This window comes from Paracoccus sp. DMF-8, assembly GCF_029309835.1.
Classification (GTDB): domain Bacteria; phylum Pseudomonadota; class Alphaproteobacteria; order Rhodobacterales; family Rhodobacteraceae; genus Paracoccus.
The window spans coordinates 350001-403754 of the sequence record NZ_JARJHL010000003.1; the positions used below are offsets into that span (position 1 = coordinate 350001).

The 53754-nt window shown below is 64.4% G+C and carries 61 protein-coding genes, 1 tRNA gene, 2 pseudogenes and 1 riboswitch (2 of these 65 running past the window's edge); of the genes and pseudogenes, 29 read left to right on the forward strand and 35 right to left on the reverse strand.

Annotation, left to right across the window (positions count from 1 at the left end):
- The 3 genes from msrP to clpB all read right to left on the reverse strand — a co-directional run.
- A protein-coding gene (gene msrP / locus PE067_RS02300; RefSeq protein ID WP_276187645.1) for a protein-methionine-sulfoxide reductase catalytic subunit MsrP crosses the window boundary here: on the reverse strand, nt 1-352 show its 5' end (the start). 560 nt of this gene lie to the left of the window's left edge; the window shows 352 of its 912 coding nt (coding positions 1-352); it begins with the start codon at nt 350-352; the stop codon falls past the left edge of the window.
- Between the two features lie 95 nt (nt 353-447).
- Nucleotides 448-2076 carry an alpha-D-glucose phosphate-specific phosphoglucomutase gene (locus PE067_RS02305; protein ID WP_276187646.1) on the reverse strand — a complete coding sequence of 543 codons (1629 nt, stop codon included), beginning with the start codon at nt 2074-2076 and terminating at the stop codon, nt 448-450.
- 192 nt (nt 2077-2268) lie between these two features.
- Entirely contained in the window at nt 2269-4896 is a 2628-nt protein-coding gene (gene clpB, locus PE067_RS02310; protein ID WP_276187647.1) for an ATP-dependent chaperone ClpB, read from the reverse strand.
- Nucleotides 4897-5046: 150 nt separating this feature from the next.
- Between clpB and pyrF the strand changes: the two genes are divergently transcribed.
- Nucleotides 5047-5739 carry an orotidine-5'-phosphate decarboxylase gene (gene pyrF, locus PE067_RS02315; protein ID WP_276187648.1) on the forward strand — a complete coding sequence of 231 codons (693 nt, stop codon included), beginning with the start codon at nt 5047-5049 and terminating at the stop codon, nt 5737-5739.
- Between the two features lie 9 nt (nt 5740-5748).
- Here pyrF and PE067_RS02320 read toward each other — a convergent pair whose 3' ends face one another.
- From PE067_RS02320 to PE067_RS02340, 5 genes are all read right to left on the reverse strand, one after another.
- On the reverse strand, nt 5749-6174 hold the full coding sequence (locus PE067_RS02320; RefSeq protein ID WP_276187649.1) for a hypothetical protein: 426 nt from the start codon (nt 6172-6174) through the stop codon (nt 5749-5751).
- Between the two features lie 142 nt (nt 6175-6316).
- Complete coding sequence (locus PE067_RS02325) at nt 6317-6715, reverse strand: NUDIX hydrolase (protein ID WP_276187650.1); 399 nt, start codon at nt 6713-6715, stop codon at nt 6317-6319.
- Nucleotides 6716-6718: 3 nt separating this feature from the next.
- Complete coding sequence (locus PE067_RS02330) at nt 6719-7003, reverse strand: hypothetical protein (protein ID WP_276187651.1); 285 nt, start codon at nt 7001-7003, stop codon at nt 6719-6721.
- The gene (locus PE067_RS02335) at nt 7000-7890 is read right to left on the reverse strand and encodes an SPFH/Band 7/PHB domain protein (protein WP_276187652.1); all 891 of its coding nucleotides are present in this window, start codon (nt 7888-7890) and stop codon (nt 7000-7002) included. Before PE067_RS02335 ends, PE067_RS02330 begins: the two co-directional genes overlap by 4 nt.
- A gap of 26 nt (nt 7891-7916) precedes the next feature.
- Nucleotides 7917-8783, reverse strand: coding sequence for an N-formylglutamate amidohydrolase (locus PE067_RS02340; protein ID WP_276187653.1), 867 nt, complete (start codon nt 8781-8783; stop codon nt 7917-7919).
- A 159-nt stretch (nt 8784-8942) separates the two neighbouring features.
- Between PE067_RS02340 and PE067_RS02345 the strand changes: the two genes are divergently transcribed.
- A tRNA-Val gene (locus PE067_RS02345) sits at nt 8943-9017 on the forward strand.
- Nucleotides 9018-9101: 84 nt separating this feature from the next.
- Nucleotides 9102-9227, forward strand: a complete 126-nt coding sequence (gene ykgO / locus PE067_RS02350) for a type B 50S ribosomal protein L36 (RefSeq protein WP_020948882.1) — start codon at nt 9102-9104, stop codon at nt 9225-9227.
- Nucleotides 9228-9332: 105 nt separating this feature from the next.
- Here the strand turns inward: ykgO and PE067_RS02355 are convergent, their stop codons facing one another.
- The gene (locus PE067_RS02355; protein WP_276187654.1) at nt 9333-11057 is read right to left on the reverse strand and encodes a peptidoglycan-binding protein; all 1725 of its coding nucleotides are present in this window, start codon (nt 11055-11057) and stop codon (nt 9333-9335) included.
- Nucleotides 11058-11215: 158 nt separating this feature from the next.
- On the opposite strand from PE067_RS02355, the gene aroQ reads away from it, so the two are divergent.
- Nucleotides 11216-11668 (forward strand): type II 3-dehydroquinate dehydratase, encoded by a 453-nt coding sequence (gene aroQ, locus PE067_RS02360; RefSeq protein ID WP_276187655.1) that lies wholly within the window; start codon nt 11216-11218, stop codon nt 11666-11668.
- On the opposite strand, the gene PE067_RS02365 is transcribed toward aroQ, so the two are convergent.
- On the reverse strand, nt 11658-12293 hold the full coding sequence (locus PE067_RS02365) for an HAD family phosphatase (protein ID WP_276187656.1): 636 nt from the start codon (nt 12291-12293) through the stop codon (nt 11658-11660). The genes aroQ and PE067_RS02365 overlap by 11 nt on opposite strands.
- Before the next feature lie 161 nt (nt 12294-12454).
- Nucleotides 12455-13972, reverse strand: coding sequence for an aldehyde dehydrogenase (NADP(+)) (locus PE067_RS02370; RefSeq protein ID WP_276187657.1), 1518 nt, complete (start codon nt 13970-13972; stop codon nt 12455-12457).
- Between the two features lie 151 nt (nt 13973-14123).
- Here PE067_RS02370 and PE067_RS02375 point away from each other — a divergent pair, with 151 nt between their 5' ends.
- The 11 genes and pseudogenes from PE067_RS02375 (at nt 14124) to PE067_RS02425 (ending at nt 23457) form a co-directional block, all read left to right on the forward strand.
- On the forward strand, nt 14124-15290 hold the full coding sequence (locus tag PE067_RS02375) for a nucleotide sugar dehydrogenase (protein ID WP_276187658.1): 1167 nt from the start codon (nt 14124-14126) through the stop codon (nt 15288-15290).
- Nucleotides 15291-15687: 397 nt separating this feature from the next.
- A riboswitch (TPP riboswitch) is annotated at nt 15688-15791 on the forward strand.
- Between the two features lie 60 nt (nt 15792-15851).
- The gene (gene thiD, locus PE067_RS02380) at nt 15852-16670 is read left to right on the forward strand and encodes a bifunctional hydroxymethylpyrimidine kinase/phosphomethylpyrimidine kinase (protein WP_276187659.1); all 819 of its coding nucleotides are present in this window, start codon (nt 15852-15854) and stop codon (nt 16668-16670) included.
- On the forward strand, nt 16667-17644 hold the full coding sequence (locus tag PE067_RS02385; RefSeq protein ID WP_276187660.1) for an FAD-dependent oxidoreductase: 978 nt from the start codon (nt 16667-16669) through the stop codon (nt 17642-17644). Before thiD ends, PE067_RS02385 begins: the two co-directional genes overlap by 4 nt.
- Complete coding sequence (gene thiS / locus PE067_RS02390; protein WP_276187661.1) at nt 17628-17825, forward strand: sulfur carrier protein ThiS; 198 nt, start codon at nt 17628-17630, stop codon at nt 17823-17825. The genes PE067_RS02385 and thiS overlap by 17 nt, the downstream gene beginning before the upstream one ends.
- Nucleotide 17826: 1 nt before the next feature.
- Nucleotides 17827-18591: a thiazole synthase gene (locus PE067_RS02395; RefSeq protein ID WP_276187662.1), complete on the forward strand. Its 765-nt coding sequence runs from the start codon at nt 17827-17829 to the stop codon at nt 18589-18591.
- Nucleotides 18588-19184, forward strand: a complete 597-nt coding sequence (locus tag PE067_RS02400; protein ID WP_276187663.1) for a thiamine phosphate synthase — start codon at nt 18588-18590, stop codon at nt 19182-19184. Before PE067_RS02395 ends, PE067_RS02400 begins: the two co-directional genes overlap by 4 nt.
- 271 nt (nt 19185-19455) lie before the next feature.
- Nucleotides 19456-20421 (forward strand): HesA/MoeB/ThiF family protein, encoded by a 966-nt coding sequence (locus PE067_RS02405; protein WP_276187664.1) that lies wholly within the window; start codon nt 19456-19458, stop codon nt 20419-20421.
- Nucleotides 20418-21359 carry an ABC transporter substrate-binding protein gene (locus PE067_RS02410; protein ID WP_276187665.1) on the forward strand — a complete coding sequence of 314 codons (942 nt, stop codon included), beginning with the start codon at nt 20418-20420 and terminating at the stop codon, nt 21357-21359. Before PE067_RS02405 ends, PE067_RS02410 begins: the two co-directional genes overlap by 4 nt.
- Entirely contained in the window at nt 21356-22027 is a 672-nt protein-coding gene (tenA, locus tag PE067_RS02415) for a thiaminase II (RefSeq protein ID WP_276187666.1), read from the forward strand. The genes PE067_RS02410 and tenA overlap by 4 nt, the downstream gene beginning before the upstream one ends.
- Nucleotides 22024-22729, forward strand: a pseudogene (locus PE067_RS02420) (ATP-binding cassette domain-containing protein). The gene tenA and the pseudogene PE067_RS02420 overlap by 4 nt, the downstream one beginning before the upstream one ends.
- Complete coding sequence (locus PE067_RS02425; RefSeq protein ID WP_276187667.1) at nt 22726-23457, forward strand: ABC transporter permease; 732 nt, start codon at nt 22726-22728, stop codon at nt 23455-23457. Before PE067_RS02420 ends, PE067_RS02425 begins: the two are co-directional and overlap by 4 nt.
- On the opposite strand, the gene mobA is transcribed toward PE067_RS02425, so the two are convergent.
- The 9 genes from mobA to PE067_RS02470 all read right to left on the reverse strand — a co-directional run bounded on the left by mobA (nt 23458) and on the right by PE067_RS02470 (nt 30014).
- Entirely contained in the window at nt 23458-24084 is a 627-nt protein-coding gene (gene mobA / locus PE067_RS02430) for a molybdenum cofactor guanylyltransferase MobA (RefSeq protein ID WP_276187668.1), read from the reverse strand. It abuts the gene before it with no gap.
- Nucleotides 24085-24245: 161 nt separating this feature from the next.
- Nucleotides 24246-24845 (reverse strand): NAD(P)H:quinone oxidoreductase, encoded by a 600-nt coding sequence (gene wrbA, locus PE067_RS02435; protein WP_276187669.1) that lies wholly within the window; start codon nt 24843-24845, stop codon nt 24246-24248.
- Between the two features lie 113 nt (nt 24846-24958).
- Complete coding sequence (locus tag PE067_RS02440) at nt 24959-25561, reverse strand: hypothetical protein (RefSeq protein ID WP_276187670.1); 603 nt, start codon at nt 25559-25561, stop codon at nt 24959-24961.
- A 7-nt stretch (nt 25562-25568) separates the two neighbouring features.
- Nucleotides 25569-26384, reverse strand: coding sequence for an ABC transporter permease (locus PE067_RS02445; RefSeq protein ID WP_276187671.1), 816 nt, complete (start codon nt 26382-26384; stop codon nt 25569-25571).
- Nucleotides 26381-27124 (reverse strand): ABC transporter ATP-binding protein, encoded by a 744-nt coding sequence (locus tag PE067_RS02450; protein ID WP_276187672.1) that lies wholly within the window; start codon nt 27122-27124, stop codon nt 26381-26383. Before PE067_RS02450 ends, PE067_RS02445 begins: the two co-directional genes overlap by 4 nt.
- A 106-nt stretch (nt 27125-27230) precedes the next feature.
- On the reverse strand, nt 27231-27395 hold the full coding sequence (locus tag PE067_RS02455; protein WP_276187673.1) for a hypothetical protein: 165 nt from the start codon (nt 27393-27395) through the stop codon (nt 27231-27233).
- Between the two features lie 146 nt (nt 27396-27541).
- Complete coding sequence (locus tag PE067_RS02460) at nt 27542-27805, reverse strand: hypothetical protein (protein WP_276187674.1); 264 nt, start codon at nt 27803-27805, stop codon at nt 27542-27544.
- 51 nt (nt 27806-27856) lie between these two features.
- Nucleotides 27857-28828, reverse strand: coding sequence for a YVTN family beta-propeller repeat protein (locus PE067_RS02465; RefSeq protein WP_276187675.1), 972 nt, complete (start codon nt 28826-28828; stop codon nt 27857-27859).
- Between the two features lie 10 nt (nt 28829-28838).
- A complete protein-coding gene (locus tag PE067_RS02470; protein WP_276187819.1) occupies nt 28839-30014 on the reverse strand; it encodes an ABC transporter substrate-binding protein in 1176 nt (391 codons plus the stop codon).
- Between the two features lie 193 nt (nt 30015-30207).
- Here PE067_RS02470 and PE067_RS02475 point away from each other — a divergent pair, with 193 nt between their 5' ends.
- From PE067_RS02475 to PE067_RS02485, 3 genes are all read left to right on the forward strand, one after another.
- Nucleotides 30208-30726 (forward strand): DUF3280 domain-containing protein, encoded by a 519-nt coding sequence (locus tag PE067_RS02475; protein WP_276187676.1) that lies wholly within the window; start codon nt 30208-30210, stop codon nt 30724-30726.
- Nucleotides 30723-31286, forward strand: a complete 564-nt coding sequence (locus PE067_RS02480) for an SRPBCC family protein (RefSeq protein WP_276187677.1) — start codon at nt 30723-30725, stop codon at nt 31284-31286. The genes PE067_RS02475 and PE067_RS02480 overlap by 4 nt, the downstream gene beginning before the upstream one ends.
- 65 nt (nt 31287-31351) lie before the next feature.
- Nucleotides 31352-32209, forward strand: coding sequence for a YncE family protein (locus PE067_RS02485; RefSeq protein WP_276187678.1), 858 nt, complete (start codon nt 31352-31354; stop codon nt 32207-32209).
- On the opposite strand, the gene PE067_RS02490 is transcribed toward PE067_RS02485, so the two are convergent.
- The 14 genes from PE067_RS02490 to rph form a co-directional block, all read right to left on the reverse strand.
- Nucleotides 32190-32720 (reverse strand): rhodanese-like domain-containing protein, encoded by a 531-nt coding sequence (locus PE067_RS02490; RefSeq protein WP_346429640.1) that lies wholly within the window; start codon nt 32718-32720, stop codon nt 32190-32192. The genes PE067_RS02485 and PE067_RS02490 overlap by 20 nt on opposite strands.
- Nucleotides 32717-33529, reverse strand: coding sequence for a substrate-binding domain-containing protein (locus tag PE067_RS02495; RefSeq protein ID WP_276187679.1), 813 nt, complete (start codon nt 33527-33529; stop codon nt 32717-32719). Before PE067_RS02495 ends, PE067_RS02490 begins: the two co-directional genes overlap by 4 nt.
- A complete protein-coding gene (locus PE067_RS02500) occupies nt 33529-34071 on the reverse strand; it encodes a c-type cytochrome, methanol metabolism-related (RefSeq protein WP_276187680.1) in 543 nt (180 codons plus the stop codon). Before PE067_RS02500 ends, PE067_RS02495 begins: the two co-directional genes overlap by 1 nt.
- Before the next feature lie 96 nt (nt 34072-34167).
- Nucleotides 34168-35985, reverse strand: a complete 1818-nt coding sequence (locus tag PE067_RS02505) for a methanol/ethanol family PQQ-dependent dehydrogenase (RefSeq protein WP_276187681.1) — start codon at nt 35983-35985, stop codon at nt 34168-34170.
- A gap of 182 nt (nt 35986-36167) precedes the next feature.
- On the reverse strand, nt 36168-37007 hold the full coding sequence (gene fghA, locus PE067_RS02510) for an S-formylglutathione hydrolase (protein ID WP_276187682.1): 840 nt from the start codon (nt 37005-37007) through the stop codon (nt 36168-36170).
- Nucleotides 37004-37525 (reverse strand): GNAT family N-acetyltransferase, encoded by a 522-nt coding sequence (locus tag PE067_RS02515; protein ID WP_276187683.1) that lies wholly within the window; start codon nt 37523-37525, stop codon nt 37004-37006. Before PE067_RS02515 ends, fghA begins: the two co-directional genes overlap by 4 nt.
- On the reverse strand, nt 37522-38160 hold the full coding sequence (locus PE067_RS02520) for an ATP-dependent Clp protease proteolytic subunit (protein WP_276187684.1): 639 nt from the start codon (nt 38158-38160) through the stop codon (nt 37522-37524). Before PE067_RS02520 ends, PE067_RS02515 begins: the two co-directional genes overlap by 4 nt.
- Before the next feature lie 75 nt (nt 38161-38235).
- Entirely contained in the window at nt 38236-39363 is a 1128-nt protein-coding gene (locus PE067_RS02525) for an S-(hydroxymethyl)glutathione dehydrogenase/class III alcohol dehydrogenase (protein ID WP_276187685.1), read from the reverse strand.
- A 135-nt stretch (nt 39364-39498) separates the two neighbouring features.
- Entirely contained in the window at nt 39499-40083 is a 585-nt protein-coding gene (gene gfa / locus PE067_RS02530; protein ID WP_276187686.1) for an S-(hydroxymethyl)glutathione synthase, read from the reverse strand.
- A gap of 120 nt (nt 40084-40203) precedes the next feature.
- Nucleotides 40204-40557 carry a YbaN family protein gene (locus tag PE067_RS02535; protein WP_276187687.1) on the reverse strand — a complete coding sequence of 118 codons (354 nt, stop codon included), beginning with the start codon at nt 40555-40557 and terminating at the stop codon, nt 40204-40206.
- A 3-nt stretch (nt 40558-40560) separates the two neighbouring features.
- A complete protein-coding gene (hemW, locus tag PE067_RS02540) occupies nt 40561-41748 on the reverse strand; it encodes a radical SAM family heme chaperone HemW (protein ID WP_276187688.1) in 1188 nt (395 codons plus the stop codon).
- A 27-nt stretch (nt 41749-41775) separates the two neighbouring features.
- A complete protein-coding gene (locus PE067_RS02545) occupies nt 41776-42150 on the reverse strand; it encodes a RidA family protein (protein WP_276187689.1) in 375 nt (124 codons plus the stop codon).
- Nucleotides 42143-42748 carry an RdgB/HAM1 family non-canonical purine NTP pyrophosphatase gene (gene rdgB, locus PE067_RS02550; RefSeq protein ID WP_276187690.1) on the reverse strand — a complete coding sequence of 202 codons (606 nt, stop codon included), beginning with the start codon at nt 42746-42748 and terminating at the stop codon, nt 42143-42145. The genes PE067_RS02545 and rdgB overlap by 8 nt, the downstream gene beginning before the upstream one ends.
- Nucleotides 42745-43458 (reverse strand): ribonuclease PH, encoded by a 714-nt coding sequence (gene rph, locus PE067_RS02555; protein WP_276187691.1) that lies wholly within the window; start codon nt 43456-43458, stop codon nt 42745-42747. The genes rdgB and rph overlap by 4 nt, the downstream gene beginning before the upstream one ends.
- 93 nt (nt 43459-43551) lie before the next feature.
- Between rph and hrcA the strand changes: the two genes are divergently transcribed.
- From hrcA to nagB, 3 genes are all read left to right on the forward strand, one after another.
- Nucleotides 43552-44607, forward strand: a complete 1056-nt coding sequence (hrcA, locus tag PE067_RS02560; RefSeq protein ID WP_276187693.1) for a heat-inducible transcriptional repressor HrcA — start codon at nt 43552-43554, stop codon at nt 44605-44607.
- A 7-nt stretch (nt 44608-44614) separates the two neighbouring features.
- Entirely contained in the window at nt 44615-45169 is a 555-nt protein-coding gene (locus tag PE067_RS02565; RefSeq protein ID WP_276187694.1) for a nucleotide exchange factor GrpE, read from the forward strand.
- Nucleotides 45170-45302: 133 nt separating this feature from the next.
- Entirely contained in the window at nt 45303-46082 is a 780-nt protein-coding gene (gene nagB, locus PE067_RS02570; RefSeq protein WP_276187695.1) for a glucosamine-6-phosphate deaminase, read from the forward strand.
- Here the strand turns inward: nagB and PE067_RS02575 are convergent, their stop codons facing one another.
- Nucleotides 46083-46565: an Lrp/AsnC family transcriptional regulator gene (locus PE067_RS02575; protein WP_276187696.1), complete on the reverse strand. Its 483-nt coding sequence runs from the start codon at nt 46563-46565 to the stop codon at nt 46083-46085. It abuts the gene before it with no gap.
- Between the two features lie 336 nt (nt 46566-46901).
- Between PE067_RS02575 and sfnG the strand changes: the two genes are divergently transcribed.
- The 8 genes and pseudogenes from sfnG to PE067_RS02615 form a co-directional block, all read left to right on the forward strand.
- Nucleotides 46902-47990 carry a dimethylsulfone monooxygenase SfnG gene (gene sfnG / locus PE067_RS02580; RefSeq protein WP_276187698.1) on the forward strand — a complete coding sequence of 363 codons (1089 nt, stop codon included), beginning with the start codon at nt 46902-46904 and terminating at the stop codon, nt 47988-47990.
- Nucleotides 47991-48035: 45 nt separating this feature from the next.
- Nucleotides 48036-49206, forward strand: a pseudogene (gene ssuD / locus PE067_RS02585) (FMNH2-dependent alkanesulfonate monooxygenase).
- A gap of 4 nt (nt 49207-49210) precedes the next feature.
- Nucleotides 49211-50410 (forward strand): FAD-dependent oxidoreductase, encoded by a 1200-nt coding sequence (locus PE067_RS02590; protein ID WP_276187699.1) that lies wholly within the window; start codon nt 49211-49213, stop codon nt 50408-50410.
- Between the two features lie 125 nt (nt 50411-50535).
- A complete protein-coding gene (locus PE067_RS02595; protein ID WP_276187700.1) occupies nt 50536-50676 on the forward strand; it encodes a hypothetical protein in 141 nt (46 codons plus the stop codon).
- Between the two features lie 24 nt (nt 50677-50700).
- Entirely contained in the window at nt 50701-51261 is a 561-nt protein-coding gene (gene msuE / locus PE067_RS02600; protein ID WP_276187701.1) for an FMN reductase, read from the forward strand.
- A gap of 29 nt (nt 51262-51290) precedes the next feature.
- Complete coding sequence (locus PE067_RS02605; RefSeq protein WP_276187702.1) at nt 51291-52262, forward strand: aliphatic sulfonate ABC transporter substrate-binding protein; 972 nt, start codon at nt 51291-51293, stop codon at nt 52260-52262.
- A 10-nt stretch (nt 52263-52272) separates the two neighbouring features.
- Entirely contained in the window at nt 52273-53091 is an 819-nt protein-coding gene (locus tag PE067_RS02610) for an ABC transporter permease subunit (RefSeq protein ID WP_276187703.1), read from the forward strand.
- Nucleotides 53078-53754, forward strand: the 5' portion of a protein-coding gene (locus PE067_RS02615; protein ID WP_276187704.1) for an ATP-binding cassette domain-containing protein. Its footprint extends 79 nt past the window's final position; only the first 677 of its 756 coding nucleotides appear in the window; it begins with the start codon at nt 53078-53080; its stop codon lies beyond the right edge, outside the window. Before PE067_RS02610 ends, PE067_RS02615 begins: the two co-directional genes overlap by 14 nt.

The following is a 53754-nucleotide window of genomic DNA, read 5'->3' on the forward strand; positions in this document are numbered from 1 at the left end:
GATAGATCCGTTCCTCCAGCGCATTGTCGGGGGCGATGTCGGCGACGGAATAGCTGCCGGGGCGGTCGACCAGCCCGTCGATAGCCACCGCCCAGGGCTGCGTCTTCAGCGACGACGCATGGCGGGCCGGGTCTTCCTTGCCAAAGCCGAATTCGTAGAAATTGTTGTAATTGGTGATGTCCTGCAGGCTGTTGGGCTTTTCATCCGTCGAAAATGCCGAAGGCTTGCCGCTCAGCGCTTGCGCGGCCGGGGCGAAAACCGGCATCGTGGCAAGGGCGGCCGCGCCGGTCAGAAAGGCGCGGCGTCCAAGATAGACGGCCTGCGGGGTGACATCGGACCATTTCAGTTTCATCGGGCGCCCTTTCGTTTCTGCCCCGATGATAAAGGATTATCCGCGCCGATCACTGCACAGCCCGGTGATCGGTCCAGTGATCGGGCCGCCCCGGTTCAGGTGGTGACGTCGGGACGGTCGCGCCCGGTGAATTCCGCGATCCGTGCGATGGATTCGGCGGCGGCGATGACCGGGGCCAGCGCCTCGGCGACCGGGCGGTCGATGCCGTCGGTGGCAAAGCGTTCCAGATAGACGCGCAGGGTCGCGCCCTCGGTTCCCGTGCCCGACAGCCGCATGACGACGCGGGAACCATCATCGAACAGGATGCGGATGCCTTGATTGGCCGATTTCGAATCGTCCACCGGGTCGTGGTAAAAGAAATCATCCGCGCCCGAGACAACCAGCCCGGCATGGCTTTGACCGGGCAGCGCGGCCAGTTCACCCCGCAGCCGGTCCACCAGCGCATTGGCGCGGTCGGCGGGCACGGCTTCGTAATCGTGGCGCGAATAAAAGGTTCGGCCGTAATCCGACCACAGTTCAGCCAGCAGATCGGCGACCGACAACCCGCGCGCCGCGCAGATGTTCAGCCAGAACAGCACCGCCCACAGCCCGTCCTTTTCGCGGACATGATCGGATCCGGTGCCGAAGCTTTCTTCGCCGCACAGGGTCGCGCGGCCCGCATCCAGCAGATTGCCAAAGAATTTCCAGCCGGTCGGCGTCTCGAACGCCGGGATGCCCAGCTTTTCCGCGACCCGATCCGCCGCCCCGCTGGTCGGCATCGAGCGCGCAACGCCCGCAAGGCCGCGCGCATAGGCAGGCACCACCGTCGCATTCGCCGCCAGCACCGCCAGACTGTCCGAAGGCGAAACATAGGTGCCGCGGCCAACGATCATGTTGCGGTCCCCGTCCCCGTCCGAGGCCGCGCCGAAATCGGGCGCATCGGGGCCGAACATCTCATCCATCAGCGCCTTGGCCCAGACCGGATTCGGGTCGGGATGGCCGCCGCCGAAATCGGGCAAGGGCACGGCATTGACGACCGAACCGGGCGCGGCGCCCAGACGGTTTTCCAAAATCTCGCGCGCATAGGGGCCGGTGACGGCATGCATCGCGTCGAACCGCAGCCGGAACCCACCCGCGAACAGCCGCCGGATCGCGTCGAAATCGAACAGGCTTTCCATCAGCGCGGCATAATCGGCGACCGGATCGACGATCTCGACCACCATCGCCCCCAACCGGGTTTCGCCAAGGCGCGACAGGTCGATGTCCTGAGCCTGCATGATCCGGTATTCGGTCAGTTCCTGCGTGCGGGCGAAAATGCGATCCGTCACCGATTCCGGGGCCGGGCCGCCATTGGCGCCGTTGTATTTCATCCCGAAATCTTCGTCCGCGCCCCCGGGGTTGTGGCTGGCGGACATGATGATGCCGCCATCCGCGCCGCGCAGCCGGATCATATGCGAGGCCGCAGGCGTCGACAGGATCGCCCCCTGCCCCACGATCACCCGCGCCGCACCATTGGCCGCGGCCATGCGCAAGATCACCTGCGCCGCGCGGTCGTTGAAAAACCGCCCGTCGCCGCCCAGCACCAGAACCTTGCCCTGCACGCCACCGATGGCGTCGAAAATCGCCTGCGTGAAGTTTTCCAGATAATGATGCTGCATAAAGACCCGCGTCTTTTTGCGCAGCCCCGACGTGCCGGGCTTTTGCCCCTGAATCGGTTGGGTCGGGACGGTCAGGATATCGGTCATTCGGGCAAAGCCTTCTGGAAAGATCGGAACATCTTCAACGGCGGCGTTGTGGCATGGTTCCCTTGCCCGCGCCAATGATCTTGACCGGCTTTGCCTGACAGGGGTGTGACAACGGGGGTGTGACAACGGGGGCGTGACATGAAAAACCCCCGGCGCCTTGGCCGGGGGTTGATCGTCATGGTTGTTCGCGCCTTATTGCAACGGCGTATCGGCAGGTTTGGTTCCGGCAGAACCCAGCCCGCCATTCGCGACCCGGTTGCCGACCAGCAGCCCTTCCGGCCCGGCCGAGACCTTGACCACCTGCCCATCCAGCAATTCGCCCGACAGGATCATTTCGGCCAAGGGGTTCTGCAGGCTGCGCTGGATCACCCGTTTCAGCGGACGCGCGCCGAATACCGGATCATAGCCTTCGTCGGCCAGCCATTTCATCGCCTTGTCGTCCAGATCCAGCCCGATCTTGTGGCTTTCCAGACGCTGTTCCAGATCCCACAACTGGATCCGCACGATGCCGTCCATATTGTCGCGCGACAGCCGGTGAAAGATGATGATCTCATCCAGACGGTTCAGGAATTCCGGCCGGAAATGCGCCCGGACGGCATCCATCACCTGCGCCCGCGCCTGCCCGCTGTCCGCGCCTTCGGGCAGGGTCGACAACGCCTGCGCCCCAAGGTTCGAGGTCAGGATGATCAGCGTCTGCTTGAAATCCACCGTCCGGCCCTGACCATCGGTCAGCTGCCCATCGTCCAGCACCTGCAGCAGCACGTTGAAGACATCGGGATGCGCCTTTTCGACCTCGTCGAACAGCACGACCTGATAGGGCCTGCGCCGCACGGCCTCGGTCAGGGCGCCGCCTTCGTCATAGCCGACATAGCCCGGAGGCGCGCCGATCAGCCGCGCGACGGAATGTTTCTCCATATATTCGGACATGTCGATGCGGACCATCGCCTGATCGTCGTCAAACAGATATTCGGCAATCGCCTTGGTCAGCTCGGTCTTACCGACGCCGGTCGGGCCAAGGAACAGGAAGCTGCCAAGGGGCCGGCGCGGATCGTTCAGCCCGGCGCGCGCGCGGCGCACCGCGTTCGACACCGCCGTCACGGCCTCGGACTGGCCGATGACGCGCTGGCCAAGGACTTCCTCCATCTTCAGCAGCTTGTCGCGTTCGCCCTCCAGCATCTTGCTGGTCGGGATGCCGGTCCAGCGTTCGACCACCTCGGCGATCTGTTCGGGGCGCACGGCTTCCTCGACCAGGGGGCCGTCGTCATTGCCCTCGGCATCCGACAGCTGTTTTTCCAGACCGGGGATGATGCCATAGGACAGCTCGCCCGCGCGGGCCAGATTGCCTTCGCGCTTGGCCTGATCCAGTTCGGCACGCGCCTTGTCCAACTGCTCTTTCAGGTGGCGCGAGCCTTCCAACTTGTCGCGTTCGGCCTGCCAGCGGGCGGTCAGGGTCGCGGATTTTTCCTGCAGTTCCGACAGTTGCTTTTCCAGCTTTTCCAGACGGTCGCGCGAACCGGCATCGTCTTCTTTTTTCAGCGCCTCGCCCTCGATCTGCAATTGCAGGATCTGGCGATCAAGCTGGTCCAGTTCCTCGGGCTTGCTGTCGACTTCCATCCGCAACCGGCTGGCGGCTTCGTCGACAAGGTCGATGGCCTTGTCGGGCAGGAAACGGTCGGTGATGTAGCGGTTCGACAGGGTCGCCGCCGCCACCAGTGCGGCATCGGTGATGCGGACGCCGTGGTGCAGTTCGTATTTTTCCTTGATGCCGCGCAGGATCGAAATCGTATCCTCGACCGTCGGCTCCTGAACCATCACCGGCTGGAAACGACGGGCCAGCGCCGCGTCTTTTTCGATATACTTGCGATATTCGTCCAGCGTGGTCGCGCCGACACAGTGCAATTCGCCACGCGCCAGCGCGGGCTTGATCAGGTTCGCGGCATCCATCGCGCCATCGGTCTTCCCGGCGCCGACCAGAACGTGCAATTCGTCGATGAACAGGATGATATCACCCGCCGCATCCTCGATTTCCTTCAGGACGGCTTTCAGGCGTTCCTCGAATTCACCGCGATATTTCGCACCGGCGATCAGCGCGCCCATGTCCAGCGCCCACAACTGTTTGTTGTGAAGCGATTCGGGCACGTCGCCGTCGATGATGCGCAGGGCCAGACCTTCGGCGATGGCGGTTTTACCCACACCGGGTTCGCCGATCAGCACGGGGTTGTTTCTCGTGCGGCGGCTTAGGACCTGCATCGCACGGCGGATTTCTTCGTCCCGGCCGATGATCGGGTCGATCTTGCCGTCGGCCGCCGCCTCGGTCAGGTTGCGGGCGTATTTCGACAGGGCTTCGTAATTTTCCTCGGCGCTGGCGGTGTCGGCGGTGCGGCCCTTGCGGATGTCGTTGATCGCGGCATTCAGCGCCTGCGCCGTGACCTTGCCCGCAGCCAGCGCATCGCGCGCATTGGTGTTGACGACGGCCAGCGCGGTCAGCACCCGTTCCGCCGGAACAAAGCTGTCACCGGCTTTCTTGGCCAGGCTTTCCGCCTCGTCCAGCACGCGCACCATCGCGGGGTCGACATAGACCTGACCCTGCCCGCCCGACACCTTGGGCAGCTTGGTCACGGCCTGATCCGCAGCGCCGCGCACCGCAGCGGCATCCCCACCCGCCCGCGCAATCAGATTGCTGGCAAAGCCCTGATCGTCATCCATCAGCGCCTTCAGCAGATGTTCGGGGACAACGCGCTGGTTGTTTTCGCGGATGGCGATCGTCTGCGCCGCCTGAATGAACCCGCGAGAGCGTTCCGTAAACTTTTCCATATCCATGAGAATATCCTTTTCTGGCACCCTGTCTGGACCGCCCTGAAAAGGCACGGTCCGGTCGGGCCTCAGCCATTATCTGGGCGCGGGAAAACGGGGTTTCAAGGGTGGCGGTTCCCCCCTATAAACGCCGGGATCTTCATACCGGGGGATGGGATGGACGACCGTCTGATCGTGGCGCTGGACGTGCCGAATGCACTTGCCGGGCTGGAACTGGCCGAAAAGCTGGGCGATGCCGTCAGCTTCTACAAGATCGGCCTGGGGATGCTGACCGGCGGCGGCTTGGCGCTGGCCAATGAGCTGAAGCAGGAACATGGCAAGCGCATCTTTCTGGACATGAAATTCTTCGACATCGGCGCCACGGTCGAATCCGCCGTGCGCGGGATCGCGCAATATGATCTGGATTTCCTGACCGTCCACGGCGACCCGCATGTGGTGCGCGCCGCCAAACAGGGCGCGGCAGGCAAGGATCTGAAGATTCTGGCCGTGACTGTCCTGACATCCCTCGACCGGGCCGATCTGGACGCGGGGCTGATCGTGCCGGGCGATCTGGCCGAAATCACCACCACCCGCGCCGCCCGCGCATTCGAGGCAGGCGCCGATGGCGTCATCGCCAGCCCGCGAGAGGCCGCGCTGATCCGCGCCCTGCCGCAGGCGGCGGGCCGCCTGATCGTCACCCCCGGCGTCCGCCCGGCGGGGTCGGACGCAGGCGACCAGAAACGGATCGAGACCCCGGCCGCAGCCATCGCGGCAGGCGCCGACCATCTGGTCGTCGGCCGTCCGATCTGGCAGGCCACCGATCCCCGCGCCGCCGCGCAGGCCATCGCCGCCGAAATCGCAGGCGCCTGATCGTCGGCTCTAGCCCGACAATGTGGCGAAACTGGCGCATTCCGGGTCGATCACCCACCCCCGGTTGCCCTGCACAAAGGAATCGCGGCCGGTCCCGTCGGGATGATGCAACCTGCGGATGGTCGCCGAAATCTGGTTGGCCAGCGCGCGGTCGTCACCTGCATCGACACTCACCGCGTAATTGTTCGAAATCGTCGTGCGCACGATATAAAGATCGCGCCCCTCCAGCCCCTGACCCGACAGCGCCTGTGCGAAATGGGCGACATCGGCGCGCGCCTCGGCGCAGCCCTTGGGGGTCGTGTCATAGGATGCGATCAGGGCGTGCCATTGTCCGATTTGGGTCACGCCCACAATCGCGCCCGTGCTGTTGTCCGCATCCGGATCCGGAACCGGACCGGGCAGGGGAACGGGTGCGACAAAATCCTTCAGTTCCATCGTGACCTCTTTGACTGATCCGGACGGTTTTCTGGCTGTCCATCGAACAGAACGACGCCCGGAAAATGCGTGACATCGGGAAAGCGATTCGAGGAATTCCGGCACCAAGGATACGACAGCCGCCGCTTGGCGCGAAGCGGTCTCAGCCGTGGATGACCTGCCGCACGCGGTCGCGAAAGGCGGGCACGGCGCGGGGGTGGGCGATGAATTCGGCGACGGGCATCAGGCGCCATTCCTGCCCTTCGTCGCCGAAGCGGATGGCCGCGATATCCGCATCGGTCAGGGTGCCGGAAAACAGCCATGCGGGACGGTCGTCCGCGCCGAAACGATGCGCGGCCAGCCGCGACGGGTCCGGCGACAGGCCGAATTCTTCGGCCAGTTCGCGCAGGGCGCAGGCGATGGGGGTCTCGTCCCCTTCCGGGCCGCCGCCGGGCAGGTCCCAATGGCCGGGAAAGGGAATATGCGCGAAATTGTCGCGCAGCAGGGTCAGCAGGCAATCACCCCGCATCAGCAGCAGCTTGGCGCCGATGAAATCCGCCACCGGCTATTTCCGGGGCGGATTGTCGTTGATGTCGGTTTTCCAGATCTTGACCTGACCATGGGTCACGCCCATCAGCCTGCGCAGGGCCAGCCAGACCAAGCCGGACATGACGGCGGTGACGATCAGCGCGACCGGAAAGCTGGCCGGGGCAATCCCCAGCAGCAGCGCCAGCCCCATCAGCAGGACGGCAATCGCCACGCCCAGAAAGATCCAGACCGGGGCCAGCACCTCGACCGCCGCCAGAACCAGCGCGGCAATGATCCAGAGCCAGCCGTTTTCCCAGCTCATTTCCCGGCGCCCTTCAGCAGCTTGAAGGCGTCGCCGAATGCTTCCAGCGCGGATGCGGGCACAATGATCGTCTGCTTGCCTGTGCCCTTGCCGACCTCGGTCAGGGCCTCGACCTGCTTCATCGCGACCTGATATTGCGCGGCCTCCAGCCCGCCATCGCGGATCGCAACCGCCAGCGTATTGGTGGCAAAAGCCTCGGCCTCGGCCAGAACGCGACGGGCCTTGGCCTGCTGTTCCGCGGCATAGAGTTCGGCATCGGCATGCAGTTCGGTGGCGCGGCGCTTGCCCTCGGCCTCGGTGACCTGGGCGCGGCGGGCGCGTTCGGCGTTCAACTGTTGCAGCATCGCGGCGCGGGTCGCCTGATCCAGATTGACGTCCAGAATTTCGGCGCGCGTCACCTCGATCCCCCAGTCATCGACGGTATTGGCCAGGTTTTCGCTGATCCGTTCGATCAGCTGGGCGCGGTTCGACTGGACCTGATCCAGCTCCATCGTGCCGATTTCGGACCGCACGATCCCGGCAACGGTCGTGGCGATGGCCGCGTCAATGTCGCGGATGCGGTAGACTGTCTTTTCCGGTTCGATGATGCGGTAAAAGACACTGGTTTCGACCTGCACCAGCACGTTGTCCTTGGTGATCGCGTCCTGGCTGTTCGAAGGCAACTGGCGTTCCAGAACCGAAATCCTGTGCGCGACACGGTCCAGAAACGGCACGATCACATTGATCCCCGGCCCCAGCACCGCATGCAACCGGCCAAACCGTTCGATGACGTATTTTTCCGATTGCGGCACGATGCGGATGGCCCGCGTGACGACGATGAAGATCACCACGGCAAGGATGATCAGCGCCATGTTCTGGGCGAGAAGTTCGGCAAGGAATGGCGGCATTGGTCAAATCCCGGTTCAGAAATGGGTCATTCGGCCGCGACGGACAGGTCCCGCGAATCCTCGGGGCTGATGGTCGCAAGCCGGGCAATCAGCTTGGCAAAGCGCCTGGCGAAAACATCGAAATCCGCGCGCGGCTCGATCCTTTTTTCATCCATATAGAGCGAGCGGTCCATTTCAAGCTGCAAAACATGGACATTGCGCGCGGGCTGGCCATAGGCGGCGGTGATATAGGCGCCCGAAAACGGTGAATTGCGCCGCATCCGAAAGCCTTCGGCCAGAATCGCCGATGTCACCTCTTGCGTGATGCGCACCGAAGCTGACGCACCGTTACGGTCGCCCAGCACGATTTCGGGGCGCGGCATCGGCAGATGGGCCAGCGCGTCGCGGGGCATGGAATGGGTGTCGATCAGGATCGCGCCGCCGAATCGGGCGCAGGCTTCGTCGATCAGCGCCGACAGCGCGGCATGATAGGGCCGCCACAGGTTCTCGATCCGCGAATCGGCATCCTTGCGCGAAATCGGGCGGTCATAGATGGCGCGGCCCTGCGACACGACGCGGGGAATCACCCCCAGCCCCGCCATGATGCGCGGGTTCAGCTTGCCCGGCGCGGCGCCTTCGACAACCAGCGGGTCCATATCCTCGGGGGCGCGGTTCAGGTCGACGACGCTGCGCGGCACCCGCGCCGTCAGCACCATCGCGCCATGGTCCACCGCAGGCGCGATCAGCCGGTCGACAAAGGCATCTTCGGACGACCGCAGATGCAGCGGATCCAGCCGGGTCTTGGGCAAGAACCAGTCCGGATAGGACCGCCCCGAATGGGGCGATGCGAATATGATCCCGTTCCGCCAGCCCGTCGGGCGGATCAGGTCCAGGACGGGTTCATCCGCGCGCATTGCAAACAGCCTGTGAACAACCAATGTCGCCTGTATATATTCCTTGTGAAGCCGGCGCCAATAGCACTTGCGCCCTGGATGGAGTGTCGATATAGACACCGCCACCGAACGCGGTTTTGCCGGATGCAGCCTTACATTGCAGGCAGAATCACCAAGGTGGGGCGGTTAGCTCAGCGGTAGAGCACTACGTTGACATCGTAGTGGCCACTGGTTCGATCCCAGTACCGCCCACCATTCATTCGCCGCCCCCGGCCAGCCAGGGGCATTTCGTTTCACAAGGCGCCGCATGCGTTGCGCCGCGAAAAGAGGAGAAGACCTATGAAGGTTCGCAATTCGCTCCGCTCGCTCAAGACGCGGCATCGTGATTGCCAAGTCGTGCGCCGCAAGGGCCGTATCTACGTCATCAACAAGACGAATCGCCGCTTCAAGGCGCGTCAGGGCTGATGCCGGGTCCCCAAGGGGACCGATACGCGACGGAAACGAAAGGCCGGTGCATCGCTGCACCGGCCTTTTTTATTGTCCCGATAAGGGGATAGATGCCGCCCTGCCCTATTTCAGCAACTCGCGGATGATCGATTCGGCATCCAGCCCGATCCCGTTGTTGTTGCCCCGATTCTGGCCACGCCGCAGCGCATCGCGATTCTGCCGCGCCTGCCGGACATATTTCCCATCGGGCCAGTTGCGCAGATAGGTGTTGTAGGATCTGACCGTGTTGCGCTCTCGTGCCACGGTAAAGGCGCGGTCATCACGGTCGCCGCGAATCACCTGACCGCCACTGTTCAGCTCGCGCAGCCGCGCCCGCGCCTGTTCCGCATGGATGCCGTTCGGATAGCGGTCCAGATAGGCGCGCAGATTGGCCGCGCCACCCCGCGCGCCGGTCTGCTGCCAATAGGCCTGATCCCGGTCGCGGCTGCTCGCAACGGTCTGGCTGGCCCGTTCGCGCAGCAGGCTGATCTGCGGCGCGGTCAGATAGCCCGTCGCAGGCAGGCCATTGTTGCGCTGAAAGTTGCGGATCGCATTGCGGCTGCGGCTGCCAAAGACACCATCGATGCCCCCGGTGCCATAGTTCAGCGTGTTCAGATCGCGCTGGATCTGGATCCGCGCCGACCGCGACAGGCCAAGCCGCGATTCGGTCGCATAGCCTTCGGGCTGAACCGGCGCGGGCCGGACGGGCGCCGGTTGCGCAGGCGCAGGCTGGGCGGGGACAGGCTGGGCGGGCGCCGGGGTGGACGCCGGTGTGGACGCAGCCGCGAATTCGGCCAGCTGGCGGCCGGCGGCATCGGCATATTCACCCTGCGGAAAGCGGTTCAGATAGCTGCGATAGGCGTCGGGCGTATTGGTCGCGGCGGCCTCGGCCCAGGCATCGCGGTCGCGATCTGCGCCATCCACCGTTTCGCCCAGCTGATCCAGCCGGGCCGAGGCGGCTGCCGAATACAGCCCGCCCGGATGGTCGCGCAGATAGGCACGATAGGCATCCGCCGTATCGGCCGCAGCCGCCGCAGCCCGTGCATCCCGGTCGGGTTGCAGGATGCCATTGCCGCCCTGCGCGCCCGCCATGCCATCACCGGCGGCGGCCGGAACCAGCACCAGCCCGGTGTTGCCGCCCTCGACCATCCGCAGGCCCTCGATCTCGTCCAGCGCATCCTGAACCGTGGTGCCGGGCACCAGCAAGGCCTGCGCGGCACTGGTCGCCGCGGCGGGAGAGCCGCCCAGAACCGTGACGCCATCGGGCGGGCGCAGGTTGCCGATGCCGCTTTCCAGCCCCTCGTGGCGCGGCATGTCGGCATCGTCATGGCCCAGCACGATCACCGCACCCGGCGCGGCATCGGTCAGCATGTCCATGGTCGCACCCAGTGACACGCCCTGCGCCGAAACCGTCACCGGATCGGGGTTTTCGGCATCCGAAGCCATGAACCACGCATCCCGGTCGCCATGCAGGAAATGCCCGTTCAGCAGGACCAGCCTGACCCCCGGCTGATCGTCGGCACGCAACAGATCGGCCACGGCGCGGCGCAGATCGTCGCCCGCCAGATCCGTGCCGCTGACCGTGCGAAACCCCGCGTCCCGCATCGCCTGCGCCACCGGCGCGACATCCGCGCCCTCTGGGCTGTCGGCATGGTCATAGCGTTCGTTCGCAACCACGACACCGCGATTTTCGGCCCAGATCGGGGTCGCGACAATGGTTGCACACAGGGCCAGCAGGGGCAGGCGCATCGGCAGTTCCTTTTCTTCTCGGGCCGGATCGGGGCGGCCCGCCCGGTGGTGTTTCCTCATATCCTGCCGTTGGGCAGACGGTCATTCCATCCCTTTTAACGCGCCGGACCCGGATTTAATTCCCAGGGGCAGATCACGAGATCGCCACCGGAACCGCTTGGCAATCGCCCGCCCAGATCCGATGATGGGCCGAGCGCACACAGCCGAAAGTCCAACCCATGACCCTGCCCCAGACCCCGAACGTGCTGATCCTGAACGGCCCCAACCTGAACATGCTGGGCACCCGCCAGCCCGAAATCTATGGCCGCGACACGCTGGACGATGTGATCGACGCCTGCACGGCGTTGGGCGGCGATCTGGGGCTGAAGGTGCAGGCCTTTCAATCCAATCACGAAGGCGCGCTGGTCGACCGCATCCAGCAGGCGCGCGGCGAAGCGCAGGGCATCATCATCAACGCCGGCGCCTATACCCACACCTCGGTCGCGATTCTGGACGCGCTGAACATCTTTGAAGGTCAGGTGATCGAGGTCCATATCTCGAACATCCACAAGCGCGAAGGCTTTCGCCACCACTCCTACATCAGCCAGCGCGCCGACGGGATCATCATCGGCATGGGGATCGCAGGCTATCTGCTGGCCCTGCGCCGCCTGGCCTCGCTGGTTACGGACTGACCCGCATATCGCCATAGCGCGGGCCCAGCAGGCCCAGCTTTTCCAGCTGGTCGGACAGCGCATCGGCGCCGGTAAATCGGACGGCCTTCATGCCGACCGCGACCGCGCCCCGGACGTTTTCGGCCAGATCGTCGATGAACAGGCAATCCCCGGCCTGCAAGCCATTGCGATTCAGCAGCAATTCGTAAATCCCCGGTTCCGGCTTCAGCATGCCGACCTGACCCGAAACGACGATATCGCGAAAGATCGTGCCCAGACGGGGATATTGCGCCACGGCAGCGGGCCAGTTGTCCGCCGACCAGTTGGTGATCGCGAAAAGCGGAATTTCCGAAGCGTCCAGCAATTCGATCAGATCCCATGTGCCGGGCATGGGCCGGGTGATGGTCAGGGGGAAACGCTGGACATAGGTTTCCAGCGGCAGGGCATCATCGCCAAATTGCGCACGCGCCGCAGCCAGCCCGTCGCCCAGACTGCGCCCGCCATCCTGCAGCCGGTTCCAGCCGTCGAAATCCACGCGCCGCATCCATGCCGCGATCTCTGCCGGACCCGCGAAATAGTCGCGAAAGGCCAGTTCCGGCTGCCAGTCGATCAGCACCTTGCCCAGGTCAAAAACGATATTCTTCATCTGCTCTCTCGGATCTCGGTCGCGGGCTGCGGCCGATGCAACCTATAGTTCTGCAGTTGTGTCCTGTCAGTGACGGAATGTCGCGATGGGTCGGTTTCCGCTGAATGGGCGGGAATGCCCCGATGGCGGGCCACCGGGGCATCCATCGGGTCATCCGCCGATCAGCCGCGCAGATCCTGCGGCAGCAGTTCCTGCGGAAAGTTCTGGTAGCTGACCGGCCGCAGGAAACGCCGGATCGCCAGCGTCCCGACCGAGGTCGCGCCGAAATTCGTGCTGGCCGGATAGGGGCCGCCGTGAACCATGCTGTCCACGACCTCGACCCCGGTCGGAAAGCCGTTGACCAGCACCCGGCCCGCCTTGCGTTCCAGAATCGGCAGCAGGGTCTGCGCATCAGCCAGATCGCCCGGCTCCATATGGATGGTGGTCGTCAACTGGCCCTGAAAGCCCTGCGCCAACCGCACCATTTCCTGAACCGAGCCGACGCGGACGATCAGACCAAGCGGGCCAAAGACCTCCTCGCCCAGGGCATCATCCTGCAGATAGGCCTGCGCGGTGGTTTCATACAGGTTCGGGCTGGCCTTGCGCCCGGTCGATTGCGTCACCAGCACCGGCGAAACCGCATTGCGGCTGTCGAAACGCTCCTTGCCATCGCGATAGGCCTTGGCGATGCCGTCAGTCAGCATGTCCTGCGGCGCGACCTGTTCCAGCGCAGTCTTTGCGGCGGCGGTGAAGCGGTCGGCATCGGCGCCGTCGATGACCACGGCAATGCCCGGATTGGTGCAGAACTGCCCCACGCCCATGCTCAGCGACCCGGCCCAGCCCTGCCCCAGTGCATCCGCCCGCGCGGCCATCGCCTGCGGCAGCAGGAACATCGGATTGACGGAACCCAATTCGCCAAAGAAGGGGATCGGTTCGGGGCGCGCGGCGCACAGGTCGAACAGCGCGCGGCCCCCGGCCACACTGCCGGTAAAGCCCACGGCCTTGATCAGCGGATGCTGGACCAGCGCGGCACCGACATGGCGGTCGCCACCCTGAACCAGACTGAAGACGCCCGGATGCAGGCCGGTGCGGGCAATCGCGGCATGGATCGCCTCGGCAATGATTTCGCCGGTGCCGGGATGGGCGGAATGACCCTTGACCACAACCGGGCAACCGGCGGCCAGCGCCGCCGCCGTGTCCCCGCCCGCCGTCGAAAAGGCCAGCGGAAAGTTCGACGCGCCGAACACCGCGACGGGGCCAATGGGGCGTTCCATCAGGAAAATCTCGGGACGCGGGGCGGGCTGGCGGTCGGGCAGCGCCGCATCATGGCGCCGGTCCAGATAGTCGCCCTGGCGGATATGGGTCGCAAACAGCCGCAACTGCCCGGTGGTGCGGCCGCGTTCGCCCTGCAGGCGCAGGGCGGGCAGGCCGGTTTCCTGCGTGCCGATTTCGGTGATCGCCTCGGCCCGCGCCTCGATCTCATCGGCGATGGCGTCCAGAAAACCGGCGCGAACCTCGCGCGCGGCATAGCCATAGCTCCAAAATGCATCCTCGGCCGCCTTGGCTGCGCGGTCGACCAGCGCGACGGTGCCCACCGCGAAATCATGCGCCGGGCCATGCGTCGGTTCTGACCGGAAGCTTGCACCGCCCCCGATCCATTCGCCTGCGATCAGGTGTTTGCCCTGCGGGGTCCAGCTCATCATGCGATCCTTTCGGGAATATGGTTGCGCCAGCTTTGCCACAGCAGCCGCCCCATCGGCAAGTCTTGCATATTTCAAGTCGGCACAATCCGCGCCTGTTCAACCCCTGCCCGCCCGTATTAGGTTCGCCCCAGCAAAATGAGGCAGAAACATGAAGATCACGGTCGCCGGGCTGGGTTATGTCGGCATGTCAATCGCGGTGCTGCTGTCGCAGCGCAACCCTGTCGCGGCGCTGGATGTGAACGGCGCGCGCGTCGATCAGGTCAACCGCCGCGAAAGCCCGATCGAGGACCCCGACATCCGGCAATGGCTGGCCGACAGGCCGCTGGACCTGACCGCCACCACCGATCCCGTCGCCGCGCTGACCGGCGCGGAATTCGTCGTGATCGCCACGCCGACGAATTACGACCCGCGCAACAACCGCTTTGACACCTGCAGCGTCGAGCAGGTCATCGCGCAGGCCCGCGAACATGCGCCAGAGGCGACGATCATCGTAAAATCAACGGTCTATGTCGGCTTCACCGCCGAAATGCGCGCGCGCCACAGCTATGACCGCATCATCTTTTCGCCGGAATTCCTGCGCGAGGGTCGGGCGCTTTACGACAATCTGCACCCCTCCCGCATCGTCATCGGCGATCATGGCCCCGAAGCGCATCTGTTCGCCAAGCTGCTGGCCCAGGGCGCGCTGGACAAGGACATGCCCACCCTGTTCACCGGCGTCACCGAGGCCGAGGCGATCAAGCTGTTTTCGAACACCTACCTTGCCATGCGCGTCGCCTATTTCAACGAGTTGGACAGCTACGCCATCTCTCGCGGTCTGGATTCGCGCGAGATCATCGAAGGGGTGGGTCTGGATCCGCGGATCGGCAGCCATTACAACAACCCCAGTTTCGGCTATGGTGGCTATTGCCTGCCCAAGGACACCAGGCAGCTTCTGGCGAATTACGATCAGGTGCCGCAGAACCTGATCGCGGCCATCGTCGACAGCAACCGCACGCGCAAGGATTTCATTTCCGAACAGATCCTTGAAAGGAAACCGAAAATCGTCGGCATCCACCGTCTGGTGATGAAGGCCGGGTCCGACAATTTCCGCGACAGTTCGATTCAGGGCATCATGAAGCGGATCAAGGCCAAGGGGATCGAGGTCATCGTCTATGAACCCGTCCTGCCCGACGCGCATTTCTTCAACAGCCGCGTGATCCGCGACCTCGACGCCTTCAAATCCGAAGCCGACCTGATCCTTGCCAACCGCCTTTCCCCGGAACTGAGCGATGTCGCGGACAAGGTCTATACCCGCGATCTTTACGGCACGGATTGACGCCGCCGGCCAGACCCGCGCATCAGCCACGGGACCGGGCCGCAAACGCGGCTGCGGTTTCCCTTAGTTATTGGATTACAAATATATTCTTCTACACTCCTGCCTCTGGATATGGCATGATATCAGGGTCGAAAATCATCGAAGGTATCCCGACATGTCAGGGCAACATCCTCATTCGCAGCAGCAGGAAGACGACCAGAAGCCGGACGATCTGCTTTATGCGGGACCCTTAACACCTGTTGCCATGTTCGCCCATTACCCGCTGCAAGATGGGCAAACGGGTCAGCAGCCAGCCAAATTGATAACCTTGACGCCCGGCTATGGTGACCGGTCCGGCCTTTCGCATAACGAATAACGGTTGCAATCCCGTCACAATCCGGCCTAGCCTGCGGCACGACTCATACACTTGGGGGGCCCCGCACGGGGCTGAGAGGTGCAAGGCACCGACCCATCGAACCTGATCCGGCTAGCACCGGCGTAGGGAAGGGTAGAGTGGTGCTTTCGGCAAATCCTGCCCGCACACCCCCCTTTCCTGCCCGGCGACCCGGACAAGAAAGGCGGATGATGGCGCGCGCCATTGCTTTGACGATTGCCGGCTCCGACAGCGGGGGCGGCGCGGGCATTCAGGCCGATCTCAAGTCCTTTTCGGCGCTTGGCGTCTATGGCGCCTCTGTGATCACAGCCATTACCGCGCAGAATACCCGCGCCGTGACGGGTATCGAACCGGTCTCGGCCGCGATGGTCGCGGCCCAGATCGACGCGGTTTTCGACGATCTGCGGGTGGATGCGGTCAAGATCGGCATGGTTGGCGGCCCGGATGTGATCACAAATGTCGCGGAACGGCTGCGCCACTACCTTGGCAGGCGCCCGGTCCCGGTGGTGCTGGATCCGGTCATGGTCGCGAAATCGGGCGATGTGCTGCTGCCCGATGCGGCGATCACCGCAATGGTTGCTGAATTGCTGCCGCTGGCCACCGTCCTGACCCCCAACCTGCCCGAATCGGGCGCATTGCTGGGCATCGGCCCCGCACAATCCACCGTGCAGATGCTGGAACAGGGCGCGCAACTGTCGGCGCTTGGTCCCGCATATGTCCTGATGAAGGGCGGCCATGCCACGGGCGAAACCTGCACCGACCTGCTGGTCGGACCGGATCCGCTGACCCTGACGGCGCCGCGTGTGATCACAAATAACACCCACGGCACGGGCTGTTCGCTGTCATCGGCGATTGCGGCGGGTCTGGCGCGGGGCCTGACGGTGCCGTCCGCTGTCCGGCAGGCCCATGACTGGCTGCAAAAGGCAATCCGCGCGGCGGATTCGCTGGATATCGGCTCGGGTCACGGCCCGGTTCACCATTTTCACGCGCAATGGGCCGCCGAATGACCGACGTCACCATCCTTGGCGCCGGTGTCATGGGGCTGTGCATCGCCAGCGAACTGGCCGCGCGCGGCATACGCCCCCGCATCATCGACCCGAACGGCGCCCCCGGCCCGCATGGCTGCAGCTGGTGGGCGGGCGGCATGCTGGCCCCCTATTGCGAAGAAGAAAGCGCCGATCCGACCGTCGTGCGCCTTGGTCTGGACGCGGCGGACTGGTGGGCGGCGCAGGGCGCGACGATCCATCACAGCGGCACGCTGGTTCTGGCCCTGTCGCGCGATCAGGCCGAACTGGACCGCTTTGCCCGGCTGACCCGCGAATACCGCGCCGTCGACGCCGATCAGATCGTCGCGCTGGAACCCGAATTGCAGGGCCGGATGCGGCGCGGGCTGTTTTACGAAAGCAGATCCCACCTGACCCCGCGTCAGGCCCTGACCGCGCTGCAGGCCAATCTGGCCGCCGGGGGCATCGCCATCGAAACCGGCGGCACGCCCACGGGCCTTGTCGTCGATGCGCGCGGGCTGACCGCCCGCGATGCCCTGCCCGACCTGCGCGGCGTCCGGGGCGAGATGCTGACCATCCGCTGCCCCGAGGTCACGCTGACCCGCACCATCCGCCTGCTGCACCCGCGCATCCCCCTATATGCGGTGCCGCGCGGTGATGGCGTCTATATGTTGGGGGCAACCATGCTGGAAAGCGGCGCGAAATCCCGCGTCACCGCGCGGGCCGCTGTGGAAATGCTGTCCGCGGCCTATGCGCTGCATCCCGGTTTTGCCGAGGCGGAAATTCTGGAACTGGGCGCCGATGCCCGCCCCGCTTTCCCCGACAACCTGCCCCGCCTGCGCCGCCGGGGCGGCACGCTTTACGCAAACGGCCTGTATCGCCACGGCTATCTGCTGGCCCCCGCCGTGGCCCGCATGGCCGCAGATCACATCATCAACGGCCAGATACCGGAGTTCATGGATGAACATAATCCTTAACGGAGAACGGCGTCAGGTCACCGGCCCGACCGTCGCCGATGTGCTGGCCGAAATCGGTCTGGGCACCGCCCGCGTCGCCACCGCGCTGAACGGCGAATTCCTGCCCGCCGGGCTGCGCAGCGCCACGACCCTGAACGATGGCGACGCGCTAGAGGCGCTGTCGTCCATGCAGGGGGGCTGAGATGCCGGTCTTTTACGGGCGCGACATCGCCAGCCCGCTGATGCTGGGCACCGCGCAATACCCTTCGCCCGCCGTGCTGGCGCAGGCGTTTCGCGCGTCAAATGCCGGGATCGCCACGGTTTCCCTGCGTCGCGAAGGCGGCGAGGGGCAGGCCTTTCACAGCCTGATCCGCGATCTGGGCGTGACGGTCCTGCCCAATACCGCAGGCTGTCATTCCGTCAAGGAAGCCGTGACCACGGCCCATATGGCACGTGAGTTTTTCGACACGCCCTGGATCAAGCTGGAGGTGATCGGCGATCACGACACGCTGCAACCCGATGTCGTCGCCCTGATCGAGGCCGCGCGCATCCTGACCGCCGACGGTTTTCAGGTCTTTCCCTATTGCACCGAGGATCTTTCGGTCTGCGGTCACCTGCTGGATGCGGGCTGCCGGGTGCTGATGCCCTGGGGGGCGCCCATCGGCTCGGGTCGCGGGCTGAACAACCCCTATGGCTTGCGGTCCCTGCGCGCGCATTTCCCGGATGTGCCGCTGGTCGTCGATGCGGGCATCGGCCTGCCCAGCCATGCCGCGCAGGCGATGGAACTGGGCTATGACGCGGTCTTGCTGAACACCGCCGTCGCCCGGGCGGGCGATCCGGTCGCCATGGCCCGCGCGATGGCGCTGGCGATCGAGGCCGGGCAACTGGCCCGCAAGGCCGAGCCGATCGAGGCGCGCGACATGGCCGCGCCATCAACTCCACTGATGGGAATGGCGGTGCTGGGATGAAACTGCCCCGATTCTATCCGATTTTCGACAGCGCCGACTGGCTGGCCCGCGCCTTGCCGCTTGGCATCAAGCTGGTCCAGATCCGGGTCAAGGATGCCGCGCCGGATGCGCTGCGGGCCGAACTGACCCGCGCCCGCGATCTGTGCGCCGCCCATGCCGCGCAACTGGTCGTCAACGATTACTGGCAGCAGGCGATGGATTTGGGCTGCGACTACATCCATCTGGGGCAAGAGGATCTGGACAGCGCCGATATCCCCGCGATCCGCCGCGCGGGGCTGCGCATCGGCATTTCGACCCATGACCACGACGAACTGGACCGGGCGCTGGCGCTGGCCCCGGATTACGTCGCGCTTGGCCCGGTCTGGCCGACGATCCTCAAGAAAATGAAATGGGAACAGCAGGGGCTGGCGCGCGTCTCGGAATGGAAGCGCCTGATCGGCGACACCCCCCTGATCGCGATCGGCGGGCTGACGCCGGAACGCGCGGAACTGGCCTTTGCGGCGGGTGCGGATGTGGCATCGGCGGTGACGGATATCACGCTGAACGCCGATCCCGATGCGCGCATCCGCGAATGGCTGCGGGTCGCCGGATGAGGTGCGATGGCCGCCCCATCCTCTGGCGCAATGACGCGGACCGACGCCCGACGCCGCGCCTTGTCCCCGACGGGCCGCAGGGCGATCAGGCGGGACGGCGAACATCGGCGCTGCGCCGGTCTGCGCGCCCGGCCACAAGCCCGCACCCCCGCCGGAACGGAACCGTCACAATCGCGCAACCGCGCCCGCCCGTCACGCATGGCAACCGCCGCCCCGGACATGCCGCGCCCCATCATCCCCGCGTCTTGCGCAACCGAACAAAGGCGATCCGATGAACCGCTATGCCCGCCAGATGATCCTGCCCGAAATCGGCGCGACGGGTCAGGCGCGCCTGACGGATGCCCATGTGCTGGTCGTCGGCGCGGGCGCGCTTGGCGTGCCGGTCCTGCAATATCTGACCGGCGCGGGCGTCGGTCGCATCACGCTGGTCGACCCCGATGTGATCGAGGTGACAAATCTGCACCGCCAGCCGCTTTATGCCGAAAACCAGCAGGGACAGCACAAGGCCGTCGCCGCCCGCATCGCCATGCAGCGGCTGAACAGCCAGGTCACGGTCACGCCGGTGCTGGACTGGCTGACCCCGGCCAACGCCCCGGAACTGGTCGCAAATGCCGATCTGGTGCTGGATTGCGCCGACAGCTACGCGGCCAGCTATACCCTGTCCGACGCCTGCCTTGCCGCCGGGAAACCGCTGATTTCCGCCTCGGCCCTTGGGCTGGAGGGGTATGTCGGCGGCTATTGCGGCGGCGCGCCGTCGCTGCGCGCGGTCTTTCCCGACCCGACCGAAGGCGGCGCGACCTGTGCGACGGCGGGCGTGCTGGGGCCGGTGGTGGGGATGCTGGGCGCGATGCAGGCACGCATGGCGCTTGGGGTTCTGCTGGGGCTGGAACCCTCGCCGCTTGGGCTGTTCATCCGCATGGACGCGGCGATGCGCATCTCTCAGTTCCGTTTCGACAAGGCGCCCGAGGCACCCGGCCCGCGTTTCATCGCGCGCGGCGACCTGCGCGGGGGCGATCTGGTCATCGACCTGCGCGACGCGGCCGAGGCACCCGTGACCGCCACCCCCGACGCCCTGCGCCTGCCCGGCTATGGCGCGACCGGCCCCCTGCCCGAACCGGGCGGGCGCGCGGTCATCGCCTGCCGGTCCGGCCTGCGGGCATGGCGCGCGGCAAACCATTTATCCGAACGCTGGCCGGGCGAAATCGCCCTGCTTGCCCTGCAAGGAGAAGACCGATGAAAGCCATTTTCGCCGCCGGGCTGACCGCCCTGCTGGTCCAGCCCGCGCTGGCCGATGACAAGCTGACGCTGATGCTGGACTGGTTCGTGAACCCCGATCACGGCCCGATCATCGTCGCGCAGGAGAAAGGCTTTTTCAAGGACGCGGGCCTTGAGGTCGAGGTGATCGCCCCCGCAGACCCCGCGGACCCGCCGAAACTGGTCGCGGCGGGGCGTGCCGATCTGGCGGTCAGCTATCAGCCGCAACTGCATCTGCAGGTGCATGAAGGCTTGCCGCTGGTCCGCATCGGCACGCTGATCGCGACGCCGCTGAACTGCCTGATGGTCAAGGCCGACAGCGGCATCGAAACCCCTGCCGATCTCAAGGGCAAGAAAATCGGCTATTCCGTGTCGGGCGTCGAAAGCGCGCTGATCAACGCGATGTTGACGGGCGCCGGGCTGAGCATGGACGATGTCGAGATGATCAACGTCAACTGGTCGCTGTCGCCCGCGCTGATGACGGGTCAGGTCGACGCCACCATCGGCGCCTATCGCAATTTCGAACTGACCCAGATGCGCATCGAGGGCGCCGAGGGCCGCTGCCTGTTCGTCGAGGAACAGGGCGTCCCGAATTATGACGAGCTGATCTTTGTCGCGAATCCGGACCGGCTGGACCGCGAAATCGCGACCCGTTTCCTGCAGGCGGTCGAACGTGGCGCGAATTACATCGTCAACCACCCCGAAGACGCCTGGACGACCTTTTCCGCCACCGCCCCCGATCTGCGCGATGAGCTGAACACGCAGGCGTGGAAAGACACCGTGCCGCGTTTCGCGCAAAGCCCGGCGGCGCTGGATCAGGGCCGCTACGCGCGGTTCGAAACCTTTCTGCACGATCAAAAGCTGGTCGACAGCATCCGCCCCGTATCCGATTTCGCGATTGATCTGGGGGCACCCGAATGAGCTATGGCACCTGCTTTGCCGCTTGGCGCGCGGCATGCGCCGATGACTGGCACGCCTATACGCATCATGATTTCGTCAACGCTCTGGGCGATGGCACCCTGCCCCGCGCCGCTTTCCTGAACTATCTGACGCAGGATTACCTGTTTCTGGTGAACTTTGCCCGTGCATGGGCGCTGGCCGTGGTCAAGGCGGGCAGTTTGGACGAAATGCAGGCCTGTTCGGCGACGGTCCACACGCTGCTGGACGGGGAAATGGCGCTGCATGTCGGGATCTGCGCCCGCGAAGGCATCAGCCGCGACGACCTGCTGACAGCGCAAGAGGCGATCCCGAATCTGGCCTATACGCGCTATGTGCTGGACAGCGGCTTTTCGGGCGATTTTCTGGACCTGCTGGCCGCGCTGGCGCCCTGTGTGCTGGGCTACGGCGAAATCGGCACGCGGCTGGCGGCCAGCGCAGCAGCGGATACGCCCTATCGCGAATGGATCGACACCTATGCGGGCGATGATTATCAGCAGGCTTGCCGCGATGTCGGTGCGCTGCTGGACCGCGCGGTTACCCGGCGCCTTGGCGCAAATGCCAGCGACAGCCCGCGTTGGGCCGAACTCTCGCGCCGCTTTGCCACCGCCACCCGGCTGGAGGTCGGCTTCTGGGGGCTGGGTCAGCCATGACAGAGGTCGCGCAGGTCACCGGGCAGGCTTGGGTCGGGGATCAGCCCCTGTTCGGTCCCGTCGATCTGCGCCTGCATCAGGGCGAATGGACCTGCCTGCTTGGGCCTTCGGGCGTCGGGAAATCGACGGTCCTGCGGCTGATTGCCGGGCTGGAAACCGGCGTGAGGTTTCAGGGCGCGGCGCGCTGCGACCTGCCGGTCGCGCTGATGGCGCAGGATGCCGGGCTGATCGGCTGGCTGGATGTCGCAGGCAATGTCACGCTTGGCGCGCGGCTGCGCGGGCAGGCGCCCGACCACGACCGCGCCAATGCGCTGATCGCGGCGGTGGGCCTGACCGACCGCGCCGGCCACCTGCCCGCCCGCCTGTCCGGCGGCCAGCGCCAGCGGGTCGCGCTGGCCCGCACCCTGTTCGAGGATCGCCCGCTGGTCTTGCTGGATGAACCCTTTTCCGCGCTGGACGCCCGCACCCGCACGGGGATGCAGGATCTGTCCGCCGATCTGTTGCAGGGCCGCACCGTGCTGCTGGTCACCCGCTGACCCGGCCGAGGCCGCGCGGCTTGGTGACCGCATCCTGCTGCTGACTGAAACCGGGATCGAGGATCAGCCCACCCCCGGCCCCCGGCCCCAAGGCCGCGCCCGCCCCTATGACGCGCCTCAGGTGCTGACGGCGCAGGCCGCGCTGCTGCGAAGGATGCTGGCATGAAATCCGTCCTGACCGTCATTCTTGTCGCGCTGGCCCTGTGGCAGGGCGTGATCTGGCTGGCCGGGATGCCGCCCTTTCTGCTGCCCGCGCCGCAGGCCGTGGCACGGGCGCTGTGGCTGAACCGCGCCGAAATCGCCCATGCCGCCCTGTTCACCGGGGCCGAGGTCCTCGCCGGTTTCGTGATCGGCGCGACGCTTGGGGCGATGCTGGCGATCACCATGGCATCGTCGCGTCGGATCACCGGGGTTCTGCATCCGCTGCTGACCTTCAGCCAGACCATCCCGGTTTTCGCGCTGGCACCCATCCTGACGCTGTGGCTGGGCTATGGCATGTCGCCAAAGATCGCGATGACGGTGCTGATCGTGTTCTTTCCCGTGGCCAGCGCCTTTCTGGACGGGCTGCTGCGCACGCCCCCCGCCGCGCTGGATCTGGCGCAGGTGATGGGGGCAAGCCGCTGGCGGGTCATGCGCCACCTGCGTATTCCGGCGGCCCTGCCGCAACTGGCGACGGGCCTGCGGCTGGCGGCGGTCTATGCGCCCATCGGCGCGGTGATCGGGGAATGGGTCGGCGGCGCCAAAGGCTTGGGCGCGCTGATGATCCACGCCAATGGCCGGATGAAAACCGATCTGGTCTTTGCCGCGCTGCTGGTCCTGTCGCTGATGACGATCCTGTTTGCCCGCGCGGTCAGCATCGGGTTGCGCCGCTGGCTGCACCGATACGGAGCGTGATCACAAAACCCGCGCGGCCGCCGACAGATCGGCGGGCGTGTTCAGGTTCAGGAAGGGATCGACCGGGCGGCTGTCGAACACCGCCCGCCCCGGATCATGCGCGGCCGCATATTGTCCGGGCCGCAACAGGCCGCTTTCCAGCGCCAGCGCCAGATCGTCATGCAGCGCGACCGGCCACAGCCCGCAGGTCGGATGATCGCGCATCCGGCCCGTTTCATCGCTGCTCGCGGCCAGCGCAATGCCGTGACGCCCCGCCGCCTCGCGCAGGCGATGCACCAGATCCAGCGGCAGAAACGGCGTATCCACCGAAACGCTGACAAAGGCATCCGCCCCCTGCGCCCGCGCCCAAGCCATCCCGGCCAGAATACCGGCCAAAGGCCCCGGAAAGCCCGGAAAGGTGTCAGGCAGGACCGTCAGACCGTAATCCGCGAACAGATCGGGGTCGGCATTGGCGTTCAGCGCGATCTCTCCGCATTGGTCGCGCAGCCTTGTGATCACATGTTGCAGCAGGGTTTCACCGCCAAGCGTCAGCAGCGCCTTGTTGCGGCCGCCCATGCGGGTCGCGCGGCCTCCGGCCAGGATCACGGCGGGGATATTCTGTCTTTTGCGGGGCAGGATGGTCACCATTCAGCGTCTGATCCGCCCAAAGTGACGCCGGACGCGGCAAAAGACCACCCCCTATGGATTCGCGAAGGCTCGACCCCGGAAAAAAGGGCCGGATGCGCGCTATCCGCATCCGACCCCATTGTCCCGCGATCAGGGGACCTTAGCCGCTGTTTCCGATCGGATCAGGCGAACAGCCTGGCTGCGGTATCAGCCGCGCGGCGGCCCAGATAGCGCGCGCCATCCAGTTCCTCGGTCGAGGGCTGGCGGCTGCCGTCGCCATTGGCGATCGTCGTGGCGCCATAGGGCGCGCCGCCAACGATCTGGGAATTGTCCATCTGCGCGGCAAAACCGTAATCCAGACCGACGATGGTCATGCCGAAATGCAGCATGTTGGTGATGATCGAAAACAGCGTCGTTTCCTGACCGCCGTGCTGCGTCGCGGTCGAGGTAAAGGCCGCGCCGACCTTGCCGTTCAGCGCGCCTCTGGCCCAAAGCCCGCCGGCCTGATCCAGAAAATTCGCCATCTGGCTGGACATGCGGCCAAAGCGCGTGCCGGTGCCGATGATGATGGCGTCATAGTTTTCCAGATCGGCGACGGTGGCGACCGGCGCTGCCTGATCCAGCTTGAAATGCGCGGATTTCGCGACATCTTCGGGGACCAGCTCGGGGACGCGCTTGATGTCGACGGTGGCGCCGGTTTCGCGGGCACCTTCGGCAACGGCGGCAGCCATCTGTTCGATGTGGCCATACGCCGAATAGTAAAGAACCAGAACCTTGGTCATGGGGGCTATCCTTTTTTCACGAACGAATTTGCGTGTGTGATGATCAGATAGCCCCGGACAAGCCAAAACATCAGCCCCGGTTTACGGATCGCCGCGTTCGAAATTTTCGAACGTCAGGGCTGGATCGCCGCCGCGATGACCCGGCCAAGCGCAAAGGCGCGCTGTTCGATGATGACCGGGGTTTCGCACACATAGGTCAGCGCCTGCTGGCGGTCGGTAAAGATGCGGGTTTCCCAGTCCAGCGCCGCTTCCTGCGCGTCGATGGCGTCGAAATCGGGGCTTTCGGCGCGCTCCATTTCGGCCATGCGGGCGCGGCGGTCCTCGATGGATCTGGCCAGATCGACCTGTTTGTGACCATAGCGCGAGATGCCCTGAATCAGCGCGCCGCGATGATCGTCCAGCCGTTCGAATACCGCGACCATCAGCGCCGTCAACTGGTCGTTGCTGGCCGTGGCGGCGAATTCGGCGATCTGGGTTTCAGCATCGGCAATAGGCAGGCGGCGCTGTTCCAGCCGGTCGGCAAAACCCGCAATCGCCGGGTCCGAAACCAGCGCCTGCACCGCCTCATCCGGGACCGGGCCGGTCCAGACCTGACCCAGTGACAGATGCGGCTGCTTGCGCTGGATGCAGGGCCAGTCGGGATCCGTGCCGGTATCGGCCCAGGCCTGACCGCAGATCAGCGCCAGCCCGGCCATCATCAGGAATTTCTTCATCATTCCCCCCTCATCCTCCCTTTCTGCGGGCCCAAAGCCCTTTTGACGGGTCATACATCCAGACCGCGCCCAGGAAAAATACCGTCAGACAGCCCAGCACGACGCCAAGCGACAGCCAGTTGACCTGTCCGTAAAGCGCGAACCGGATCACCTCGACCGCGTGGGTAAAGGGGTTCAGCGCGCAGATATCATGCAGCAAGGTCGAGCTTTCGCGCATCCGCCACAGCGGGTAAAGCGCGGTCGAGGCGAAGAACATCGGAAAGATCACGAAGTTCATCACGCCCGCAAAGTTTTCCAGCTGCCGGATGCCGGATGACAGGAACAGCCCCAGGGCGCCCAGCATCAGCCCCGACACGAACAGCGCGGGCAGCACCGCGACATAGCCCCAGACCGGCGGCCGGATGTCCCAGAACCAGGCGATCAGCAAAAAGGCATAGACCTGCAGAATCGACACCAGCACCCCCGCGACCAGTTTCGACCCCAGCAGGAACCAGCGCGGGAAAGGGCTGACCAGCAGGGTTCGCATCGCCCCGGTTTCCCGGTCGTAAACCATCGACAGCGACGATTGCATCCCGTTGAAAAGCTGGATCATTCCGCACAGACCGGGGGTGACATAGACCTCATACAGCACATAGGTCTGATAGGGCGGCGTGATCGACAGGCCCAGAACCGCGCGGAACCCGGCGGCAAAGATGAACAGCCAGACCAGCGGGCGCACCAGCGCCGCCAGAAAGCGGCCGCGTTGATTGACGAAACGCAGCGTCTCGCGCCGGGTGATGCCCAGAAAGGCGGTCAGCCACATGCGGGGGGTCGGATCGGCGCTCATGCCACGGTCCCCCCTGTCCCCTCGGCCCCGGTCAGCGCCAGAAAGGCGGCGGTCAGGTCGCCATGCGGCGCGGCGATCCGTTCGGCGCGGCCATCGGCCAGCACCTGCCCGCGATGCGGGATCACCAGCCCGTCGCTCGGGCGGATTTCGTCCATGATATGCGTGGCCCACAGCGCCGAGACACCCTGCCGGGTCAGATCACGGGTCAGCTCGACCACCTCGGCGCGGGATTTCACGTCCAGACCCACCGTCGCCTCGTCCAGCAGCAGGATTTCGGGACGGTGGATCAGCGCGCGGGCGATTTCGGCGCGGCGTTGCTGGCCACCCGACAGGGCGGAAACCTTGCTGTCCAGCCGGTCGGACAGGCCCACCTGCGCCAGCACCTCGGCGGCGCGCAACAGGGCGGGTTTGCGCGCAATGCCATGCAGCGCGGCGTGATAGGTCAGGTTTTGCGCCACGGTCAGATCGGCATCCAGCGCACGCGACTGAAACACCACCCCAAGCCGCGCCAAGGCCCGGCCCGGCGTCTGGCGCAGATCGTGCCCCGCCACCCGGATCACGCCCGAAGTATTGTCGTAAAGCCTTGTAATCAGGGAAAACAGCGTCGTCTTGCCCGCGCCGTTGACGCCCAGAAGGGCGGTAAAGCTGCCGCGTGGAACGGTCAGGGACACATTCTTCAGCGCCTCGAACCTGCCGAAGCGATGGCTGACGCTGTCTATGGAAAGGGCGTTTTCTGTCATGATGTCAGGCGCGGGGATGGCCCCGCGCCCCATTCTTTTCACGCACGGGTCATGCTGGCCGGCGCGTCAGCGCAAGGGATGGGCTGCGGCATGACCGATGCTCCTCTTACTGAATGTTGAACACGGCTTGCTGGGTTTCGCCCTGAGAGCCGGGAATCGACAGCGTGTAGCGGCCCGGAACCATCGCGACAAAGCTGATCGTTGCCGTGCCCGCATCATCGAATTCCAGCGAGTGGACACCCAGAGGGCGGATTTCGATATCGTTGATCACGACCTCGTTGATCCAGATCGCGCGGAAGAAGTCGCCACCCGACAGCGCCAGTTCCGCCGTGCCGTCGGCATTGATGTTGATGCGGTAGTAACCTCCTGATTTCAGGTTATATTCAGCCGTGGCAACCGGCTTGCCCGAACCCAGGGTCAGGGTGCAAGAAGGGTGCGGTTGTCGCGCGCCAGAATGCCCGAGAAACCGAAATCGAATTTGCCCGTCGCGTCATGGACGCCTTCTTCGGCGGCCGCGGCCTCTTCGGCATCATCATCGTCGTCGTCATCTTCGTCGCCCGCGACCTCGGCACCGGCTTGTGCCGCAGCCTCGGTTTCGGGTTTCGGCGCGGGCGCGTCCTGGGCCGTGGCGGGCAGCGCAAGGCTGGTCGACAGCAGCAGCAGGGTCAGGAATCGGGTCATGGTCTTTCCTCCTCAGACAGTCTTTTTTGGAATTGTTCGGGCTATTCGGGCTCAGTTGGGCGCAACGACGACGCCCCAGGGTTGCTGGCCCACGGCGATCGACTTGATGACCTCATCCTTGGCCACGTCGATCACGGAAACGTCGTTCGAATTGCCGTTGGTGGTGAACAGGTATTTTTCGTCGGGCGTAAATGCCAGTTGCCAGACGCGCTGGCCGACAAGCAGGTAATCCAGCACCTCATCGGTTTCGCCATCGACCACCGCGATCCGGTTCGCGGGGCCAAGCGCGACATAGACCTTTTTGCCGTCCGCCGTGACGCGGACGCCGACGGGCTGGATCGCCTCGGGCAGGACGCCGGGGATTTCAAAGGTGATTTTCTTGTCGATCTGCTGGGTTTCGGGGTTGATGACGCTGACCGTGCCGCCGATTTCGGCGCTGACATACAGTTTCGTCCCCGCCGGGTTGTATTGCGCGAAACGCGGGCGCAGATCGACCAGCACGTTGGCGGTGATTTCAAAGGTTTCGGTGTCGATGAAATGCGCCATGTTGGTGGTTTCGGACGTGTTGATGACCACCTTGCCGTCCGGGCTGACGCCCATGCCTTCGGGTTCGACGCCGACCGGGATTTCGGCCAGCACCTGATGGGTTTTCACATCGACCACGGTGACCAGGTTGTCGTCTTCGTTGGCGATATACAGCGGGTTGCCCGACGGGTGCAGGACGAACAGCTCGGGGTCCGGTCCCGAAGGCAGCGTATGGGTTTCCTGAAAGGTCTCAGGATCGTAGACCCGCACCAGATCATCGTCCGAGGCGCAGACATACAGTTCCTTGCCATCGGGGCTGATGGTGATGCCACGCGGCCGGTTGCCACCGGGGAAGGTGCCGATCACCTCCAGCGTATCGCTGTCGATGACCGTGATATCATTGCCTTTTTCGTTGGAAACAAAGACACGGTTGGCAAAGGCGGGCGCCGTAGTCAGGCAGATCGCAAGGATGGCGGAAGTCGTAAGAGCGGCTTTCATGGCTTTTCCTTCAGAACGTGCATTCGGATTCGGGTTTGTCGATGCCCAACGTATCCAGCGCCGAGGTCTGGTGCAGATACTGGTCCTGCGGGCTGACGCTGACGGTCAGATCGCCCGTGGCCAGCAGGATGGGCTGGCGGACCTGATGGTCCCAGTCGCGGACGGTCAGTTTCTGGCCCTTGAAGCCCGCAACGTCGAAATCCGGCGAGAGCATGAAATCGCGTAGCGCTGCAGGATCGGCGGATTGGGTGCGCGTCGCGGCCTCGCCGATCATGCGCAGGGACAGCCAGGTCTGGTAATCGTCTTCGCGGATCGGGCGGTTGGCCAGTTTCTCGAAACGGTTCTGGAACTGCATGCCGCCCCATGCCTCCATCGCGGGGTGCCAACTGCGCGGCACCAGCCCGGCGGAACCCGCAACCGGGCGCGCGTCCCATGTCTGATAGGGCAGATAGACGGCAAAGACCCCGGCCTCATCGGCGGTGATCAGGATGTCATGGGCGGGCGCACGTTGGGTAAAGACCGGCATCTGCTGCTGGACCTGAACATGGCCCGAATCGGTGCGCCGGGCGCCGCCGGTATCTTCGAACACGCGCTCTTCGACGATTTTCGCCCCGAATTTGGTGGCGGCGCGGGTATAGGCGGCGGCAAGATCCTGATCCTCGGGATGGCTGCCCTTGACCAGAAACCAGTTCGGCCATTTCTTCCACATCAGGAATTGCGCCAGCGCATCGGCCATCATCGCATGGCTGGGCGCGGCGTGGATCGTGTTGGCGCGGCAATCGGCGCCACGCAGATTGTCGCCGCGCGCGCGGGCATTCAGCACCATCGCGCGGTCGCCGACCTGATCGGACAGCGCCAGCGTCGTCGCATCATCGGCCAGCACGACGACAAAGCGGATATCCTGATCCAGGATCGCGTCCATTTCGGCAGCGGCGGTTTCGGGCGTCGCGGTGATTTCCAGCGCCTCGAAATCCTGACCCATGAAGCGGCCGGTGGTATCGTTGTCTTCGATCGCAAGACGTGCGCCGGCGAAACCCAGATCCTCGGGCGGCAGGTCAAGCCGGGAAATCGGCGGCAGCCCCTGCTGGTCCACCCGCAGCACGGCGGCGCAGATCATCTGCATCTCTTGACCGGCGGCCTGCGCATTTGCAGGGCCTGCGGGCTGCAGGAATGCAGCCCCCGTCATGGCCAGAACAGCCAGAACCGATGGAAATTGTCCTGTCATCTTTTTCCTCCCCCACCAGTATCATGGGGGGATGATACCCATCTGGCAACTTGGCAATATATCCCTTTCTTGACGGGTGATTTTCCCTGCCACTTTCTGCTGATACCCTAAAATTGTATAGACGGCCCCCCTGTCCCGCGCGCATCTTTCGCGCATGAATGTCACCGCTTTCCTGCTTGCCGGACTGGTTTCGCTGCTGACACCGGCAGTCACCCCGGTCTATGGACCGCCACCTGAACCGGACAGCGCGCTGTGGTTCGGTCTGACATGGATCGACACCTCGACCGAGGGGGCGATCAACGGCATCCGCGCCGATGAAACCACCCGCATCGAGATGGTCGAGGACCATATCGCCCGGGCGCTTGAACAGCGCGGCTTCGCGCTGGAGGACGCGCCGGTGCTGGAAATCTCGCCGATCAAGGACCCCGTGACCTCGAACGGTCGCGACGTCCGGCTGGCGCGCGACATGGGTAAACGCTATGCGATATCGGGTCAGGTCCAGAAAGTGTTCAACCTGATCATCGCCGTGAACCTGTATGTTCGCGACGCCGAAACCGGAAAGAACGTGCGGGCGGGCGCCGTCGACATTCGTGGTAACAACGACGAAAGCTTTCGTCGCGGTTACGACTACCTGTTGAAAAACATCATATTCCGGGAGGAAGATACAGAATGACGCGACGACTGGCACTGGCGCTGACAGGCACCCTGGCGCTTGGCGGGTTCATGGCCGGCATGGCCGAGGCCCATGGCCCCGTGCGGCTGAAGCTGGAACTGGAACAGACGCTGAACGCCACGCCCGACGAAGTCTGGGCGGTGATCGGCAAGTTTGACGACATGAGCTGGCACCCCGCCATCGCCAGCACCGAAATCACCGGCGACGGCAGCACCGACCAGCCCGAGAAATCGACCCGCATCCTGCATCTGCAGGCGGAATCCGGCGACCCGACCATCACCGAGATCCTGTCGAAATGGCAGCCGGAAAAACGCTGCTATGCCTATCGCATCGAAGCGGTCGAGGTGACGGTCCTGCCGGTCACCAACTACGGCTCGACCCTCTGCGTCGAAGACAAGGACGGCAAGGCCAATGTCGTCTGGAAGGGCGGTTTCTATCGCGGTTTCCCGAACAACGAACCCCCGGCGGAACTGAACGACGATGCGGCGATCAACGCCGTCACCGGCGTCTATCAAAGCGGTCTGGACGCGCTGGCCGAGCGTTTCGGAAAGGCTGAATGATCCGCAAGGCGCTTGCCCTTTTGCTGTTGACGATATCCCCGGCCCTGGCCGGGGATATTGCTGTCGTGACCTCTCAGAACGCGGACAAGGTGTCGATCGTGGATCTGAACGGGGGGCGCGTCCTGTCGGAAACCGTGATCGAGGGCGGTCCCGCCCCCGTCGTCTATGACGACCGCAACAAGATCGCCTATGTCGTTTCGGCCAAGACCGGGCAATTGTCGGCGCTGGACGACAAGGGCGGCATCCTGTGGCAGGCCGATCTAGGCGAAGGCACCTTTGGTCTGGCCGTGGCCAGCGATGGCGGGCTGTTCATCACGCATTGGTATGCGTCCAAGCTGATGCGCTTTGACGCCCGGCTGACGCCGCTCTGGGCGGTGCAGACCGGCAAATCGCCTGCGGGTGTCGCGGTCAGCAGCGATGGCACGCTAGTCGCCACCGCCGATCGCGACGATGATCGCGTGTCGATCTACGACGCGGTGACCGGGCGGCGGCTGCGAATCGTGGCAACCGGCCGGCACCCCTATGCCGTGGCATTCTATGGCGGTTTTCTATGGACCACCGATGTTCAGTCAGACACGATCACGGTGATCGACCCGATATCGGGCCGCATCGTCGGGACGGTCGCGACCGGCAGCCATCCCTATGGAATCGCCTTTGCCGGTGGCCGTGGCTTTGTCACCAACCAATATGCGGGCACGGTGACGGTCTTTGACCTGAACGGGCTCAAGGTCATCGAAACGCTGGAAACCGGCGATTACCCCGAAGGCATCGCGACCCTTCCCGATGGATCGGGGGTCGCGGTCGTGCATTGGGATTCGAACACGCTGGTCACCATCGACGCGCAAAGCCTGGCGGTGACGCAGACGGTCGATCTGCCGGACGGGCCGCGCGCCTTCGGCCAGTTCACGGGGCGTCAGCGGTAATGTCCTGCAGGTCGCGGCCCTGCAACAGCCAGTCATCCGTGCCGCCCGGAAACCACATCACATTGCGATAACCCAGTGCCACCGCGCGTTTCGCGGCGTTCCAGCCCATCCAGCAATCGGCGCGGCAAAAGATCACCACCGGGCTTTCTCTGGACCGCAATTCGCGCGCCAGCCCTGCGGCAAGCCGCCGGCTTTCCGCATCGCTCAGCCGGTCATAGCCGGTATCATACAGCCAGATCGCGCCGGGAATCGTCTGATGCGGTGCCGCGCGCCAGATCGTGCCTTCGGGCAGGCCCTCGGGGCGTTTCTGGCGGGGATAGACATCGACGAACAGCACGCCCGCATCATGCAGCGCCACCGCCTGCGCGGCACCGATGACCTGCGCGCCCGACAGGGTCGCCGGGGTTTCGGCCTGATAGGGCGGGCCGCGAAAACCGGGCGGCTCTGGCGGTTGGGACAGCGCCGCCGAACCTGTCAGACTGAGACAGATCGCGGCGGCGATGCGGATCACGGTTTCAGCGCCTTGCCGTAATCATCGACCAACGGCACGCCCGCATTGCGCAGGATCGCGTCGATTTCATCCTGATTGCGGCGGATCAGGCTGTTCAGCTGACGTTTCCATTCCTGTTCTTCGGATCGCACGCCCATGGTGATGCGGAAAAACAGCCGGGGATTGGTGGTTTCCTGCAGCAAGGGCACGAACTGCAATTCCGGATCCTGCTTGACCAAAGGACCGGCCAGCGGCCCCCAGACGACGGCGGCGGCCAGTTCGCCCGATTTGACCTGTGCCAGCATGTCGCCCATCGGATCCTTGACCCGCCGGTCCACGAACAGGTCGAAACCGTGCATGTCCTTGGCCAACCCGGCGCGGGTCAGATGGGTTGCGGGCGGCGTGCCCGCCACGACGCCAATCGGCTGATCCTTCAACGCGGGATCGGTCAGTTGCGTGACCCCCGCCAGCGCCCCGTCCTTGCGTGTCACGATGCCGTAAACCGAGGTGTAATAATGGTTCGTGTTCTGAACCAGCTCATCCCCCTGCGCATAGCCGATCACGACATCGCAGGCACCCGCGCGCAAGGTCTTGCGGATGAAACCCATGCCCTGCGGAAACCAGGTATAGGTCACCGGCAACCCGAGCTTTTCCCCGAAAAACGCGGCCAGGTCGTTTTCGAACCCGCCGCGATCATCGGATGACATGGGATATGCCGCAGGATCCGCGCAGACCCGGAATTCGGTGTGAGAGCGCAGATCGGCGACCTGAGCCGCGGCAGGACCAAGGCCCGCCGCGCACAGGATCAGCGCCATCAAAAGGCTACGCATCAGCCTTCCATGCAGGAGGTTTCCTGCGCCGTGAACTCATCGGTCTTGTCGCCACGCTTGGCGGGCCGACCGCGCGGAAGATCGTTCATGCCCCGAGCCAGAAGATAGATATAGATGTCGTCAACATAGCACCAGACGTTCCGGTTTGTCCCGAATGCCGGCATGACCATGTTCGACGCGGTATTCACCTCTTGCTTACCCGAAGCGACGATTTCCTGATAGTCATAGTAATCCATGCGCAGCACGGATTCCTTCAGCGCGGGTGCATAGGTCGAACCTTCACCGTCGGGGCCATGGCAGACGTGGCATTCCGCCGAATAGCGGCGATAGCCCGAAAATGTCGCGAAATCGATGGTGCCGTCTTCTTCGAGCTTGTAGGTCGGGATCCCATCCTCGGTATACCAGCGGCCATTTTCCATATTGGCCGGGGTGATGTCGGTGCCGTTGGGCAAAGTCTTTTTGGCCTCTTCGGCAAATCCGACAGTTGCAGATGCCATGGCGAATGCCAGCGCAGCCGCGCCAGCAATGGCGGTCATCTTCATTTGGGTCCTCCCTCCCAATTTCACATGTTGTCGCCCCGAGTTTATACCCGGGGCGACAGTGGAAAAGTTCACGCTTATGTTTTGCGCACCAAAGTATTAGTTGGCCGCAGGTTCGCCCGGCAGTTCAAAGACCGTGAGCTGGCCGCCAAGCTCGGTGTAATCCGACAGCGAGGCATAGCCGCCCACCGCACCCAGACCTTCGTTCGGGTTGGTCAGGCCAGCCGCCAGACCGATCCCGGCCCAGCCACCGACGCCCGACAGGATGCCGATATATTGCTTGCCGCCATGCTGATAGGTCATGACGTTGCCGATGATGCCCGACGGGGTCTTGAACTTATACAGTTCTTCGCCCGAATCTGCGTCGATCGCCTTCAGATAGCCTTCCAGCGTGCCGTAGAAGACGATGTCACCCGCCGTCGCCAGCGCGCCCGACCAGACCGAGAACTGTTCCGGCAGCGACCACTTGATCTTGCCCTCGACGTTGTCCCAGGCAATGAAATTGCCCATGCCGCCGTGGCTGTCGGGTGCCGGATACATCGACAGCGTTGCGCCGACATAGGGCTGGCCCGCCGTATAGGCGACGCGGAACGGTTCGTAGTCCATGCAGACGTGGTTCGTCGGCACATAGAAGGTGTTGGTCTTGGGCGAATAGGCCGCCGGCTGCATGTCCTTGGTGCCAAGGGCCGCAGGGCAGATGCCGGTGGTGTTTTCGTCTTCGCCGTTCTGAGCGGTCGAATATTCGGCGACCACGGCCGGGCGGCCATAGGTTTCCGAATTCGGGTCCATGTCAACGCCGGTGGTCCAGTTCACGGCCGGGTCGAATTTCTCGGCGACCAGAAGCTCGCCGGTTTCGCGGTCCATCGTATAGGCCAGACCGTTGCGGTCGAAATGGGTCAGCAGCTTGCGCTCTACCCCGTCGATTTCCTGATTGGTCAGGATGTTTTCGTTGACGCCGTCATAGTCCCATTCGTCATGGGGCGTCATCTGATAGAACCACTTGGCCATGCCGGTATCGACATCGCGGGCCATGATGGTCATCGACCATTTGTTGTCGCCCGGACGCTGCGAGGGGTTCCAGGTCGAGGGGTTGCCGGTGCCGTAATACATCAGGTTCAGGTCCGGATCATAAGAGAACCAGCCCCAGATCGAGCCGCCGCCGATCTTCCACTGATCGCCTTCCCAGCTGTTCAGCGAGCTGTCGGCGCCGATGGGCTTGCCCAGAACCATGGTGTTTTCGGGATCGACCAGCATTTCATCGTCGGGGCCGGTCGAATAGGCTTTCCACGCTTCGGAGCCGTCGGCAAGGTTCAGCGCGGTCACGCGGCCACGGACGCCGTATTCACCGCCCGAGATCCCGACCATCACCTTGTCCTTGACCGGCATGGTCGCCATGGTCAGCGTTTCACCGATCGCCGGATCGCCGATCTTGGTGGACCATTTCACTTCGCCCGTCTGCGCATCCAGCGCGACGACGGTGGTGTCGGCCTGCGGCAGGATGATCATGCCATCGGCATAGGACAGGCCGCGGTTGACGGTATCGCAGCACATGACCGCGATGACGTTCGGGTCCTGCTGCGGCTCGTAGCGCCACAGGATCTTGCCGTCGTTGTTCAGGTCCAGCGCCATCACGTTGTTCGGGAAAGGCGTGTGGACATACATGATATCGCCGATGACCAGCGGCGAACCTTCATGACCGCGCAGGACGCCGGTGGAAAAAGTCCATGCGACGCGCAGGTCCTTGACGTTGTCGCGGTTGATCTGGTCCAGCGTCGAATAGCGGGTGTTCGCATAATCGCCCGTCGGGATCGCCCATTGCTCGGGCTTGGCGATCTCGGCCATCAGGCCGTCATTCGCATAGGCGGCCGTCGTCCCCAACAGCAGCGCGAGGCCGGCGCCTTTCAGCAGGTATTTCATGGTATTCCTCCCAGTGAGCGGAGGTTCCAGACATGCTGCGGCCCCTCCTTCCTGCCAATCATCCGGGCGGGAACAAGGGGCCGTCAACGAACTGGACAAGGCCATCATACCAAAGTATTAGGTAAACTCGGCAAAACAGGCCGGGAACTAATACCCTGGTATGAACAGATCAGTTCCCTTTCTCAGGCCAGACGTTCGGCATGCCACTGGATGTGGTCGCCCATGAAGGTCTGGACGAAGAAATAGGAATGGTCATAGCCCTTTTGCATGCGCAACACATGGGGCTGACGGCGCGCGGCCATGGCGGCGGCAAGGGATCTGGGCTTCAGCAGATCCAGGAAATTGTCGCTGGCGCCCTGGTCGATCAGGATTTCGCCCGGATAGCCGCGTTCCTGCATCAGCAGGGTCGAATCATGCGCCGCCCAGGTCGATCTGTCGCTGCCCAGATAGGCCGTGAACTGCTTGCGCCCCCAATCCGAAGCCGAGGGGTTCGCAATCGGCGAAAAGGCCGAAACCGACTTGTAGGTTTCGGGGAAGGTCATGGCGATGGTCAGCGCGCCGTGGCCGCCCATCGAATGGCCGGTGATGCCCTGCGCGTCGCGGTCCAGCGGGAAATTCCCGAAAACCAGCTCGGGCAGTTCGTGGGTCACATAGTGCCACATCTTGAAATGCGGCGCCCAGGGTTCCTGCGTCGCATCGACGTAAAAGCCCGCGCCCTGCCCCAGATCATAGGCATCGTCATTGGCGACGCCTTCGCCGCGCGGCGAGGTATCGGGGAAAATCAGCGCGATCCCGTATTCCGCGGCCCATTCCTGCGCCCCCGCCTTGGTCATCGCATTTTCATGCGTGCAGGTCAGGCCCGACAGATACCACAGCACCGGCACCTTGCCATGTTCGGCGGCGGGCGGCAGGTAGACGGCAAAGGTCATTTCGGTGCCGGTCGCTTTCGACTGGTGTTTGTAAACGCCCTGCACCCCGCCAAAGCTGCGGTTTTCGGAAACGGTTTCGTAAGACAGCGTCATTCCAGAGTTCCTCTTGTAAGGTCGTTGAACATGACCAGCGCATCGACATAGCCATGGCTGGGGTGATGGAACGCAGCGGGCAATCGGCCCACAATCTCAAAACCGGCTTTCTGCCACAAATGGACGGCATCGGCATTGGTCGAGACGACGAAATTGAACTGCATGGCGCGAAAGCCCTGATCCCGCGCCCAGCCCTTGGCATGTTCGACCAGCGCCCGCGCCACGCCACGCCCGCGCGCGGCGGGGGCGGTGGCAAAGCTGGCATTGGCGACATGGGACGCGGGGCCGGGGCGGTTGCGCCCGACATGGCTGGTGCCCAGAACCTGCCCGTCAGCTTCGGCGACAAAGACGGTAAAGGGCGCCGCGAACCAGTCGGCCAAGGCATCCGCGCGGGTGATGTCGCGCGGAATGCAATAGGTTTCTCCGGCGCGGTAGACCGGTTCAAGGATCGACCAGATCGCGTCGTGATCGCCGGGCAAGGCGGGACGAATCGCCACGCCCTGACCGGGGCGCGTCATTTCAGTTCATCCACCGTGCGGATGACCTTACCCAGCAGGCCGTATTCCAGCGCCTCGGCCGTATTCAGCCAGAAATCGCGCTGCGTGTCCTTTTCGATCCGCTCGATCGGCTGGCCGGTCGCATCGGCAAAGATCAGGTTCAGGCGGTCACGCATCTGGCGGACCTGTTCGGCCTGAATCATCATGTCGGACGAGGTGCCGCCGATCCCGCCAGAAGGCTGGTGGATCAGGAACCGCGTGTTCGGCAGGCAGAAGCGGTTTTCCTTTTTCGCCGCGACAAAGATCAGCGCACCGGCCGAAGCCACCCAGCCCGATCCGATGGTGCGCACGGTCGGGCGGATGAACTTGATCACGTCATGGATCATGTCACCCGATTCGACATGGCCGCCGGGCGACGAAATCAGCACGTTGATCGGCTTGTCGCTGTCTTCGGCAAGGGCCAGCAGATGCGCGACCGTGCGCTGCGCCAGCTTGTCGTTGATGCCGCCCGCGATGATGACGGTGCGCGACTTGAAATACAGCTTGCCGATCTTGTCCCCTTCGGGCAGGCCCAGCCCTTCGTCCTTCTTGGGGTCCTGACGGCGGTCGTCATCATCATCGTCGTCGTCATCGTCCAGAATGAAATGCTTTGCCATGATCGGTCCTTTTCATGTTGACGGCGGGACCGGAAAACCGCCCCCGCCGTCTTTTACCTAAGCAGTGCTTGACGATCAGTAAAGAACGACCGCGCGGATCGATTCACCGGCATGCATCAGGTCGAAGCCCTTGTTGATGTCTTCCAGCTTCAGCGTGTGGGTGATCATCGGGTCGATCTCGATCTTGCCGTCCATATACCAGTCGACGATCTTGGGAACGTCGGTCCGGCCACGCGCGCCGCCAAAGGCCGAGCCCTTCCAGACGCGGCCGGTGACCAGCTGGAACGGACGGGTGCTGATTTCCGCGCCTGCGGGCGCCACGCCGATGACGATCGACTGGCCCCAGCCGCGGTGGGTGCATTCCAGCGCCTGACGCATGACATTGACGTTGCCGGTGCAGTCAAAGCTGTAATCCGCGCCGCCGATCTGGTCGAAGGGGGTTTTCGTCAGATTGACGATTTCCTGCACGACGTTTTCGACGTTTTTCGGGTTGATGAAATGGGTCATGCCGAAGCGTTCCGCCATTTCCTTTTTGCCGTCGTTCAGGTCAACACCGATGATCATGTCGGCGCCGGCCAGACGCAGGCCCTGAATCACGTTCAGGCCGATACCGCCCAGACCGAAAACCACGGCCTTGGCGCCGATTTCGACCTTGGCGGTATAGATCACCGCACCGATGCCGGTAGTGACGCCGCAGCCGATGTAGCAGATCTTGTCGAAAGGCGCATCCTCGCGCACTTTCGCGACCGAGATTTCCGGCAGAACCGTGTGGTTCGCAAAGGTCGAGCAGCCCATGTAGTGATAGATGGGCGTGCCATCCAGCATGGAAAAACGGGTGGTGCCATCGGGCATCAGGCCCTGGCCCTGGGTCGCGCGGATCGCGTGGCACATGTTGGTCTTGCCCGACAGGCAGGACGCACATTGACGGCATTCCGGGGTATACAGCGGGATGACATGGTCGCCCGGCTTGACCGAGGTCACGCCTTCGCCGACCTCCAGCACGATGCCTGCGCCTTCATGGCCCAGAATCGCGGGGAAGACGCCTTCGGGATCGGCGCCCGACAGGGTGAATTCGTCGGTGTGGCAGATGCCGGTTGCCTTGATTTCGATCAGGACCTCGCCGGCCTTGGGGCCTTCCAGGTTGACTTCCATGATCTCAAGCGGCTTGCCCGCTTCGACTGCGACGGCTGCGCGTGTTCTCATCTCTGGCTCTCCTTGAAAGTAACGGGCCTTTGCGGCCGGCGTCGTCTTGGGCTTCGGGTCGCGTGCAACCCTTTTCGATTGCGGCGGGGGCCGGTTGCCCGACCCCCATGTTTCACGACGTTAACGGATGTCCGTTCAGGCAGGAAGTGCGCCCGAGCGTTTCGCGATATGAGTCGCGATCGCATCCATCAGCGGGGGCGACAGCGCGTCATAGGGCTCCAGACCCAGTTCGCGCAGCCGGGCGCGGATGGCGTCCATGCGCGACGGCTCGACACCCGATTCGATGATCGAGCTGACAAAGGCCGCGAATTCCGGCGCCGACCAGCCATCTTCGGCCGACAGTTCGGTATGCACGAAATCCAGACCGTAGAACGGGTGGTCCTGATTTTCGATGCGGCCATACATGTGAACGCCGCAGCCCTTGCAGCGGTGACGCTGGATCGGCGCTTCGGCGTTGACGATTTCCAGCTTGTCGGCGTTTTCCGTGACCTGCACCGCATCGCGACCGACGACGGCGACCTGGGAAAAGATCGCGCCCTCGGGCTTCCAGCATTTGGTGCAGCCGCAGACGTGGTTATGGGCGGTCTGGCCGCCGACTTTTACGCGAACGGGATTCGACGAACATTTGCACTGCAGTTCACCACCGGAAAAGCCGGGCTTCGTCGGCTTGATTCCGTTATCGACGGCGGGGTGAATCTTGACGCCGCTAGTATCAACCATGGTCCTTCCTCCGATAGACCTTAACTATATGCAAAATCACGCGCCGAGGCTTGTCGGCGCAAGTGGTCAAAAGGTTGTAGCATGGGCTGAACAGAGAGTTCGGAACCGGGACTTGGCGCGTCAGGTTTCCGGGCGCGAGGCGATGAAGACCGCCACCGCCGCGCAGATCGCCGCCTGCACCGCGATGACCCGGACCGACAGGCCCAGCCACAGCGAAAACAGGATTCCGGCGGACATGGCGCCGATGGCGCATAGCTTGGCCTTGCGGCTGATGACGCCCCGTTCCTGCCAGCCCCGGATCGCGGGGCCAAAGCTGGGGTTGTTCAAAATCCGGTCACGCAATTGTGGTGAGCTGCGCGAAAAGGCCCAGACCGCGACCAGCATGAAGGGCACGGTCGGCATCACCGGCAGCACGGCGCCGATCAGGCCCAGAGCCAGCGCCACCCATCCGATGCACAGCCAGAGGATCCGCATGTCTCAGGCCGCCAGTTCGCGCAGAATCGCGTTCAGGACCGGGCGTCCCTGATCGGTCGCGCAGACCCGGCCCGCATCGACGCGGATCAGCCCCATCTGCTGCAGATCCTCCAGTTTCGCAGCGGGCAGGCGGGCGCGGGCCAGCGATTCGTAGCGGGCAAGCGCCATCCCTTCGGTCAGCCGCAGGGACATCAGCAGATATTCCAGCGCGCGGTCATCCAGCGTCAGGCCGTCGCGCAGCACATCGCCGCTGCCCTGCCCCTCGACCGCGGCCAGCCATTCACCGGGGGCGCGATGCGCCTCGGTCGCAAGGCGGGTTCCGGGCAGGGTCAGGCGGCCATGCGCGCCGGGGCCGACGGCGGCCCAATCGCCCTGACGCCAATAGACCAGATTGTGACGGCTTTCCGCATCGGGACCTGCGTGATTCGACACCTCATAGGCAGGCATCCCGGCATCAGCACAGATATCCTGCGTTTCCAGATACATATCCGCTGCCAGATCGTCGTCGGGCAGACCGCGCAACCCGCCCCTGGCATGACGCGCACCAAAGGCCGTGCCGGGTTCGATGGTCAACTGATACAGCGACAGGTGATCGACAGCCATCGACAGCGCCTGTTTCAGTTCGGCCCGCCAATCCTCGCGGCTTTGGTCCTGCCGGGCATAGATCAGATCAAAGCTGACGCGGTCGAAACAGTTGCGCGCGATGTCGAATGCCGCCCGTGCCTCGGCCACGGAATGCATCCGGCCAAGGCGGCGCAGGTCGTCGTCGTTCAGCGCCTGCACGCCCATCGACAACCGGTTGACCCCGGCATCGCCATAGGCGCGAAAACGGCCCATCTCGACACTGGTCGGATTGGCCTCCAGCGAGATTTCCATGTCATTGGCAAAGGGCCATGCGGCGCGCGCGGCCTCGATCACCGCAGACACGGTTTCGGGCGCCATCAGGCTGGGCGTGCCGCCGCCGAAAAAGATGCTGTTCAGCACCCGCCCCGGCACCTCTGCGCCAAGACGCGCGATTTCGCCGCTCAGCGCCCGCGCCCAACGCGCCTGATCGACCTGCGCGGTGACATGGCTGTTGAAATCGCAATAGGGGCATTTCGACGCGCAAAAGGGCCAATGCACATAAAGCGCAAAGCCCCCCGCGCGCCAGTCATCGGCGCAGGCATTGATTTCGGCTGGCATGTCGGACATCGCTTGCCTGCTGCTGTTGGCCCCCTGTCAGCCCCTGAAGGCGGTGACCTCGATCTCTATTTTCATTTCCGGTTTGATCAATCCGGCAATGACCATCGTGGCTGCCGGACGTATATCGCCCAGATAGTTCCCCAGAACCGGAATGATGGCATCGACATGGGCCCGATCCGTCACGGTATACTGGACGCGGACGATATCATCGGCCGAAAAACCAGATTCCTTCAGGACAGACAGAATCGTTTCAAAACAATTCATTGCCTGTTCATCCGGGGCGTCCGGCATGGTCATTGTCGAATAGTCATAGCCGGTCACGCCAGATATGAAACACCAATCGCCCCTGACCACCGCGCGGGAATATCCCATCGCCGCCTCGAACGGCGATCCGGTCGAGATTCTACGCAAGCGCAGCCTCCAGTTTGCGGAACGCATCAGCGCGGTGGCTGATTGCATTTTTTTCGTCCGCGGACATTTCGGCAAAGGTGCGGTCATGGCCGTCGGGAACGAAGATCGGGTCATAGCCGTGGCCGTGCGGACCGCGCGGCGGCCAGACAAGGCGACCGGGGGCGACGCCCTGGAACACCTCCTCATGACCATCCGGCCACATCAGCAGCAGAGTCGCGCGGAACTGGGCGGTGCGAGGTTCGGGCGCCCCGCGTTCGTCCAGTTCGCGCCATGTCCGGGTCATCGCCTGCATGAAGTCGCGCCCGTCCGGGGTTTCGGCCCAATCGGCGGTGTAAACCCCCGGTGCCCCGTCCAGCCCGTCAACGGTGATGCCGCTGTCATCGGCCAGAACCGGCAGGCCGGTGGCTTCGACGGCCGAACGCGCCTTGATCCTTGCGTTGCCGATGAATGTATCCTCGGTCTCGACAGGTTCGGGCAGGCCCATTTCGCCCGCGCTGGTGACCTCGATTCCGTGGGGGGCCATCATGGCGCGGATTTCGTCCAGCTTGCCCGCGTTATGGGTCGCGACCAAGAGCTTGCGTTCGGCCAGTTTTCTCATGCCATGGCGGCCTTTTGCGCGGCGACCAGTTCGGCCATGCCCTTTTCGGCCAGATCCAGCAGATCGGTCATCTGATCACGGGAAAAGGTCGCGCCTTCGGCCGACATCTGCACCTCGATCAGGCGGCCCGCGCCGGTCATGACGAAATTGCCATCGGTGCCGGCTTCGCTGTCTTCGGCATAATCCAGATCCAGAACCGACTGCCCGGCATAGATGCCGCAGGACACCGCCGCCACATGGTCGATCAGCGGATCGCTGGTCACCAGACCGGCTTTCATCAGCTTGTTCACCGCCAGGCGCAGCGCGACCCAGCCCCCGGTGATCGACGCGCAGCGCGTGCCGCCATCGGCATTGATCACGTCGCAATCGACGATGATCTGGCGTTCGCCCAGGGCGCGGCGATCCACGCCCGCGCGCAGCGACCGCCCGATCAGGCGCTGGATTTCCTGCGTCCGGCCCGATTGCTTGCCGGATGCCGCCTCGCGCCGGTTGCGGCTGTTGGTGGCGCGGGGCAGCATGCCATATTCGGCGGTGACCCAGCCCAGCCCCGAGCCTTTCAGGAAAGGCGGGCATTTTTCTTCGATGGTGGCGGTGCAGAGCACCTCGGTCCCGCCGCAACGGATCAGACAGGCGCCCTCGGCATGGCGCATGACCCCGGTTTCAATTGAAATCGGGCGCATTTCGCTTAAGTTTCTTCCAGACGGGCGCATTCGCTTTTCCTTATCGAGTTTCACTGTCAGATACAGGTCAGCCCACCCCTGCCGCAACCCGTCGCCTGTCCGATTGTCCCGATTGCCGTAACGATGCCCGAAACCAGCCTGCTGTCTGAAATGAATGATCGGTCGCGCGAGGTCTTTCGCCGCGTGGTCGAGGCCTATCTGGACACCGGCGAACCGGTGGGTTCGCGCACCCTGACCCGCGACATGACCGAAAAGGTCAGCGCCGCGACGATCTGCAACGTCATGCAGGATCTGGAGTTTCTGGGCCTGCTGGACAGTCCGCATATTTCCGCCGGCCGCCTGCCCACCCAGCTGGGCCTGCGCCTGTTCGTCGATGCCCTGATGGAGGCGGGGCCGGTCAACGACGACGACCGCAGCCGGATCGAGGAAACCATCGGCGATGACAATGCCGATACCGGGCAGATGCTGGACCGGGTCGGCGGGGCGCTGTCGTCGCTGACGCATGGCGCATCGCTGGTGCTGATGCCGAAACAAGAGGCGCCGTTGCGCCATATCGAATTCGTCAGCCTTGGCCCGGATCGCGCGCTGGTGGTGCTGGTCTTTGCCGATGGCCGGGTCGAAAACCGCATCTTTACCCCGCCGCTTGGCCAGACCCCCAGTTCCATGCGCGAGGCGGGGAATTTCCTGAATTCGATCGGCGAAGGCCGCACCCTGACCGATCTGCGCGGAGGCATCGCCACGGAAATCGCGCTGCGCCGCCAGCAGTTGGACGGGGCAGCGGCAGAACTGGTGCAGGCAGGCCTGGCGCTGTGGCATGGCGACGGCCCCGATCCGCGGCTGATCGTGCGCGGCCGGTCGAACCTGCTGGATCACGAAAAGGCCGATCTGGAACGCGTGCGCGAACTGTTCGACGATCTGGAACGCAAGCGCGACATCGCCCGCTTTCTGGAACTGGCCGAGGATGGCGAGGGCGTGCGCATCTTTATCGGTTCGGAAAACAAGCTGTTTTCACTTTCGGGTTCCTCTTTGGTGGTTTCACCCTATATGAACTCTGATCGAAAAATTGTCGGCGCCGTCGGCGTCATCGGTCCGACCCGGCTGAACTACGGGCGGATCGTGCCGATTGTCGACTATACTGCGCAGCTTGTCGGGCGGATCCTGTCCGGCAGAAAGGGTTGATAAGAAGATGGTGCAAGAGAATCCGAATCCAGATCACGCGGACGCTCAGGCCACGGATGCCGATATCGCGGCAGAGGCGGTCGAATTCGACGCCATGCCGAATGTTGACGCGATCATCGCCGAACGTGACGACTACCGCGACCGCTTCATGCGGGCGCTGGCCGATGCGGAAAACGCCCGCAAGCGCGCCGACAAGGAACGCCGCGACGCCGAACAATACGGCGGCTCGCGTCTGGCCCGCGAATTGCTGCCGGTCCATGACAACCTGATCCGCGCGCTGGATGCGGCGGGCGACGATGTCCGCGCCGCCGCCCCCGGCCTGATCGAAGGCGTCGAACTGACCCTGCGCGAACTGGAAACCGTCTTCCAGCGCCACGGCATCCGCCTGATCACCCCGGTCGTCGGCGACCGCTTCGACCCCCAGCAACATGAGGCGATGTTCGAGGCGCCCCTGCCCGGCACCACTGCGGGCAGCATCATTCAGGTGATGAACACCGGTTTCATGCTGCATGACCGGCTGCTGCGCCCGGCGCAGGTCGGCGTCAGTTCGAACCCCGGCTGATCCGGGCCGGAACGACCAGACAGACAGGCCGCCGCATCCCGGCGGCCTTTTTCATGGTCGGCTTGGGCCTTGACCTGTGCCCCAAGGCTGTCAGCATCGGCCCCGCCACAAGTCCCGCCACAGGGGGAATGCGATGAAGGTTCTGATCCTCGAGGATGCGGGCGCGGCATATGATCGGGCCGCCGGGCTGATCGCCGATGAAATCACGGCCAATCACCGGGCAGTGCTGGGTCTGGCGACCGGCGGGACGATGCTGCCGATCTATGAACGGCTGGTCATCCGCCACCGCGCGGGGCTGAGCCTGTCGGGAATCACCAGCTTCAATCTGGACGAATATGTCGGGCTGGCCCCCGAACATCCGCAATCCTACCGCAGCTATATGCGCCGGGCGCTGTTCGACCTGACCGATATCGACCCCGCCCTGACACATCTGCCGCGCGGCGATGCCGCCAATCCGATGGTCGAGGCGGAACGCTACGAAGACCGGATCCGCCGCGCCGGCGGGATCGACCTGCAACTGCTGGGGATCGGGCGGAATGGCCATATCGGTTTCAACGAACCGACCTCCAGCCTGGGTTCGCGCACGCGGGTGAAAACGCTGACGCGCCAGACGCGCGAAGCCAACAGCCGGTTCTTTGGCCCGGATGAAACCGTCCCCGCTTTCGCGATCACGATGGGGGTCGGCACGATTCTGGACGCACGGCAATGCCTGCTGGTCGCGACCGGCGATGACAAGGCCCGCGCCGTCGCCGCCATGATCGAAGGCCCTGTGTCGGCGGTCTGCCCGGCCTCGGCCCTGCAAATGCACCCCAAAGCCGTCGCGGTTCTGGACAGGCCCGCCGCATCGGCGCTGCAACTGGGCGACTACTATCGCCATGTGCATCCCGACGGGTCGGAACGCGAGATCCGCTGATCAGCGGTTCATCGTGTCGATGGGCAGGACCTTGGTGTCCTTGACCGGCTCCATCGCGAAATGCGAGGTCACGTTGCGCACATTCACCGAATTCGTCAGACGCCGGTAGAATTCATCAAAGGCGCCCATGTCCTTGACCACGACGCGCAGCAGGTAATCGGTCGGCCCGGCCAGACGGTATGCCTCGACGATCTCGGGGTGGCGGGCGATCTGCGAATTGAAGTCGTCGCGCCATTCGGAACTGTGGTCCGTCGCCTCGATCGCGACAAAGACGGTCAGCCCCAGCCCCAGCTTGGCCGGATCGACCCGCGCCACGCGCCCGGTGATGATCCCCCGGCTTTCCAGTTTCTGGATGCGTTTCCAGCAGGGCGTCTGCGACAGGCCCACCCGTTCCGCCAGCCGTGCGACGGACAGCGATGCGTCCTCCATCAGCGAGGCGACGATCTTGCGGTCGATCAGGTCCAGTTCTGTCGTGGCCGTCATGTCGGTTTCCTTATTCGCTGTTCCTGTCGCCGGAGGTTCTGGTTCAGGTGGTTCTGGCGACAGGTTTATATTACCTAATCTCGACCGTTGTAGTAGTTATTAATTTCATGTGTTTTCCACAAGTTGCAATTTTTCCCTTGCCGCAATGTCGGGTGGAAAACAGCGAATCGGCCCGGTTGCGGTGCGGGCGACGTAGAAGATCATTCTACGGTCCCGGCGAATCCATAGCGAATTCCACCCCGCAGACGCCCGGTTTTGGAATGGCCGCAAGGGCGCATCCCCGGTAATTATCTAAATCACGATTGATGTAGTCGAATTAAAGCCAAAGGACCTTCGATGACCCGCAACGCCGATCCCCTGCGCTTTGCCTATTGGGTGCCCAGCACCTCGCGCGAGGTGGTGATTCGCGACTATGATCGCGGCACGATCTGGGACATCGACGACAATATCACCCTTGCCCGCGCGGCCGAAGCCGCCGGGTTCGACTATGCCCTGACGCAGATCCGCTTTGCCGCGGGTCGCGGGGTTGAAAGCCAGCATGAATCGGTGGCCTTCAGCCATGCGCTGCTGGCCGCGACCGAAAAGCTGCGCGTCATCGCGGCGATCCTGCCGGGGCCGTGGAAACCCGCGCTGGCCGCGAAGCAGATCGCCACGATCAACCACCTGACGCGCGGGCGCATCGCGCTGAACGTGGTCAGCGGCTGGTATCGCGGCGAATTCGACGCCATCGGCGAGCCCTGGCCCGATCTGGCCGAACGTCACGAACGGGCCGAGGAATTCGTCCGCGCCCTGCGTGGCATCTGGACCGAGGACGCATTCAGCTTTGCCGGTAAGCATTACCGTTTCGACGCCTATCGCATGCAGCCGAAACCGCTGGATCCGCAGCCCGAAATCTTTCAGGGCGGCACATCCAGCGCGGCGCGCGACACGGCGGCGCGGGTGGCGGATTGGTATTTCACCAATGGCAACTCGCCCCAGGGGCTGGCCGCGCAAACCGCCGATCTCCGCGAAAAGGCGACGGGCCATGACCGCCGCGTCCGCACCGGGGTCAACGCCTTTGTCATCGCCCGCGACACCGAGGAACAGGCCCGCGCCGTGCTGGACAGCATCGCCGCCACCGCCGACCCCGAGGCGCTGGACGATCTGCCCGGCGCCGATGGCCGCATCACCCGCACACCCGAAGAAAACTGGTCCGATTCCACCCTGCGCGACCTTGTCCGCTACAAGGACGGCTTTCGATCCAACCTGATCGGCACGCCGGACCAGATCGCCGACCGCATTCTGGCGCTGAAGGACGCCGGCGCAGACATGCTGCTGCTGAGCTTTCTGAACCCGCTGCCGGAACTGGAATATTTCAGGCGCCACGTCCTGCCCGTCATTCGCCGCAAAGAGGCCACCCGCGCATCCCGCGCCACTGCCGCCTGAATTTCATACCCGGAAGGAAGCTGTAACATGTCCGCACCCGACAAGATCAAGGTCCTGTGGTTCCTGCCCACCCATGGCGATTCGCGCTATCTGGGCACGGCCGAAGGCGGTCGCGCCGTTGATCTGGGATACCTGACCCAGATCGCCCGAGGCCGCCGACAATCTGGGCTTTTACGGGGCGCTGCTGCCGACCGGGCGCAGTTGCGAAGACAGCTGGGTCATTGCCTCGGCGCTGGTGCCGGTGACGCGCAACCTGCGCTTTCTGGTCGCGGTGCGCCCCGGTCTGCTGTCGCCCAGCCTTGCCGCCCGGATGACCGCGACGCTGGATCGCGCCTCGCACGGGCGGCTGTTGATCAATGTGGTCACGGGCGGCGATCCGGTCGAAAACGCGGGCGACGGCGTCCATCTGGACCACGCCGAACGCTATGAGGTGACCGAAGAATTCCTGCACATCTACAAGGCGCTGCTGGCCGGTGAAACGGTCAACCACGACAGCAGGCATTTCCGCATCGACAACGGCACGCTGCTGTATCGGCCCGCGCAGGAACAGGTTCCGCTGTATTTCGGCGGCTCCTCCGATGCGGGGACGGCGGTTGCGGCGCGGCTGGTCGACAAATACCTGACCTCGGGCGAACCCCCCGCCGATGTCGCCGCCAAGATCGCAAAGGTCCGCGAGGCCGCAGCCCGCGAAGGCCGGACCCTCAGCTTTGGCATCCGCCTGCATGTCATCGTCCGCGAGACGGAAAAAGAGGCATGGGCCGCCGCCGACAGCCTGATCAGCCGTCTGGACGACGCCACCATCGCCAAGGCGCAAGAGGTGTTTTCGCGGATGGATTCGGTCGGGCAGGCGCGAATGCGCGCCCTGCATGGCGGCAGCCGCGACAAGCTGGAAATCAGTCCGAACCTTTGGGCCGGCGTCGGACTGGTGCGAGGTGGCGCGGGCACCGCATTGGTCGGTGACCCCGCCACCGTCGCGGAACGGATCGACGAATACCGCCGCGCTGGCGTCGATACCTTTATCCTGTCGGGCTATCCGCATCTGGAAGAAGCCTACAGCTTTGGCGAACGCGTCCTGCCGCTGCTGCCGCTGGACCACCCGCTGCCCCATACCGAAGCGACCAGCAACATGGGTCCCTTCGGCGAAACCGTGGCGAATATCCATCGCCCTGGACAAGCCCCCGCAACCCGTCCCAAAATCGTCGTAACAGGAGGATAGAAGCATGAGCCGCCAATCGCGATATCATCCCCGCATCGCCATCCTTGGCGGAGGTTTCACCGGCGCCGCCATTGCCTGGAACCTTGCCGAGGCCGGGGTCGACGCCGACGTCACCGTGATCGAACCCCAACCCGAACTGGGCCGGGGTCTGGCCTATTCGACCCGCGAACCCGCCCATCGCATCAATGTCCCCGCATCCCAGATGAGTCTGCGCCCCGAGGCGCCGGCCGATTTCATCAACTGGCTGGACCATAACGGGCTGATCGAGGATGCGGATCTTGCCCGCGACGGCGAGGTCTTTGTCCAGCGCGGGCTGTCCGGGCGCTATGTCGCCGAACATCTGACCCCCTATCTGCGGGACGGCAGCCTGACCCACCAGCGCGCGCGGCTGATGAATGTCACCGCAACGCGCGGCTTTGACCCGACCCTGCGGCTGAGCCTGTCGAATGGCGGCAGCGAACTGGCCGATATTCTGGTCGTCGCGACCGGCAACCCCCTGCCGGAAATTCCCGCGCAACTGCAACCGCTGATCGGTTCGAACGCGCTGATCCTGGACCCTTTCAGCCCGGCGCGACTAGAGACGATCGGCGTCAACGAACGGGTGCTGATCGTCGGCAGCGGGCTGACTTCGGCCGATGTCGTCGCGACGCTGGACCGTCAGGGCCATCGCGGCCAGATCCTTGCGCTGGCGCGTCACGGCCAACGCTCGCAACCCTATGGCGGGACGGCGCTGGCCAGCGGCGTGGACTTTACCAATCCCGTTCCGCGCACGGCCCTGACCCTGCTGCGGACCGTGCGCCGCGCCGTTCAGGATGCGGAAATCCGGGGCGAGAACTGGCAATCGGTGTTCAACCTGCTGCGCCGTCAGGGACAGCAGATCTGGGCCGCGCTGGACATGACCGAACGTGCCCGCTTCAACCGCCATCTCAAGGTCTATTGGGACGCCCACCGCCACCGGGTCGCGCCGCAAGTTGCCCGGATCATCGCCGCCCGCACGGCAGAGGGCACGCTGGCTTATGTCGCTGCCCGCCTGTCGCGCGTGGCCGAGGATGTCGAAGGCGTCCATGTCGGTTTCCGTGGCCGGGGCGAGGCGCTGGAACGTCTCGTCATGCGTTCGACCGCGTCATCGTCGCGACCGGCCCGGCCCATGCCCGCGCCATCGACTTCAACCGGGGGCCGGCGGCGCTGGCGAACCTTGGCCTGATCGAGGCCGACCCGCTTGGGCTGGGGCTGAAGACCCGTGACCGCCTGAACGCCGCCCGCCGCGACAGCGCCCTGCCCGGCCAGATCCTGATCGCGGGTCCGCTGGCGCGCGGCCAGATCGGCGAGTTGATCGGGGCGCCGGAAATCGCCGCCCATGCCCGCGAAATCGCCGCCCATATCCTGAAGCTGGTGGCGGACAGAAACCATCCGACGCCCGCCCCGAAACGCCAGGGCGCTCAGCCCCGAACCGGCCGTGCGCTGAACTGACACCGAACAGACAAGGAAAACGACATGACCAGACTTGCCATCGCAGGTTTCGCCGGAAGCCTCAGCAACCCGTCCCGGACGCGGGCGCTGGTGGAACATGCGGTCACCCGGACAGCGGCACGGCATGGCGGCGGGGGCGAGGTCTTTGACCTGTTGGACCTTGGCCCGTCGCTTGGCACGGCACGGCGACTGGAGGATCTGGACGCAGGCGCGCGCGGGATCGTCGATACGATCATCGCCGCGGATGCGCTGGTCATTGCAAGCCCGGTGTTCAAGGGCAGCTATGCCGGGCTGTTCAAACACCTGTTCGACCTGCTGGACCCGGCAGCACTGGCTGGCAAGCCGGTGCTGCTGGCCGCGACCGGCGGGGGCGAAAAGCACGCGCTGGTGATCGAGCATCAACTGCGCCCGCTGTTCGCCTTTTTCGAGGCGCAGGTTCTGGCCACCGGGCTGTACGCCTCGGATCGCGATTTCGAGGCGGGCCGGCTGACCGGGGCGCAGACGCTGGCGCGGCTGGATCGCGCCATCGACCAGTTCGCCCCCTTCCTTGCACCCGCCAACCATTTGCACGCGCAGGTCGCCTGACCCACCGCGCGAACCGAAAGGAATTTCCGATGACTGCAATCACACGGCGCAACACCTCGGCATTGGGGCTGATCGGCGCCTTCAGCCTGGCCGCGCCCACCATCCTGCGCGCCGCCCCCGCGACGAAACTGCGTGTCGGCTGGCAAAAAGGCGGGGTGCTTGGTCTGGTCAAGGCCGAGGGCGCGCTGGATCGCGCCTTTGCCGATCAGGGCCTGCGCGTTGAATGGGCCGAATTCACATCCGGCCCGCCGATGCTGGAGGCGCTCAGCGCGAACGCGCTGGATTTCGGATATACCGGCGACGTCCCCCCGATTTTCGCCCATGCGGCGCGGGGCAATCTGCTGTTCGTGGCCGCGACCGAATCCTCGGACGAAGGCCACGCCATCCTCGTGCCCAAGGATCTGCCCCTGCAATCCGTCGAGGAGTTGAAGGGCAAGCGCGTCGCCTTCAAGCGCGGATCATCGGCGCATGGGGTGCTGATTAAATTCCTGCGCAACGCCGATGTCGCGCTGGATGATGTCACCCAGATCGACCTGTCGCCCCCGGATGCCATCGCGGCCTTTGACAACGGGGCGATAGATGCCTGGGTGATCTGGGACCCCTATCTGGCGCTGGCCGAAGCGCGGCCGAATACGCGCGTGCTGAAAACCTCGGAAGGGCTGAATTCCAAATACGGGTTCTATTCCGCGAATGGCGATTACACCCGCGACAACCCCGAACTGATCCCCCGGATCATCGAGGAAATCCGTAAGGTCGGCATCGCCGGTCAGCAGAATCTGGACCAGACCGTCAGGAGTTTCGCCACCGAAACCGGCCTGTCGGCCGAGGTGATACGCACCTATCTGACCCGCAAGGGCGCCGATCTGGGCAAACATGGCCCGGTCGAGGAGCACCATATCGAATATGAACAGGCGCTGGCCGACGATTTTCTGGCAATCGGCGTCATTCCATCAAAACTGGATATCCGGTCGGTCACCTGGACCCCGGATGCGACAAGCTGAGGGGACCGCGATGACCACCTATGACGGCTTCGCCGAACGCAGCGACCCGCCGCGCCGCAGCTATCGCCCCGAGTTTTCGGCCCTGCTGCCCTATGCCCTGCCGCTGGCCATTCTGGTGCTGTGGGAAATCGGCAGCGCGACCGGGCTGATTTCCGACCGCGCCCTGCCCCGCCCGTCGCAGATCATCGCGACCGGCGCCAGCATGACCGCATCCGGCGAGTTGTTCACCCATCTGGGCGTGTCGGCCGCGCGGGCGCTGGCCGGACTGATCGTCGGCGGCGGCATCGGCTTTGCGCTTGGGCTGGCGAATGGGCTGTCGCGGCGATGGGACGAGGTGACGGACACCACCCTGCAGATGATCCGCAACATCCCCCATCTGGCGCTGATCCCGCTGGTCATCCTGTGGTTCGGCATCGGCGAGGGCGCGAAACTGTTCCTGGTCGCGCTTGGAGTATTTTCCCTGATATATCTCAATACGATGCACGGAATCCGCAGCGTCGATCCGCAACTGATCGAAATGGGCCGCGCCTATGGGATGCGGCCGGCGGCACTGTTTCGCAAGGTGATCCTGCCGGGCGCCCTGCCCTCGATCTTTGTCGGGCTGCGCTATGCCCTGGGGATCATGTGGCTGACCCTGATCGTCGCGGAAACCCTGTCCGCATCGTCGGGGCTAGGCTATCTGGCCATGAAATCCCGCGAGTTCATGCAACTGGATATCGTCGTCCTGTCCATTCTTCTTTACGCGGTGCTGGGCAAGCTGGCCGATACGCTGACCCGCATTCTGGAAGGCCGCGTCCTGCGCTGGAGCCCCGCCCATGCTGATCGATGAACTCGTCCTCGACCGACCCATTGCCGAAAACGGCGCCGAAATCGAACTAAACGGCGTCAGCCACGGCTTTGGCGACCTGCGGGTGCTGTCCCATATCGACCTGAGGATCGCGCCGGGTGAATTCGTTTCGATCGTGGGGAAAAGCGGTTGCGGCAAATCCACCCTGCTGCGGCTGATCGCGGGGCTGGACCAGCCCCGCGCCGGACAGATCCGCATCGGCGGCGCCAGCGTCGAGTCCCGCAAGGAAGACCTGCGCGTGATGTTTCAGGAACCGCGCCTGCTGCCCTGGGCATCGGTCGCTGACAATGTCGCGGTTGGCCTGCGCCCCGGTGAAAACCCGGATGAGGTCGGCCGCGCGTTGCAGGCCGTTCAGCTTTCCGAAAAGGCAGGCGAATGGCCCGCGCGGCTGTCTGGCGGGCAAAAGCAACGCGCGGCGCTGGCCCGCGCTCTGGTCAACGGCCCGCGGCTGCTGATGCTGGACGAACCGCTTGGGGCGCTGGACGCGCTGACCCGGCTGGCGATGCAGGGTCTGATCCGGAAAATCCATGCGCTCGAAGGGTTTACCGCAATCCCGGTTACGCATGACGTGGCCGAAGCGGTGGCCCTTTCGGATCGGGTGATCGTGCTGGGACAGGGGCATATCCTGGAAGATTTCCGGATCGT

What these genes read in the sequence shown, in the direction of transcription:
- PE067_RS02395 (WP_276187662.1), top strand. Translation starts at nt 17,827, where the DNA reads ATGCCGGTCTTTTACGGGCGCGACATCGCCAGCCCGCTGATGCTGGGC.
- aroQ (WP_276187655.1), top strand. Translation starts at nt 11,216, where the DNA reads ATGACCCTGCCCCAGACCCCGAACGTGCTGATCCTGAACGGCCCCAAC.
- PE067_RS02470 (WP_276187819.1), bottom strand. Translation starts at nt 30,014, where the DNA reads ATGACGGGGGCTGCATTCCTGCAGCCCGCAGGCCCTGCAAATGCGCAG.
- fghA (WP_276187682.1), bottom strand. Translation starts at nt 37,007, where the DNA reads ATGACGCTGTCTTACGAAACCGTTTCCGAAAACCGCAGCTTTGGCGGG.
- thiD (WP_276187659.1), top strand. Translation starts at nt 15,852, where the DNA reads ATGATGGCGCGCGCCATTGCTTTGACGATTGCCGGCTCCGACAGCGGG.
- PE067_RS02605 (WP_276187702.1), top strand. Translation starts at nt 51,291, where the DNA reads ATGACTGCAATCACACGGCGCAACACCTCGGCATTGGGGCTGATCGGC.
- wrbA (WP_276187669.1), bottom strand. Translation starts at nt 24,845, where the DNA reads ATGACCAAGGTTCTGGTTCTTTACTATTCGGCGTATGGCCACATCGAA.
- PE067_RS02365 (WP_276187656.1), bottom strand. Translation starts at nt 12,293, where the DNA reads ATGAAGAATATCGTTTTTGACCTGGGCAAGGTGCTGATCGACTGGCAG.
- PE067_RS02515 (WP_276187683.1), bottom strand. Translation starts at nt 37,525, where the DNA reads ATGACGCGCCCCGGTCAGGGCGTGGCGATTCGTCCCGCCTTGCCCGGC.
- PE067_RS02590 (WP_276187699.1), top strand. Translation starts at nt 49,211, where the DNA reads ATGAGCCGCCAATCGCGATATCATCCCCGCATCGCCATCCTTGGCGGA.
- PE067_RS02355 (WP_276187654.1), bottom strand. Translation starts at nt 11,057, where the DNA reads ATGAGGAAACACCACCGGGCGGGCCGCCCCGATCCGGCCCGAGAAGAA.
- pyrF (WP_276187648.1), top strand. Translation starts at nt 5,047, where the DNA reads ATGGACGACCGTCTGATCGTGGCGCTGGACGTGCCGAATGCACTTGCC.
- PE067_RS02400 (WP_276187663.1), top strand. Translation starts at nt 18,588, where the DNA reads ATGAAACTGCCCCGATTCTATCCGATTTTCGACAGCGCCGACTGGCTG.
- PE067_RS02520 (WP_276187684.1), bottom strand. Translation starts at nt 38,160, where the DNA reads ATGGCAAAGCATTTCATTCTGGACGATGACGACGACGATGATGATGAC.
- PE067_RS02610 (WP_276187703.1), top strand. Translation starts at nt 52,273, where the DNA reads ATGACCACCTATGACGGCTTCGCCGAACGCAGCGACCCGCCGCGCCGC.
- PE067_RS02575 (WP_276187696.1), bottom strand. Translation starts at nt 46,565, where the DNA reads ATGACGGCCACGACAGAACTGGACCTGATCGACCGCAAGATCGTCGCC.
- PE067_RS02305 (WP_276187646.1), bottom strand. Translation starts at nt 2,076, where the DNA reads ATGACCGATATCCTGACCGTCCCGACCCAACCGATTCAGGGGCAAAAG.
- PE067_RS02475 (WP_276187676.1), top strand. Translation starts at nt 30,208, where the DNA reads ATGAATGTCACCGCTTTCCTGCTTGCCGGACTGGTTTCGCTGCTGACA.
- ykgO (WP_020948882.1), top strand. Translation starts at nt 9,102, where the DNA reads ATGAAGGTTCGCAATTCGCTCCGCTCGCTCAAGACGCGGCATCGTGAT.
- PE067_RS02410 (WP_276187665.1), top strand. Translation starts at nt 20,418, where the DNA reads ATGAAAGCCATTTTCGCCGCCGGGCTGACCGCCCTGCTGGTCCAGCCC.
- PE067_RS02525 (WP_276187685.1), bottom strand. Translation starts at nt 39,363, where the DNA reads ATGAGAACACGCGCAGCCGTCGCAGTCGAAGCGGGCAAGCCGCTTGAG.
- PE067_RS02495 (WP_276187679.1), bottom strand. Translation starts at nt 33,529, where the DNA reads ATGCGTAGCCTTTTGATGGCGCTGATCCTGTGCGCGGCGGGCCTTGGT.
- PE067_RS02340 (WP_276187653.1), bottom strand. Translation starts at nt 8,783, where the DNA reads ATGCGCGCGGATGAACCCGTCCTGGACCTGATCCGCCCGACGGGCTGG.
- gfa (WP_276187686.1), bottom strand. Translation starts at nt 40,083, where the DNA reads ATGGTTGATACTAGCGGCGTCAAGATTCACCCCGCCGTCGATAACGGA.
- thiS (WP_276187661.1), top strand. Translation starts at nt 17,628, where the DNA reads ATGAACATAATCCTTAACGGAGAACGGCGTCAGGTCACCGGCCCGACC.
- tenA (WP_276187666.1), top strand. Translation starts at nt 21,356, where the DNA reads ATGAGCTATGGCACCTGCTTTGCCGCTTGGCGCGCGGCATGCGCCGAT.
- PE067_RS02565 (WP_276187694.1), top strand. Translation starts at nt 44,615, where the DNA reads ATGGTGCAAGAGAATCCGAATCCAGATCACGCGGACGCTCAGGCCACG.
- PE067_RS02385 (WP_276187660.1), top strand. Translation starts at nt 16,667, where the DNA reads ATGACCGACGTCACCATCCTTGGCGCCGGTGTCATGGGGCTGTGCATC.
- PE067_RS02405 (WP_276187664.1), top strand. Translation starts at nt 19,456, where the DNA reads ATGAACCGCTATGCCCGCCAGATGATCCTGCCCGAAATCGGCGCGACG.
- PE067_RS02500 (WP_276187680.1), bottom strand. Translation starts at nt 34,071, where the DNA reads ATGAAGATGACCGCCATTGCTGGCGCGGCTGCGCTGGCATTCGCCATG.
- msuE (WP_276187701.1), top strand. Translation starts at nt 50,701, where the DNA reads ATGACCAGACTTGCCATCGCAGGTTTCGCCGGAAGCCTCAGCAACCCG.
- PE067_RS02465 (WP_276187675.1), bottom strand. Translation starts at nt 28,828, where the DNA reads ATGAAAGCCGCTCTTACGACTTCCGCCATCCTTGCGATCTGCCTGACT.
- PE067_RS02375 (WP_276187658.1), top strand. Translation starts at nt 14,124, where the DNA reads ATGAAGATCACGGTCGCCGGGCTGGGTTATGTCGGCATGTCAATCGCG.
- rdgB (WP_276187690.1), bottom strand. Translation starts at nt 42,748, where the DNA reads ATGAGAAAACTGGCCGAACGCAAGCTCTTGGTCGCGACCCATAACGCG.
- PE067_RS02335 (WP_276187652.1), bottom strand. Translation starts at nt 7,890, where the DNA reads ATGCCGCCATTCCTTGCCGAACTTCTCGCCCAGAACATGGCGCTGATC.
- PE067_RS02330 (WP_276187651.1), bottom strand. Translation starts at nt 7,003, where the DNA reads ATGAGCTGGGAAAACGGCTGGCTCTGGATCATTGCCGCGCTGGTTCTG.
- PE067_RS02480 (WP_276187677.1), top strand. Translation starts at nt 30,723, where the DNA reads ATGACGCGACGACTGGCACTGGCGCTGACAGGCACCCTGGCGCTTGGC.
- PE067_RS02505 (WP_276187681.1), bottom strand. Translation starts at nt 35,985, where the DNA reads ATGAAATACCTGCTGAAAGGCGCCGGCCTCGCGCTGCTGTTGGGGACG.
- PE067_RS02535 (WP_276187687.1), bottom strand. Translation starts at nt 40,557, where the DNA reads ATGCGGATCCTCTGGCTGTGCATCGGATGGGTGGCGCTGGCTCTGGGC.
- PE067_RS02425 (WP_276187667.1), top strand. Translation starts at nt 22,726, where the DNA reads ATGAAATCCGTCCTGACCGTCATTCTTGTCGCGCTGGCCCTGTGGCAG.
- PE067_RS02370 (WP_276187657.1), bottom strand. Translation starts at nt 13,972, where the DNA reads ATGAGCTGGACCCCGCAGGGCAAACACCTGATCGCAGGCGAATGGATC.
- sfnG (WP_276187698.1), top strand. Translation starts at nt 46,902, where the DNA reads ATGACCCGCAACGCCGATCCCCTGCGCTTTGCCTATTGGGTGCCCAGC.
- mobA (WP_276187668.1), bottom strand. Translation starts at nt 24,084, where the DNA reads ATGGTGACCATCCTGCCCCGCAAAAGACAGAATATCCCCGCCGTGATC.
- hemW (WP_276187688.1), bottom strand. Translation starts at nt 41,748, where the DNA reads ATGTCCGACATGCCAGCCGAAATCAATGCCTGCGCCGATGACTGGCGC.
- PE067_RS02450 (WP_276187672.1), bottom strand. Translation starts at nt 27,124, where the DNA reads ATGACAGAAAACGCCCTTTCCATAGACAGCGTCAGCCATCGCTTCGGC.
- PE067_RS02320 (WP_276187649.1), bottom strand. Translation starts at nt 6,174, where the DNA reads ATGGAACTGAAGGATTTTGTCGCACCCGTTCCCCTGCCCGGTCCGGTT.
- PE067_RS02445 (WP_276187671.1), bottom strand. Translation starts at nt 26,384, where the DNA reads ATGAGCGCCGATCCGACCCCCCGCATGTGGCTGACCGCCTTTCTGGGC.
- PE067_RS02440 (WP_276187670.1), bottom strand. Translation starts at nt 25,561, where the DNA reads ATGATGAAGAAATTCCTGATGATGGCCGGGCTGGCGCTGATCTGCGGT.
- nagB (WP_276187695.1), top strand. Translation starts at nt 45,303, where the DNA reads ATGAAGGTTCTGATCCTCGAGGATGCGGGCGCGGCATATGATCGGGCC.
- clpB (WP_276187647.1), bottom strand. Translation starts at nt 4,896, where the DNA reads ATGGATATGGAAAAGTTTACGGAACGCTCTCGCGGGTTCATTCAGGCG.
- hrcA (WP_276187693.1), top strand. Translation starts at nt 43,552, where the DNA reads ATGCCCGAAACCAGCCTGCTGTCTGAAATGAATGATCGGTCGCGCGAG.
- rph (WP_276187691.1), bottom strand. Translation starts at nt 43,458, where the DNA reads ATGCGCCCGTCTGGAAGAAACTTAAGCGAAATGCGCCCGATTTCAATT.
- PE067_RS02460 (WP_276187674.1), bottom strand. Translation starts at nt 27,805, where the DNA reads ATGACCCGATTCCTGACCCTGCTGCTGCTGTCGACCAGCCTTGCGCTG.